We start from the raw sequence: 55,565 nt of genomic DNA, 5'->3' as shown, positions 1-55,565 counted from the left end.
ATCGCCGCCACCATCGCGGGTCCGGATGCCTCGGTGACCTCGCTGATCACCGATCCCGCCGCCGATCCGCATTCGCATGAGACCTCGGCCGTGGAGTCGGCCGAGATCAGCGATGCCGACCTGGTCGTCTTCAATGGCGGCGGCTACGACGAGTTCATCGAGAAGGCGATCCAGGGCAAGCGCGCTGTCGACGCGTTCGAATCCCGCACCGATAAGAGCGATGAGAACGAACATGTCTTCTACGACCCGCGCACAGTGAGCACGGTCGCCGATCGGATCGCGAGCGCCCTCGGCGAAATCGACTCCGCGCACGCCGCCGCCTACACCGACCGCGCCGCCGCGTTCAAGACCCAACTGAGCGCGATCAGCGCGGCCTCCAGCAAGATCGCCAGCGAGCATCCGAAAACCCCGGTGCTGCAGACCGAACCGCTGGCGCACTACCTGCTGGTCGCCGCCGGGACCGAGGATCTGACGCCGCACGAGTTCCAGGAGGCGATCGAGCAGGAGACCGATCCCGCCCCCGCCGCCGTCGCCGCGACGCGGGATCTGCTGAGCGGCAAGAAGGTTCGCGCGCTGGTCTACAACATCCAGACCGAGGACAAGATCACCAAGGACCTACGCTCGCTCGCGCAGTCGAACGGTCTACCTATCGTCGAAGTGACCGAAACCCTGCCTTCCGGTATGGATTACATTCAGTGGCAGACCAAGAGCGCCCAGGCGCTGGCCGCGGCGCTGGCCTGACCGCGTTATGAAAGCATCGCGTAGCGATTCGATGAGGAGCGGTGGCCGGGTGACAAGTGGGCCAGCATCGCGTAGCGATTCGATGGGAAGCCGGGTGACCGGTGGGTCCATGGCAGCCGCGCCGACCACCGAGCAGCGGCCGTCGGATACCCGCCCCGTCGTCCACCTCGACGCCGCCAGCCTGGCATTCGGCGAACGCACGCTCTGGCAGGGACTGGATCTCGAGGTGGCGCCCGGTGAATTCGTCGCGATTCTCGGGCCGAATGGATCCGGCAAAACCTCGCTGCTGAAGGTGCTGCTCGGACAGCTCGCGCTCAGCTCGGGCAGCGCCGATGTCGCGGGCGGACCGGCACGCGCGGGCAACCCCGATATCGGCTATGTGCCGCAACAGAAGACGATCGACGCCGGTGTCCAATTGCGCGGGGTCGACTTGGTCGGGCTCGGTGTCGACGGGCACAACTGGGGCCTCGGACTGCGCCGCCGCGCCGAGCGCAAGCGCAAGGTGCGCGCCGCCATCGCCGATGTCGGCGCGGAGAAATTCGCCTATGCGCCATTGGAATCCATGTCCGGTGGCGAGCAGCAGCGACTGCGCGTGGCACAGGCGCTCGTCGGCGATCCCAAGGTGCTGCTCTGCGATGAACCACTGCTCAGCCTCGACCTGGCGAACCAACGACTGGTATCCGAGCTGATCGATCGGCGCAGGCGAACCCACAACACCGCAGTGCTTTTCGTGACACACGAGATCAATCCGATTCTGCCGCTGGTGGATCGGGTCCTGTACCTGGTCGACGGAAGGTTCCGCATCGGCACCCCCGACGAGGTGATGACCTCGGCCGTCCTCTCCGAGCTCTATCAAACCGAGGTCGACGTCCTCCGAGTGCGCGGCAGACTGGTCGTAGTCGGCACCGGCGACACCATGGACGCCCTCGGCACCGCCGGAGCCCAACACTGCCACGGCGCAACCCTCTCCGATCCCGGACGATTCGCCGTCGCCCACCCAGCCGCCGACGCACAACCGGCCCCCAACACACATCCAGTTGCCGCCCCGCCGCCAGCTGCCGATGGCCATCCAGTTGCCAACACACACCCGGTCGCCGAGCAGCCGAGTCCCGACACACCGCCGGTTGCCGACGGACTGCCAATTGCCAACACGCACCCAGTTGCCGACACGCAGCGGATTTCCAATGGGCGGCCAGTTGCTGACGCGCCGCCGGGTGCCGAAGAGCAGCCGGTTGCCGCCAACCTGCACCCGGTCGCCGACGGACAGCCGAGTGCCAACACACCGCCGGTTGCCGACGGACAGCCAATTGCCAACACGCACCCAGTTACCGACGCTTACCCGCGTGTCGGCACCCAGCGAATTGCCGACACGCAGCGAGTTTCCAACGGGCGGCCAGTTGCTGACGCGCCGCCGGGTGCCGAAGAGCAGCCGGTTGCCGCCAACATGCACCCGGTCGCCGACGGACAGCCGAGTGCCAACGCACAGCCGGTTGCCAACGGGCAGCCGGTTGCCAACACGCCCCCAGTTGTCGACGGTTACCCATTTGTCAGCGCACAGCCAGTTGCCGACGCACAGCCGCCTGCCGATGGAAAGGCAGATCCAAATACACAACTGGGTACCGGCGAGCCAAATGCCGACACGCAGCTGGTTCCAGATGGCCAGCCAGTTGCCGATGCACAACTGGTTCCCGATGGCCAGCGACTTGCAGACGCGCAACCGATTGCCGAAGAGCACCCGATTGCCAATAGGCGGCCAGGTGCCGACACGCAACAAGTTTCCGATGAGCGACTAGTCGCCGACGCGCAGTCGGTTCCTGATGCGCACCTAGTTGTCGACGCACAGCTGCTTGTTGGCGGAAAGCCGGTTCCCAACGCCCAACTGGGTGCCGGTGACCAGCCCGATGCCGACACGCAACAAGTTTCCAATGGGCGGCCAGTTGTCGACCCGCCGACGGCTGCCGGCGCACAGCCGGATTCGCATGGGTGGCCGGTCTCCGAAACGCCGTCGAAGCCGAGTGGGGTTCGTTCGTGATCGACAAGCTATCGGATGTCATTTCGAAGATGTTCGACTTCTCCACCACCGCGAACCTGCTCTCCTACGCCTTCGTGCAGCAGGCGGTGCTCGCGGCCGCGCTGCTCGGGCTGCTGGCCGGGGTGATCGGTCCGTTGATCATCAGCAGGCAGATGTCGTTCGCGGTGCACGGCACCAGCGAACTGTCGCTGACCGGCGCGGCGGCCGCATTGCTCGCCGGAATCGGGGTCGGGCTGGGTGCGATCGTCGGCTCGGTGGTGGCGGCGGTGCTGTTCGGTCTGCTCGGAACCAAAGCCAGAGAACGCGATTCGGTGATCGCGGTGGTGCTCTCGTTCGGGCTCGGGCTCTCGGTGCTGTTCCTGTGGCTCGGCCCCGAACGCGCCGGCTCGAAATTCTCGCTGCTCACCGGTCAGGTGGTGAGCGTCGGCTACAGCGGACTCGCGCTGCTGGTGACCTGCACGGTGCTGGTGCTCGCCGTGCTCGCGGTGGTCTACCGGCCGCTGCTGTTCGCGAGCTCGGATCCCGAAGTCGCAGTCGCACGCGGGGTTCCGGTGCGGGCGCTTTCGGTGGTGTTCGCGGTCATGCTCGGCGTCACCGCGGCCTTCGGCGTGCAGATCGTCGGGGCGTTGCTGGTCCTCGCGCTGCTCATCACCCCCGCCGCCGCAGCGGCACAGCTGACCGCGAATCCGGTGCGTGCCACCGTGCTCGCGGTCGTCTTCGCCGAAACCGCCGCAGTGGGCGGCATCCTGCTATCCCTGGCCCCCGGCGTCCCCGTCTCCACCTTCGTCACCACCATCTCCTTCCTGATCTACCTGATCTGCCGAATCCTCGGCCCCCGCCGCCGAGCCGCCCGCATCCCCTGACCTCCCGCTCACCGGCCCGAGCCGTGCCCTCACGCAGTTGCACGCTGCGCACGGGCCCACCGGTAAAGCCACCACGACATGCCAATTGCGCGCGAACCACTCCCAGATCGACGCGTAACCGGCCCGGCCACACCCGCCCGCTGCCCTTCGCTTGTGGACCCACCGCCGGTGCGGCGCACACAGTTGCCCACCGCACACGGAGCCACCAGAGATAGCCCGCGCGACACACCACTTCGCGCACGGACTGCCCCCAAAATCGGCCCGTCACCGCCAAGCGACCAGCGCCCAAGGCCCCGCGCCGATCCGACACGCACAGTTGCGCCGGATCCGAAGACGCGAAGAGAGGCCGAGCGGTCCGCCCTGCATTCGCGGAGGCCGCTCACCACGCCGACACGCACAGTTGCGCCGGATCCGAAGACGCGAAGCGAGGCCGAGCGGTCCGCCCTGCATTCGCGGAGGAGGCCGCTCAACTCGCCGACGCGAATCCCATCGCCCCCGACGAGCCCTGGGCTGAGGCGCTCCTGGGCGGAGGGAATCCACTCTGCCGCAAAAGGTCGAGCACGTCGCATAGCGAGTGACTACCTCGCACACAGTAGACGTTGTGCGAGATAGTCACCGCATATGCGAAGCCCGCGCGACAAGCAGTTGGAGCGCGAACCGCCCCATTTCAGCCCGTCACCGCCAGGTTGCCGCCCTCGCTGCCTCGAAGCCGGTGCCGCGGACGTAGTTGCGCGCCGCACAGGGAATTTCGGGCGATTCGTGTGCGACGCGCCAAATCGTGTGCGGACCAGGGGGACTCGGCGGGGCTGATGGCAGCGCACGGGCCAGGTGCTCGCGCGGGGCGGGCACCTGGCCTGTGGGTGGCGATCAGGCTGCGAGCAGGGCGATCAGGACGAGGATCGAACCGCCGAACACGATGACGTGGCGCAGGTTCTGCAGGTAGGGCATTACCCAGCGGGGGAAGGCGTTTTCGGCGGCGGCCAGGAAGCGCTCGACGTCGATGCGGGCCAGTTCCGGGTCGGCCTTGCGGGCGAAGGCGGCTCGGATGCTCTTGGCCGCGGTCAGGTTGCTGTACAGGATCGCGCCATTGCCGAGCAGCACCAGCACCTGGATGATCCAGGACAGCGTGCGGCCCCAATCGTTGCCCGCCAGGTTGAGCGCGGCCAGCGTGGTCATCACCAGTGCGATACCGACGGGCGCCCAGGTCTCGTGGCCGCCCGCGTCGAACCGCATACCGTTCTCCTCGAGTACTGCGGGCCGCACACCCTGACGGGTCAGCGCGGCATCGGCGGCGGCCTTGGCGGCGGCTCCGTACCGGTGCCGCACCAGCGGAATGCTGACGAAGGCGAGGGCGATCAGCAACTGGGCGACGGCGGCGGCGGTCATCATGGCGAGTTCTCCTCATCGGGTTGTTCATCCGGGGCCGGTGCGGCTCCCCGTGCTCGATGACCAAACGATCGCCTGCGGCGCTGACACCGCGCTGACACCGGAGTAAACCCCGCTGACACCGTTGTCAGCGCAGGTCAGCAGGTCCCTTTCGGCCACAAGCCAGGTTTGATGGCAGGCGCCGTCAGTCGGAAACCCCCGGTTTCGTATGCTCGACCCACGCGCCCCATCGAACGAATGGTGACCAATGATCGACTTCACGATTCCCGCTGAACTCGCCGCCGAACGCGACCGGGTCCGCCAGTTCGTCATCGACAAGATCGTCCCCTTCGAGCGCGACCCGCGCGTCACTTCCCACGGCCCCACCGATGAACTGCGCCAGGAACTCGTCGAGCTGGCGCGCGCCGAGAACCTGCTGACCGTGCAGGCTCCGGAAGCCCTCGGCGGGCGCGGTCTCAGCCATATCGAGCAGGCGGTGATCTACGAGGCGGCGGGCTGGTCCACCCTCGGCCCGGTCGCGATGAACTGCGCCGCACCGGATGAGGGCAATATGTTCCTGCTCTCCAAGATCGCCAATTCGGAGCAGGTCGAGCGCCACCTCGCCCCCACGGTCGCCGGTCACCGGCGCACCGTCTTCGCCATGACCGAACCGGACGGCGCGGGTTCGGATCCGAATCAGCTGGCCACCGAGGCCGTCTTCGACGGCGAGAACTTCACCATCAACGGCCGCAAATGGCTCATCACCGGCGCGGACGGCGCCAAGAGCTGGATCATCATGGCCCGGGTCGCCCCGAACCCGCATCTGCCCGAGGGCCCGACGCTATTCCTGACCGAAGGCGATCAGCCCGGCATCATCATCGAACGCACCATGAACACGATGGACCGCAACTACGTCGGCGGCCACGGCGTCGTGCGCTTCGAGAATCTGGTGCTGCCCAAGTCGGCGCTGCTCGGCGAGACCGGCCAGGCGCTGCGCTACGCCCAGCTGCGGCTCGCCCCGGCCCGGCTCACCCACTGCATGCGCTGGCTCGGCGCGGCAGAACGCGCGCAGTCCATCGCGGTCGAATACGCCAGGACCCGCACCGCCTTCGGCAAGCCGATCGGCGACCACGAGGGCGTATCGTTCATGCTCGCCGATAACGAGATCGCGCTGCACCAGTGCCGCCTCACCATCTGGCATGCCTGCTGGCTCATGGACCAGGGCGAGAAGGCCAGACATGAGAGCTCGATCGCGAAGGCGTTCGTCTCCGAAGAACTGTTCAAGGTCACCGACCGCTGTGTTCAGGTGCTCGGCGGCATCGGCATCAGCGACGAAACGGTGGTCGAAATGATCTTCCGAGATATGCGCGCCTTCCGCCTCTACGACGGCCCGACCGAGGTACACAAGTACGCGATCGGCCGCCATGTGCTGCGTTGAGTTGCCGCGCCCGCGCGGCCGACAACTCCATTAACATGCGTGGCATGAGTTCGGAACTGCTCGTCGATGTCTCCGCGGGCATCGCCGTCCTCACGCTCAACCGACCCGCTCAGCAAAATGCCGTCACCCCGGCCATGGCCGCCGAACTGAGTGCGGCGCTGCAGCGCTGTGATACCGAAGATGCGATCCGCGCGGTCATCATCACCGGTACGGCACCCGCGTTCTGCGCGGGTGCCGATCTGTCCAGCCGGGTCGGCGATGTCAGCGCCACCATCGATCCGCCGCCGTGGCGGGTGCGCAAACCGGTGATCGCGGCGGTGAACGGCCATGCGGTCGGCATCGGACTGGCCCTGGCCCTGCAATGCGACCTGCGCTACATGGCGCGCGACGCGGTATACGGCCTCAATCAGGTGCGCCGCGGCGTACTGGCCGACGGCTACTCGCACTGGACGCTGCCGCGGCTGGTCGGTATGGCCAATGCCGCCGACATCATGCTGACCGGCCGCACCTTCGACGGCGAGGAGGCCAAGGCCATGGGCCTGGCCAATGGCTGCCTGCCCGGGGGCGAGGTGCTGCCGACGGCACTTGCCATCGCCCACGACATCGCGAACGGTGCGGCGCCGCTGCCGGTCGCGCTGTCGAAACGGCTGCTATGGGAGGGCTTGGGCATGAGCCCGGGGATGGTCGGACAGTTGGAGACCGACCTGAACAACCACGTCACCAAGAGCATCGACGGCGGCGAGGCGATGGCGGCCTTCCGAGATCGCCGCCAGCCCAACTGGACCGGCAGCATCAGCGGGGAATGGCCCGCCTGGGACAGCACGAGCGAACACGAGCGTCCCAGACTGGATTGATCCCTGGAATCTAGGCTCGGCCGCCGATCAGGATCAGCAGGAAGATGATCGCCATACAGACCATCAAGAGCGTGCCGACGATGCCGAGGACGTAACCGACCAGCACCTGGGCGCGGCCGCCGTAGCCGCCGTGGGATTGCTCGATCTGATCGAGCGCACGTCTGCCGAGCGCCCAGGCCACCGGACCCAGCGCGCCGCAGCAGAACAGACTCGCCGCGCCGAGCGCCAGCACCGCCGTCGCATGCGGATGCTCGATCGTCTCCTGAGGAGCCTGGTTCGGGATGGCCACGAGTCGAATTCTACGGGGCGCGAGCCGATTTGCCGTCCAACCCGATCCCCCGATTCGCAAACCGCGGCAGCGGCTACGGCCGCGCCAGCGAATGCCCATCCGACACGATCGTCACCGAGGGGCGTGTGCGATGTGCTCAGATGCGGCGCTGGCGGGCGATTTCGGAGAGGACGACGCCCGCGGCCACGGAGGCGTTCAGGGATTCGACCGGACCGGCCATCGGGATGCTGAGGATGGAGTCACAGGTCTCGCGGACCAGACGGGACAGGCCCTTGCCCTCCGAACCCACCACGATCACGGTGGGGATGCTGCCGTCGAAATCGTCGAGGGTGGTGTCGCCACCCGCGTCGAGGCCGACGATCTGGAAGCCCTGCGACGCCCAATCCTTCAGCGTGCGAGTCAGATTCGTCGCGCGGGCGACCGGCAGCCGGGCCGCGGCACCGGCGCTGGTCCGCCAGGCGACCGCGGTGACGCTGGCGCTGCGCCGCTGCGGAATCAGCACACCCTGGCCACCGAAGGCGGCCACCGAGCGGATCACCGCGCCGAGGTTGCGCGGATCGGAGATATTGTCCAGCGCGACCAGCAGGGCGGGTTCGGCCGAATCCTGTACCCGCACAACAAGATCGTCCGGATGGGCATAGCGGTACGGCGGCACCTGCAATGCCACACCCTGATGCAGTCCGTTGGCGCTCAACCGGTCCAGATCGGTGCGCGGCACCTCGAGAATGGAGATGCCCGCATCGGCAGCCATTTTCACGCTCTCGGTCAGCCGGTCGTCGTTCTCGGTGCCGACCGCGACGTACAGCGCGGTCGCCGGCACACCGGCACGCAGACATTCGACAACCGGATTGCGCCCGAGCACCATCTCCGGACCGTCGTCGCTCTTGCGCCCGGCCGGACGACCACCACCGGCGCCGCGTGGGCCCGGCCTACCCTGGGCCGCGGCCTTCGCCTTGGCCGCCGCCCGCTTGGCCGCGGGATGTTTGGTTCTGGCCTCGGCGGGCGGGGTCGCGCCGCGCGGCTCGAGTCCGCGCCTGCGCTGCCCACCGGAGCCGACAACGGCGCCCTTCTTGCTGCCGCCCTTACGGATCGCGCCGCGACGCTGCGAGTTGCCTGCCATCAGTTCGCCTTTCCACGCTGTACCGCACCCGGCGCATGCTGCGCCGCGCCCAGCGACCATTCCGGCCCCTGTGGGGTATCGGTCACTTCGATTCCGGCGGCCTGCAACCGGTCCCGCACCGCGTCGGCGCTGGCCCAGTCCTTATCGGCACGCGCCTGCTGGCGGCGATCGAGTTCGGCGCGCACCAGCACGTCCAATGCGTCCAGCGCGACCGAATTGTCCTGCGGGGTGTACCACTGCGGATCGAACGGGCAGACGCCGAGGATATTCAGCATGGCCCTGACCTGTCCGGCCAGCTCGACCGCCGTATCGATCGCGCCCGACTCCAGCGCCTTATTGCCCTCGTGCACCACCCGGTGCACCTCGGCCAGGGCCCGCGGAATCGCCAGATCGTCGTCGATCGCCTCGGCGAACGCATCGGTCCACTTGCCGACCGCGATCTCCCCGGCCCGCTCGGCCACTCGGTGTATGAATGCCTCGATCCGCTGGTAGGAGGCCGCGGCGTCGTAGAGCGCCTTATCCGAATACTCCAGCATGGACCGGTAGTGCGCGCTGCCCAGGTAGAACCGAAGTTCAACGGCCCGAACCTTTTTCAGCACATTCGGCACGGAGAGCACATTGCCCAGGGATTTGGACATCTTCTCCCCGCCCATGGTCACCCAGCCGTTGTGCAACCAATACCGCGCGAATCCATCACCGGCCGCCTTGGACTGGGCGATCTCGTTCTCGTGGTGCGGGAAGACCAGATCCATTCCACCGCAATGGATATCGAATTCGGCGCCGAGGTAGAACTCGGCCATCGCCGAGCATTCCAGATGCCAGCCGGGCCGGCCCGGCCCCCACGGCGACGGCCAGGTCGGCTCACCCGGTTTGGCGGCCTTCCACAGCGTGAAGTCCCGCGGATCGCGCTTGCCTTCGCCAGCGCTCTCGCCCTGGTGTACGTCATCGAGCCTGTGCCCGGACAGACTCCCGTATTCCGGATAGCTGACCACGTCGAAGTAGACATTGCCCGCAGAGGCGTAGGCGTGCCCGCGATCGATCAACCGCTGCATCAGGTCGACCATCTGGGTGATGTGGCCGGTCGCGCGCGGTTCGGCCGATGGCGGCAGCACGCCGAGGGTCTGGTAGGCCCGATCGAAGGCGCGCTCATAGGTGGCCGCCCACTCCCACCAGGGTCGACCCGCCTCGGCGGCCTTGGTCAGGATCTTGTCTTCGATATCGGTGACATTGCGGATGAACCACACGTCGTAGTCGTGCGCGAGCAGCCAGCGCCGCAGTACGTCGAACGCGACTCCGCTGCGCACATGGCCGATGTGCGGTTCACCCTGAACGGTGGCGCCACACAGGTACACCGAGGCACGGCCGGGGACCAGGGGCGCGAAGTCGCGCATGGTCCGCGTGTCGGTGTCAAAAAGGCGCAGAGTCACGGAAGTCGATCCTAGCTGGTAGATAAGGCCGTTCACGGAGCGGCTCAGGTCGGCGGGAGCTGGCTCAGCGACACGCTTGTAGCAGGGCGGTAGCCACCGCGGCCACACCCTCGCCGCGGCCGGTCAACCCGAGGCCGTCGGTTGTGGTGCCCGACACCGAAATCGGGGCGCCGAGCAGTCCGCCGAGTACCTCTTGGGCCTCGGCGCGACGCGGTCCGATCTTCGGCCGATTGCCGATTACCTGGACCGCGGCGTTGACGATTTCGAAGTCGGCCTCGTCAAGGAGCCTACGCACTTCCTTCAGCATGGCCGCGCCGGATACCCCTGCCCATTCCGGGCGCCCGGTGCCGAAGACCGCGCCGACATCGCCGAGTCCGGCCGCGGAGAGCAGCGCATCGCAGAGCGCGTGCGCGGCGACATCGCCGTCGGAATGTCCGGCGCAGCCGTCGTCGCCATCGAAGAGCAGGCCCGCCATCCAGCACGGCCTGCCCGCTTCGATCGGATGGACATCGCTGCCGATGCCGACGCGCATGGTCATGACCGGCCCACCGTGTGAGCGCCGTCGAGCACCGCATTGGCCAGCAGCAGGTCGAGCCGGGTGGTGATCTTGAAAGCCATGGGGTCGCCGGGGATGGTGTGCACCTGGGTGCCGAGCAGTTCGACGAGTCCGGCATCGTCGGTGGCCCGCAGCGTCTCATCGGCGTAGGCCGCGCGCAGCAATTCGGCGGCGAAACCCTGCGGCGTCTGAATGGCACGCAGGCTCGCTCGATCGGGAGTACCGGTGACACCGCCGTGCGCGTCGACGGATTTGATGGTGTCGACCACGGGCAATGCGGGCACGACGGCGGTGACACCGGCGCGCAGCTCGGCGACCACCCGGGCGATCAGCTCGGGTGGGGTCAATGCGCGGGCGGCGTCGTGCACCAGGAAATAGGCGGCATCAGGGGCGGCGGCGATACCCGAACGCACCGAATCGGTGCGCTCGGCGCCGCCGCTGACCACACGCACCGACTCCGAGGGCGGCAGCAGGGCAACGGCGCTCTCGACGAGTTCGGCGGGGACGATCACGATGATCCGGTCGACCGCTCCGGAGGCGATCAGGCCGTCGACGGCCAGCCGGACCATAGGTGTGCCGCCGACCGCGACGAACGCTTTGGGTGTCGATTCACCCAGGCGAACGCCACGACCGGCGGCAGGCACCAACGCAACGACGGAACCGTCGCTGTTAGAAACATTCACGGTCAGGAGGCCGCGGCGAGAACCTCATCGAGGAGCGACTCGGCCTTGCCGTCATCGGTCCCCTCGGCTAGCGCGAGCTCGCCGACGAGGATCTGACGGGCCTTGGCCAGCATCCGCTTCTCACCCGCGGACAGGCCGCGGTCCTGCTCCCGACGCCACAGGTCGCGAACGACCTCGGCCACCTTGTTCACATCGCCGGAGGCGAGCTTCTCCAGGTTGGCCTTGTAGCGGCGAGACCAGTTAGTCGGTTCTTCGGTGTGCGGCGCACGCAGCACTTGGAAGACTCGGTCGAGACCCTCCTGGCCGACGACGTCTCGCACGCCGACATATTCGGCGTTCTCCGCGGGAACGCGAACAGTCAGGTCACCTTGGGCGACCTTCAGGACCAGATACTCTTTTTGCTCACCCTTGATGGTGCGAGTCTCGATTGCTTCGATCAGCGCCGCTCCGTGGTGGGGGTAAACGACGGTGTCTCCGACCTTAAAAATCATGTGTCCCGTGCCCCTTTCGATGTTCACAGTTTAACATGCGACTCGGTAACGGCGCGATCAACTGTGCAGGTCAGGGCCACAACGAGGCGACCGCTGGGGTTGACAGAACCGGTGCGGTGTGCATTGTGTTGTGCCAGAACGGGTTATCGACCGGCACGCTTACCACACGAGCCGATCGATACGACCAGCAGCACCATGGCAACTCGGCGCGCCGCCCCAAAACCGTTACCCAACGGATGCGATGCTCCGGAGTGTCCCGATCGCGTAGCCAAAACCACGCGGAGCGCTCTTACGAGCGAGGAGTTCGCAGGCGCCGCAAATTAGACACAGCCCCGACGTCCGCTCGGCGGAGGCTACTACTACGCTGCCTAGTTATTACTCTCCCTAGCGGAGTGAGCCCGGTCGACATGGAGGGACAACCCGTGACTGCCCTGAAAGCTGTGACCGCCTCGACAGGGGCGCGACGTCGCATGGTTTCGGTTGCCGCGCTCGCCGCCGGAGCGGCGCTCGTGCTGTCCGGCTGCGGTGCAGGCCAGATCTCGCAGACCGCGACCCAGGTCGCCGCGGTCAACGGCAACCACGCCGACATCGACCGGATCTCGCTGCGTAATGTGCACATCGTCTTCCCGGCCGCGGGCAGCGAGTACACCAACACCAAGGGCGGCAAGGCGATCATCGCGCTGTCGATCATCAACAACGGCGAGACCGTCACCGACGAGCTGACCAGCATCAACACCGACCTCGGCACGGTGAAGATCACCCCGCCCGCGGGTGATCCGGCGTTCCGGATCGCGCCACAGCAGACCGTCGTCGCGGCCTCGTCCGCGCCGGGCGCCGCGGCCAAGTCCGACGAGCACGGTGCGACACCGTCCACCACCGCGACACCGTCGGCCACCGCGACGCCGTCCACCACCGCCAAGGCCGATCAGCACGGCGCCGGTCCGGCCGGTGATAAGGCCACCGCCGACGCGGAGAAGAAGCCCGGTCTGATCGAGATCACCGGTCTGACCAGGGATATCACCCCCGGCCTCACCTACCCGGTGACATTCAACTTCAAGCAGAACGGCACCGTGACGGTCCAGGTCCCGGTCGACGCCGGGCCGCTGGCCGAACGGCACGAGGGCCAGGCCGCCGCGACCGAGGGCGAGCACAAGGGCGGCCACTGATCCGCTGACCGATCCCCACGCACGGCTGTCGCGCAATCGCGCGGCAGCCGTTTTCGTATCTGTCGACCCCACTTGCCACTGTCGAGCCCGCTTGTCGGATGCGGTACGTAAGGTGCGCCTGTGGCCAAGACCAAGTCGATCTTCCGATGCTCCGCCTGCCGACACGAGGTCGCCAAGTGGGTGGGCAAATGCCCGGATTGCGGCGCCTGGGGCACCGTCGACGAGATAGCCGGAGCGGCGGCGACCGCGGCATCGCCGGTCGGGCGGCGGGCGATGTTGCCGAGCACCGCCGCCGCGCCCATCTCGCATATCGATTCGAAGGTCACCAAGGCCAGGCCGACCGGCGTCGAGGAACTGGACCGGGTGCTCGGCGGTGGCATCGTGCCGGGATCGGTCGTGCTGCTCTCCGGTGAGCCGGGGGTCGGCAAGTCGACGCTGCTGTTGGAGGTCGCGCATCGGTGGGCCACCCAGCGCGATGAGAAGTCGCTGTATGTCACCGCGGAGGAATCGGCGGGACAGGTCCGGCTGCGGGCCGACCGGACCAATGCGGTGCACGAGAGGGTCTACCTGGCAGCCGAATCGGATCTGTCGGTCGTGCTCGGCCATGTCGAGCAGGTGCGTCCGACGCTGCTCGTCGTCGATTCGGTGCAGACCATGCTGGTCCCCGAGGTGGACGGCACCATCGGCGGCGTCACCCAGGTGCGCGCGGTGGCCGCCGCACTCACCTCACTGGCCAAGGCGAGCGGTGTCGCGGTGCTGCTGGTGGGCCATGTCACCAAGGACGGCAATGTCGCCGGCCCGCGCACGCTGGAGCATCTGGTGGATGTGGTGCTGCAGTTCGAGGGCGATAAGAACTCCACACTGCGCATGGTGCGCGGCATCAAGAACCGCTTCGGCAGTTCCGATGAGGTCGGCTGTTTCGAACTGCACGACGACGGGATCTCCTGCGTCACCGATCCGTCCGGCCTGTTCCTGCACCACCGCACCGATTCGGTGCCGGGGACGGCCGTCACGGTGGCAATGGACGGTAAGCGCCCGCTGGTGGCCGAGGTGCAGGGGCTCACCGTGCACACCGAGATCCCGAACCCACGGCGGGCGGTGAGCGGACTCGACTACAACCGTGTCGCGATGGTGCTGGCCGTGCTGCAGAGCCGCGGTCGGGTGTTCCTCGGCAAACACGATGTGTACGCCGCGACGGTGGGCGGCATGCGACTGCTCGAGCCCGCCGCGGATCTGGCGGTCGCCCTTGCCATCGCCAGTGCCGAACGGGATCAGGCGCTGCCCGTCGGCTGGGTCATCCTCGGCGAGGTCGGCCTGGCGGGCGAGGTGCGGCGGGTCACCGGACTGGAGCGCAGACTGGCCGAGGCCGAACGACTCGGCTTCACCACCGCCCTGGTACCGCCGGGTCCGGCACGGACGAAGAACGGCATCAAGGTGCACGAGGTAGCCGACGTCAAATCCGCCATCCGCCTCGCCGGTCTCCGCAAGTCACGCACCCCACCCACCGAAGCCGCCCCCGACTTCTGAGTCGATAGTGGCTGTCGCACAACCCAATTGATCACGCATAACCAGTGGCTATCGCGCACAACCCATACCTTGTGCGCGATAACCGCTGGATATGCGGCAGCGCCCCGGAGTGGGTTAGGCGATGTTGAAGGGTTCGGCGGCGCTGCGTAGGGAGCCGAGTTGGGCGACTACGGCGTAGGCGCCGGGGGGGACCTGGACGCGGTCGCCGACGCAGTTGGGTTGGGAGGTGGAGCCGGACCAGGTGACCATGAAGGCGGCCTGTTCGCCGCGGTTCAGGGTGCGGACATCGGGGGCGCCGTCGGGGTAGCAGTCGGTGCTCGACCAGAGGCGGCGCTGACCGTCGAGGGTGGTCACCGAGACCTGCTGCAGGCCCGAGCCGACGTCGCGGGAGCAGGACGAGGACGAGATGTTGGTGATGACGATGCCGAAGACCGGGGTCTCCCCGGTCTTGTAGGTCGGCTGTTCGACGGTCACCTTCACCGCGAGCGACTGATCCGGGCAGGCGCCAGCGGCGACCGGACTGCTGGCCGGCGCGGCAGTGGTACTGCCGGAGGGCTTCGCGCTGGACTCGCCCGTGGTCGGCGGCGCCGTCGAGGACGCGCCCGCTGGCTTATTCGTCGCCGCGGACGTGCTCGTCGCGGCCGCCTTTGTCGTGCCGGGCGAATCGCCGCCGCGCGTGACCGTCAGGACCAACCAGATGACCAGTGCGAGCGCTACGACCAGGATGCCGATGGCGAACGCGCGACGTCGCCAATAGATCTCCGGAGGCAGCGGTCCATTCGGTTCCAGCACGGAGTCAACGGTAAGGGCACGATCCGGTGCAGCGACTCAGGACCCCGGCGTGTCGGATCGGAAAACCCGGGCGCGGCAGGTAAGTTCCGCTCGCACGCTTGGATCGCCTCGATCGGCCGCGTCAGGCCATCTCGCCGATATTGCCGATGACCCGCTGCAACTTCACCTGGCCCTCGGCCAGTTTGTATGTGACACAGGCGATTGCGCACTCACCCGTGGCCACCCGCTGCGAAATGATCATCGACCGCTGCATGAGCAGACGGCTGGTCTCCACCACATGCCTGGCCTCCATCTCGTCGACGGTGGACAGCCCCTCGCGGCGCCCGATCAGAATCGACGGCGCGACCCGCTCGACCACGCTGCGGATGAATCCGCCGGGCACCTCGCCGCCGTCCAGCGCGTCGATGGTGGCCTTCACCGCGCCGCAGCTGTCGTGTCCGAGCACCACGATGAGCGGCACATTCAGCACCTGCACCCCGTACTCGATCGATCCGAGCACCGAGCTGTCCACCACGTGGCCCGCGGTGCGCACGACGAACATATCGCCGAGGCCCTGGTCGAAGATCAGTTCGGCGGCGACGCGGGAGTCACCGCAGCCGAACAGGATGGCCTGCGGGTGCTGGCCGCTGACGAGCTTGGCCCGGTCGGCCGCGCCCTGGCTAGGATGCAGCAGCGTGCCGTTCACGAAGCGCTCATTACCCTCGCGGAGGGATTTCCAGGCACTGATCGGGTTGGAATCCGGCATACCGACCATTGTGCACATCGCAGTGGTTACCAGCGAGTTCGGTGCGTTACGGATCGGCAAATATCGACTGTCCGCAGGACAATAGGAACGGTGAGGGCAGTGCTGGAGGGCGGTGCAGCGCACGGGCGTGCAGGCAGAAAATCCAAGATCACGGCGGTGGTCAACCGGGTGGATGCCGACTCGTTGCTGGATTGGTATCGGGCGACCGCGCGGGATCTGCCGTGGCGGCGTGCGGACGTCACCGCCTGGCAGATTCTGATGAGCGAGATCATGCTGCAGCAGACGCCGGTGGTGCGGGTCGAGCCGATCTGGCGGGAATGGGTGGCGCGCTGGCCGGTCCCCTCCGCGATGGCGGCCTCGTCACAGGCCGAGGTGCTGCGCGCCTGGGGCAAGCTCGGCTATCCGCGCCGGGCGCTGCGGCTGCACGAATGCGCCAAGGTGCTCGCCGAGGTGCACGACGACGAGGTGCCGACCGACGTCGAGGTGCTGCTCGGTCTACCCGGCATCGGCGCGTATACGGCGCGAGCGGTGGCCTGCTTCGCCTATGGGCAACGAGTTCCGGTGGTGGACACCAATGTTCGACGGGTGGTTGCGCGCGCGGTGCACGGGCGGGCCGAGGCCGGTAATCCGTCCGCGCGCGATCTGCCCGAAACCGAGGCATTGCTGCCGCACCGAATCGACCATGCCGCAATGTTTTCCGCCGCGCTGATGGAACTGGGCGCCACGGTGTGCACCGCCCGCACGCCCGACTGCGCACGTTGTCCGCTGCCGGAATGCGCGTGGGTCGCCGCGGGCAGACCGGTATCCGAGGTGGTTCGCAAGACGCAGAAATACGAGGGCACCGATCGGCAAGCGCGCGGTCGCCTGCTCGACGTTATACGCGACGCCACCGGCCCGGTCGAGCGAATCCGCCTGGACCTGGCCTGGACTCGCGATCCGGGCCAACGCGACCGTGCCCTGGACTCACTGCTGGTAGACGGCCTGATCGAGCAAACGCCCGACGGTTTGTTCGCCCTGGCGGGCGAGGGCGACCCCACCCGCGCCTGACCCCATCGGACAACCAGCGCTCCTACGACCACCGCGAAACTGCCGCCCAAGTCGCTGCCTACCGAATCCCGTCCGGCGCTGCCGATCCTCCTCGCGGGCGAGACCTCATCGGACAACCAGCGCAACGATATCGCCGAAGTCGTCGCCTGCCGGATCGTCCCAGACCGCATCCGGCGCTGCCGGATCCGCCTCGTGGGCGAGGGCGACCCCACTCGCGCCTGACCTCATCGCACAACCAGCGCTCCTACGACCACCGCGAAACTGCCGCCCAAGTCGCTGCCTATCGAATCCCGTCCGGCGCTGCCGGATCCGCCTCGCGGGCGAGGGGAACCCCACCCGCGCGGGACCTCATCGGACAACCAACGTTCCTGCGACCTCCGCCAAACTAGCGCCGAAGTCGCTGCCTACCCGAATCGTCCCGGACCCGTCCGGCGCGGTTGGATCCGCGCGGGTACCGATGAACGGGGACGAATCTCCGAGGTTGGGCTGGCGCGACTAGGAGCCGAGGACTCTGCGGAGGAACTGCTCGACTTCGGCGCGGTAGCGCTCGGGTTGGTCGTCGTGGACCAGATGGCCGGAGTTCGGGACGCGAACATAGACGGCGTCGGGGTGGACCGCGGCCATCTCTCCCATCTGGCCCTCGGGGGTGATGGTGAATTCGCCTTCGATCAGCAGGACCGGGGCTTTGACCGCCCGCCATTGGGCCCAGAAGTCGCGGGTGCCCCATTCCTCGGAGATATCGCGGAAGGTCGAGACCGAGCCGTGCAGGCGGTAGCCGTCCGGACCGTGTTCGAAGGATTTGAGGAAGTACCGTCCGGCGACCGGGCCGAAGTAGTCCAGGACCGCGCGCTCATCCGGAAACGGTTGCGGCCAGGCTTCGATCATGGCCGCCCAGTTCTCGGCGGTGCGGCCACGGAAATCGGGGGCGATGTCCTCGACGACGAGTGCGCGCACCCGTTCCGGATACTGCGCCGCGAACACCCAGCCGTGCAGCCCGCCCATCGAATGCCCGATCACCACCATGGGTTCGCGGATCTGGGCGGTTGCCGCGGCGAGGTCGTCGATGAATGCCTCGGTGCTCAGCTCGGCGGGCGCGGGACGGCCGTGACCCGCGGCGTCGAAGGTGTAGACGTGGCCGTGGGCCCGCAGCCAGTCCAGCTGATCGCGCCAGGTGCGGGCGCTGCCCATCAGTCCGTGCAGCAGCAGGATCGGCACCCCTGCTCCGCCTTCGTCGTGCAACACTGTGTCATTTTGCAGCGCCTGCGGCGCTGCGTGTTCGCGGCCCCCCTAACGTCAGCATCGCGTAGCGATTCGATAAGGGGTGGCGGTCGGGCGACAGGTGGGCCCCGCGCTTCGACGACTCGGCCGAGTTCGATGGCCGCTCCTTCGCGGACGCGAGGCGGCGCGAACGGGGTCGCTCGTAAGACTCGCTTCCTCAGTGGCAGCGTCGCGCGTCGACTCGCCAGCGCATGCGCTGCGGAGTGGCCGAATGGGGCAGACGTATCGTCGAGCCATGGCTGTTGTGAAGATCAATGCGATCGAGGTTCCGGAGGGCGCCGGCCCCGAGTTGGAGAAGCGGTTCGCCCATCGCGCGCACGCGGTCGAGGGCTCGCCCGGATTCCTTGGCTTCCAGTTGCTGCGGCCGGTGGCCGGGGAGAAGCGGTACTTCGTTGTCACCCAGTGGGATTCGGAAGAGTCGTTCGCGGCATGGCGCGATGGACCCGCGCGGGAGGCGCATGCGGGCGAGCGGCAGAAGCCGGTTTCGACGGGGGCATCGCTGCTCGAGTTCGAGGTCGTCCTGGACGTCGCGGCTAAACCCGCATCCTGAAATCCGCTGGCCAGCACCGGCACGCGACTCGCCCCACCGCGTGGTGGGCAAGTCGCGGTTGTGTTGACGGCGGATGCGGCCAGATGCGACAGTTTGAATGATAAACGCGAGGGTGACGCGGTAATTCGGTGAGATTCCGAAGCGGTCGCGCCACTGTGTTCTTGCACCGAGTCCTTGGTGCCGGAAAGCCAGACACCGGCACCTTCGCATCGACCAACTCACGGGACGCGCATCCCTAGGAGGACTCGAATGGCTATCGCGCATTCACCGAGTCGGGCAACCGATTCACTCGGCACGCTGCTCATCGCAGTGGGCGTCGTTCTACTCGCACTGCTCACCCTGTACTTGGTCGGCTTCGACCAGGGGGTCATCTCGCGCAGCGGGATGTACCTGCACGAGCTGATGCACGATGGACGTCACCTGCTCGGTGTGCCGTGCCATTGATCGGATCGCTCAAGACCCTGCTGCTCCGTGGCCTGCTGGCCGGTCTCATCGCCGGTCTGCTGGCCGCGACAGTGGGCTATTTCGTAGGTGAGCCCAAAATCGAGGCCGCCATTGCCATCGAAGCGGCCGGTACCGCCAAGGAGAAGGCCGCCGACCACGCTCAGGAACCGGCCGGGCATACCCACGGTGACGAGGAAGAGCCGCTGGTCAGCCGGTCGGGGCAGAAGGCGGGCCAATTCTTGGCGCTCGGACTTGCCGGGCTCGCACTCGGGGCCATATTCGGTTCGGTCGCGTACTTCGCGCGCAGGTACTCCACGCTGTCGGGGCCGAAGCTCGCGCTCGCGCTGGCACTGGCCGGTTGGGCCGCGATCGTGGCGGTGCCGTTCTTCAAGTACCCGGCCAATCCGCCCGCCGTCGGCGATCCGGACACCATCAACCAGCGGACCCTGCTGTGGTTGGCGGCGGTGCTGCTCGGGCTGGCCGCGGTCGGCATCGGGGTGTACGTCTACAAACTGCTTGCCGCCCAACTCGATACGGTCCGGCTGATCGCGGGGGTCGGGGCATTCGTCCTGGTCGTCGTGCTCGGCTACATTCTGCTGCCCGGCATCAATGAGGTGACCGAAGACTTCCCGGCCGCGCTGCTGTGGCAGTTCCGTGCGGCCTCGCTCGGGGAGACGGCCACGCTGTGGGCCTGCCTCGGCCTGGGTTTCGCGGCACTTACCGAATTCGCCACGCGCGGTAGCACTCCGGTACGAGAGCCGGTCACTACCGCAGGCTGATCCGGAATTCGGATTGCGATGGGCAGTGTCGGTGTCATGACCGGCACTGCCTTTTCCATACGGCCACGCACCGCCCCACCGCGCTCGGTTTCCGTGGCATTCACCGGGCTCGTCATCGCATTGTTGTGCGGTGTCGGCGAGGCCATTACCTACACCGCCGTGCAATTGGACCGGCCGAATGCCGATATCGGTTCTCTCACAACAGGTCTGGCGGTTCGCGGTGCCATTTACCTACTGGTGCTCGGGGTTGCCGTCCACATGGCGCGCGGCGCCCGCTGGGCCAGGATCGTGCTCACCTTCGGCATCGGTGTGATCGGCACGGCCTCGCTGATCATCGAGCCGCTGGCGGCCACCTTATCCGCCAGGGAAATCGGCGACCTTTTCGATAACCTCACCGCTGCCGCGGTGCTCACCGGAATCTTTCGCACCGGGCACATCCTGGCCGTCCTGGTGGCTATCCCCGCGATGTACCGGCCGAGTGCCCGCCGCTACTTCCGCTCCTGAGCCGCGTCCAGGGTCAGTGCCAGCCGGGGCGGACCAGGCCGGATTCGTAGGCCATGACCACCAATTGGGTGCGGTCCCTGGCGTCCAGCTTCATCAGAATGCGACTGACATGGGTGCGGGCGGTGGCAGGACTCATGAAGAGCCGTTCGCCGATTTCGGCATTGGTAAGCCCCTCGGCAACCAGGACCATGACCTCACGTTCGCGATCGGTGAGTTCGGTGAAGGCGGCCGGTGGGGGTTGTTTGGCATGGGCGGAGAATTCGGCGATGAGGCGGCGGGTCACGCCCGGTGAGAGCAGGGCGTCACCGGCGGCCACCACCCGGATGGCGCGGACCAGGTCCGCGGGTTCGGTGTGCTTGACCAGGAAACCGGTCGCCCCGGCGCGCATTGCCTCGAAGACGTACTCGTCGAGTTCGAAGGTGGTCAGTACGACGACCTTCACCCCAGCGAGCTTCGGATCCTCTGCGATCATGCGGGTGGCGGCGAGGCCGTCCAGCACCGGCATTCGGATATCCATCAGGACCACATCGGGGGTCAGGCTGCGGGTCATCCGGACGGCCTGTTCGCCATTATCTGCCTCGCCGACCACCTCGATGCCGTCCTGTGCGTCGAGCAGCGCGACGAATCCGCCGCGCACCAGGGCCTGATCGTCGGCGACCAGTACCCGCAGCGCATCCGTCTTGTTCACTGCGCCTGCTCCCGAGCCCCCACCTGGGACGGCAGCCGAGCCACCACCCGGAACCCGCCGCTCGGGCGCGGACCCGCGATGAGCTGGCCGCCGAGGGCGTGTGCGCGCTCGCGCATGCCGAGAATGCCATTGCCCCCGCTCGTTCCGGACTTCGATGGTGGCGCGGTGGCGCGGGCATTGTCGATGGTGATCTCGACCGAATCGGCGGCGTAGCGCACGGTCACCGCGGCCGGGGCGCCCGGCGCGTGCCGGACCACATTGGTCAGCGATTCCTGGATGATGCGCGCGGCCGCCACATCGACGACGCTCGGCAGTTTGTGGGCGGTGCCGATAATGCGGGTGTCGACGGTGAGACCGGCGGCGCGGGCACGCTGCAGCAGCGCGTCCAGATCCTCGATGCTCGGCGCGGGACTGCGCGGGGCGGGCGGCCTCGCTTCGGCGACACCGTTATTGCGACCAACCGAATTGTCCTGGGCCCGTTCGGAATCGCGGTGTCCGGTCGCGGATTCGGGCAACGGTTCGGCGCCGGATTCGCGCACGTCCGGCGCGTCCGGCGTCGAGCTGCCATTGCGGATCGAGTGCAAGAGCGTATGCACCTCGGCCAGTGCGTCCTTACTCGCCGTCTTGATCGCCGCCAGCGCCGATCGGGCCTGCTGCGGCTTCTTGTCGAACAGCTCGAGCGCCACCGAGGACTGCACATTGATCAGTGAAAGGCTGTGCGCCAGTACATCGTGCAACTCACGTGCGATGGCGAGCCGCTCCTCACTGGCCCGGCGTTCGCGCTGCGCCTCCTCATCGCGGCGCGCTGCCTCGGCGCGCTGCCTGCGCGCCACCAGCACCGCCTGACGCTGACGAATCCCCTCCGCGATCGCGACGAGCACACCGAGCCAGGCGATCATTCCGAATGCCAGCCACGGATTCGCGGGATGTCCGACGATCGCGGGCAGCGGCCAGACCAGCGCGAGATAGCCGATCGGGGCGAGCGGATATGTCCACCAGCGTGATCCGACGATCGCGGCGGAGATGAACGCGATCACCAGCGAAACGAAGATCGGGCCGTAGCCGTAGCCGCGCAAGAGGTACACCGCGCAGGACGCGATCGTCACGAGCAGCACCGGCAGCGGATACGAACGCCGCAGCAGCAATGCGACCGGCCCGACGAGCAACAGCACGTAGCCGAGTGCGTCGATCGTGTGCACTCCGGTCTGACGCAGGTTGGCATTGCGGCCCCCACCGAGCTGGATCACCGCGACGACGAGCGCGAGGACCCAGTCCTGCACGACCGGACCACGTTTCGATTCCCCTAGCGCTGTCACACTTGCAGCCTATTAGCCCGACCGCGCCGATACGTCCGCCGCGCTACGTATGCTCCCCCGCCGCCCCGATATTTTGCGGGGCGTTGGTGCTCCGACAGTCGCGTCGCGGGCCGACGGTCGAGGTGATCGCCGGTTTCTGGGCGTTCGGCGACGAGTTACCCGGGTGCTCGCGAAATCAGTCGTCGCGTCCGCTGCCACGGTGGTCCGTAGGCCGCGGTACGTATGTCCGACGTCGCCGCGCGACGGATGTGTCAGCCCTGGTCGGAGGTGGATTCTCGGTGCATGACAGATTCCATCGTGGTCACCGCGGGGTTGACCAAACGCTACGGCACCCACACCGCCGTCGACGGCGTGCATATGACTGTCGCACCCGGCGAGATCTACGGCTTCCTCGGTCCGAATGGAGCCGGTAAAACGACCACGCTGCGCATGCTGGTCGGATTGATCCGCCCCGGTGCCGGCACCGCCACCGTGCTCGGACACCCGCCCGGCGATCCGGCGGTGGTCCGTCGCATCGGCGTCCTCATCGAGGGTCCCGGCTTCTATCCCTACCTCACCGGCCGCGATAACCTGCGGGTGCTCGCGAAATACCGCGGCCTCGACGGTACCGCCGTGGCGGAGGCACTGGAGCGCGTCGGTCTCGCCAACCGTGCCGACGATAAATTCCGCACCTACTCCCTCGGCATGAAACAGCGTCTCGGCGTCGGCGCGGCCCTGCTCGGCCGGCCCGATCTGCTGATCCTGGATGAGCCGACCAATGGCCTCGACCCGCAGGGCATGGCCGAAATGCGCGAACTCATCACGACTCTCGCGGGCGACGGGCATACGGTGCTGCTGTCCAGCCATATGTTGAGCGAGGTGCAGGAGATCTGTGACCGCGTCGGGGTGATCTCCGGCGGCAAGCTGCTCACCGAGTCCACCGTCGCCGAATTGCGCGGCGCCGCTTCGCTTTTGCTGCGGGCCGAACCACTGGAGGTGGCATTCCCCGCGGTGCGCCGGGTGGTCGGGGAGCGCTCGGCATTGTTGACCGCGGGCGGTATTCGGATCGAGGCCGGTGCGGCCGCGGCCCCGGCGGTCGCGCGCGCGGTCGTCGAATCGGGTGCGGATCTGCTGGAGCTGCGGACCGATGAAAAGTCCCTGGAGGAAGTGTTCTTCGAAATGACCCAATTGGAGCCGGTGAAATGAACGGACGGGCTATGAGAGATCTGATGGCGAGCACGAAGGCGGAAATGCTGCGACTGCGCAAGTGGCCAGCGTTCTGGATCATTCTCGGCACCTGGATTCTGCTGAATCTCACGTTCGCCTACCTGTTCAATTACCTCGCCTACACCTCAGGGGATATGCGGACAATGTCGAACCGCGTGCCGAAAGATGTTCTGCTGCACCAGATGTTGCCCGCCGCAGTGCCCGAGGTATTCACCCAGGGCATGGCGATGTTCGGCGGTGCGTTGATGCTCATCCTCGGCGCGCTGACCATTGGCAGCGGATATGGCTGGGGTACCTGGAAAACCGTGCTCACCCAGGGGCCGTCGCGGATCACTGCGATCAGCGGCGCGCTGATCGGCTTGGCGCTCACGGTTATCGCACTGGTATGTGTCGCGTTCGTGGTGGATATCGGGGCCGCCTCGATCATCGCGACGACTCGATCGCAGTCACTCGCACTGCCCGGACTCGGCCAGGCGGTGAACGGAATCATCACCGGCACAGCGATTCTCGGGATGTGGACACTGGCAGGAGCACTGATCGGGGCGATCGCCCGGGGTCCGGCGCTGGCCGTCGGCCTCGGCCTGGTCTGGGTGCTGGTGGTGGAGAATCTGCTGCGCGGCGTCGCGGCCATCTTCGGCCCGATCAAGGTGCTCACCGATCACCTGCCCGGCACCGCGGCGGGTTCGATGGCCGGGGCAATGCGGACCGTGGACGGGCCATCGACGCCAGGAGAGCTCGATATCCTGTCGCGAACCCAGTCGCTCATCGCACTGGTGGCGTACGTGGCACTGTTCGCGGCGGCCACGATGTGGCTGGTGCACCGGCGCGATATGGTCTGATCCACCAGGCACCGAAACCGTTGGCGGACGACAGTTCGTCAGCGGTTTTCGTGCTTTCGGGCGTTCAGCGCTCGGAGAGCACGGAATGGGCCAGCTCGGTCAGTGCCGCGGTGATCTGCCCGGCACCGAGGCCGCGCTCACGCTGATGCCGGTAGACCTCGGCGGCCAGCGGCGCGAGCAGCGGATCGACCATGGCATCGGGCTCCTCGATGCCCCCGGCCACCAGCAGCGACCGCACGTGCAGAAACCAGAAGCCATACGCACCGGTCGCGAATCGCGCACCACCGGTCTCCGCACCGAGCACCAAATCCGCATGCCCGTCCAGCAATTCGACCATCGCCGCATAGAAGGCGGCGAGCCGTTCGGCGGGTGGAGCGCCGGGACCGAGCGGCGGATCACCGCGTAGCAGCTTCTCCTGCAGGGCGCGCTCGTGTTCGTCGAGCAGTGCGACCGCGATCGAATTCTTATCCGGGTAGCGGCGATACAGCGTGCCACGCCCGACCCCGGCGGCCTTGGCGATGTCATCCATCGTCACGGTGCGCGGGTCCCCGGTGGCGAACAGTTCGGCGGCGGCGGCGAGCACCTTGGCCCGGTTGCGGGCCGCATCCGCACGCTCGGTCGGCGGTGCGGGTGCCGCGGTCGGATGCCCGCCGAGCAGGTCCATATCGCTGGTCATGGCCCCCGACTGTACTCGACATTCCGAAAAAATGGACAGAGTGTCCAGTTGTGGTTACGGTCGATCTCGCATCAACTGGACATAGTGTCCAGTTAGCTTCGAGGAGAGGCCGATCATGAGCACGTTGTTGCATCTGGACGCCAGCGCCCGACGCCGTTCCATCAGCCGGGAACTGAGCGCCGAATTCGCCGAGACGTGGCGCGCCGCGAATCCGGACGGCGGCTACATCTACCGCGACCTCGCGGCCGAGCCCGTGCCCTTCATCGACGAGGCATGGACCGAACTGTGCGACGCCGTGCTCGCACAGCCCGCGACCGACCTGGACCGCCTCGCCGAATTGGTCCGCACACCGGAACAGTCCGCCGCCTGGTCGATCGTGCGACCGCTGCTGGCCGAGGTGCTGGCCGCCGATGTGATCCTGATCGGCACCCCGATGTACAACTATTCGATCCCGGCCGCACTCAAGGCCTGGCTGGACCAAGTGACCTTTCCGCGAATGTCTTTGGGCAACAGACGATTCGTCGTCACCACCGCACGCGGCGGGGCCTACGCGCCCGGCGCACCGAAGGCGGCCTTCGACTATCAGGAGCGCTATCTGCGCGACTTCTTCGCTGGCCATTTCGCCGTCACCGACACCGTATTCGTCAATGCGGAACTCGCCAATGCCAGGCAGGACCCGGCGCTGGCGCATTTGCGCGATAAACACGACGAGTCCTTTTCCGCCGCAATGGAATCCGTGCGCAAACTGGCTGGCCGCTAACGACCGCTCGAAAGGATCGGAATACCGATGAATTGGATTGTTCTCGGCGTCGCCGGACTGGTGGAGATCATCTGGTCGCAGAGCATCAAGCCGACGGAGAATTTCACCCGCCTCGTCCCCACCGTCATCTGCTTCGTACTCGGCGCGGTCGCGGTGTACCTGCTGTCGCGGGCCATGCAGACGCTGCCGGTCGGCACCGCGTATGCGATCTTCACCGGAATAGGCGCGGTCGGAGCTATCGGCCTCGGCGTGGTGGTGCACAAGGATCCGCTCAGCGCGGGTCGGCTGCTATCGCTATCGCTGATCCTCGGCGGCATCGTGCTCGCGCGCGTCACCAATCCGGAATAGGGACGCGCGGCGGTACAGTCCGAACCATGGTCGAACCGGTGCGGGTACCCGATCTGTCCTCGCGGCCCTACGGGCTCGAGGTCGAGCGCGCCATGGGCGCGCCGCCGCCTTTGCTCTACCGCGCCTGGACCGAGCGGTTCGACCAGTGGTTCGCGGCCCCCGGCTCGGTGCTCATGCGCCCCGCCGTGAACGAGCCGTTCTTCTTCGAAACCGAATACGAGGGCATGCGCAGCCCGCACTACGGACGGTTCCTGCGCCTGGTCCCGGACCAATTGGCCGAGCTGACCTGGGTGACCGGGGCGGGCGGCACCGGGGGGACCGAGACCGTGGTGACGATCGAATTCACGCCGAAGGACTCCGGCACCCGACTTCGCCTGGCGCATGCCGGATTTGCCGATGAAGCCGCCCGCGACCGACATGCACAGGCCTGGCCGCTGGTGCTCGAACAACTCGATCAGCGCACCGCGGAGCCGGCCGAGCGGTGAGCCCATACGAGCTGCCGCCTTCGAACCCCCGCTGCGCGCGCGACGGGTAGGTTCGTCTGCGAATCGTGATTCACACATCGTCGAAAGGACTGTGATGCCCACACGTACCGCGCGCACCGCTTGGACCGGCGGCCTTCAGGATGGTTCCGGCCAGGTCGAGCTGGCCAGTTCCGGTGTCGGCAAGTACGACGTCTCCTTCCCCAAGCGCGCCGCAGACGATGCCGACGGCACCACCAGCCCCGAGGAACTGATCGCGGCAGCCCACTCCTCCTGCTTCGCCATGGCCCTCTCGGCGCAGATCGCCAATGCGGGCGGCACTCCCGAGACCCTGGACGTCACCGCCGACGTCACCCTCGGCCCGGACCCCGATGGCGGTTTCCGCATCAGCGCCATCAAGCTCACCGTCCGCGGCCGCGTCTCTGGACTGGACGCCGATGGTTTCGCCGCCGCGGCGGCCGCCGCCAAGGCGGGGTGCCCGGTCAGCAAGGCCCTCGCCGGAGTGGACAACATCACCCTCGACGCCGCCCTCGCCTGACTTCCCGGCTCCTCGCACACCGCATAGAGTGTGCGAGGAGCCCAGTGGTTAGGCGAGGTCGGGCGAATCTGGCAACTTCCCGGCCAACCACGTCATATGAGTAGTGCCGACCATCCGCAAACATCGGGCATATCCGGCGCCAGAGGCATTTCCGCCCTTACGTATACGCGCACAGGCGTAGGAAGAATATCGTCGGCAGGCCGATGTCCGGCCGGGGGTGTCCGGAGCAGGGTTGGGGCATGAACATTTTCACACCACCCGAGGCCATGACCTTTTTGGCCGATCACTATGACGACGGCTGGCATCCCTGGCCGTTCTTCTGGATCTTTCCCTTGCTGTTCTGGATCACCTTCATTGTCATTGCCGTCTTCGCACGGCGGCGGTTCTGGGGACACCAGAGCGGAATCGGTGCGCTGCGTACCGCATTCGCACGCGGTGAGATCACCGAGGACCAATATCGGAGCCGACTGGCGGTGCTGCGCGAACGTGGCGGTAAGCCGCGCGGGGAAACTCCCACTACTCGAGCCACCAGCGTTTTCGACGAAATCCGTGCCGGCCGCCCTGGCCGCATGAGCGGCGGGCATCGCAACGAACGTTTGCCCGATAAATATCGGCCGCCAGCACACGGTCGTCATTCGAACCCAATGATCATTCGACCCGAATCACGGGAGACCACGCCATGAGCATGACCTTCGGAATCGTCATCACGCCCCGCTCGGGTGCCGAATGGGCCCGCGCGGCACACGGCGCCGAACAGCAGGGCTACCGGACCATTCTGCTTCCGGACACACTGAACACCCCGTCACCTTTCCCGGCGCTCGCGGCCGCCGCGACGGTGACCACCACCATCCGGCTGCGTCCGAACGTACTGGCCGCTCCGCTGCGCGACCCAGCCGTCACAGTGCGGGAAACAGCCGCACTGCAACTGCTTTCGGACCAGCGATTCGAACTCGGCATCGGGTCGGGGCGTCCCGATGCGCGGGCGGAGGCCGAACGGCTCGGTATGCCTTGGGGTTCGGCGGCCCAGCGCCGCGAGCAACTCATCGCTACCGTGCGGGCCGTACGGGAACAGATCGATCCCGCGCCGCGGATCGTCGTCGCCGCGAACGGACCTCGAATGCTCACTGTCGCAGCAAATTTCGCCGATCGGGTGCTGCTGGCGGCCGGACCGGAGGCCACCGAGGCCGATCTCGCCGAGATGGTCCGGGTGGTCCGGGACAACACCGATCGCGATGTGCGCTTCACCCACCAATTGGTCGGCATCGGCGACGAGCTGCCGTTCTGGCTGCGCAAGCGGCTCGGTCTCACCGCGGCCGGCCTGCGGGCGGCCGGATCGGCGGGTGTGCTGGACAGCGATCCGGCGACCGTTGCCGAGGTGCTCGAATACCGCAGGGAGAAGTACGGAATCGATGAACTGATCGTCCCCGGGGAGCTGGCCGGCGCTTTCGCCCCAACACTCGCCCGGTTCATGAAGCCCACTGCCTAACAGCCCACTTGGCGCCGATGCCCGCAACCGCAACCTGCCGCAGCTCGCAGCAGTTGTCGGCTCGCAGCCGTAGCTCCCAGCGCGCTCAGCCGCAGCCCGCATTCGCCATAACGCCGCGGTCGCAATTCTCGCGACCGCGGCGTTGCGTTGATGTGCGCGCCCTCGAATCGGCCCGCCCGCGAAACTACTGCCCGTCCGGATTCGCAGCCCGCCGTTCGGCATCGGTGAACCCGGCCACCGCCTGCCCCGGCGCGGCCATACTGCGCCGCGCCGAATACGCTGCCGCCGAGGCGAATACACCGGCCGTGCCCGCCGGTGTCGCACCGTAGGTGAGCGAGCGACGTGGATCGAAGCCCAGTTCGGAGCCGACGGCCACCGCATCCATATTCGCGCCGAGGAAGACGAAGTCCCAGGAGTACACCTCCTGCTGCTGGGTGATCAGCGCCCGCACCGCGGCATGCGTCCACTCCTGACTGGAATTCTCGTGCCCATCGGTGAGCACCACGACGATCACCGTGCCCGGCCGCTCGTGCTCGGGACGTGCGGCGAGCTCGGTGCCGACATCGGTCACCAGCCGCCCCACCGCGTCATAGAGCGCGGTACCCCCGCGCGGCTGCAGGCTCAGCGGCGGCACCTTGTCGATCGGCCGATTCGCATAGACCAGTTCGTATTCGGTATCGAATTGCGCGAGCGTCACCAGCGTCGTCTTCGGCACCTTGCGCTGTTCCTCGATGTAGGCATCGAAGCCGCCCTCGGTGTCGGACTTGATCGATTGCATGGACCCGGAGCGATCCAGCAGTACGGCGATCAGCGTCAGATCTGCATTTGTCATCCAGCACCCCCGTGATGGTTATTCGATGAACGCTCACCACGGTACGCCGCTGCGCGAAGCCGCGAATTCCACGAAAAATGCCGCCCACCGGAAATCCGGTGGGCGGCATCTTCCAGCCGTTCGAGCCTATTCGCTGGCGGCCTCGGCCACGGTGCCTTCGCCCGCACCCGTGAGCACGACTTCCGGCTTCTCCTCCGTCGCGGGCGCCTTGGTCAGCTTCGCCTTACCGGTGAAGGTGAACTTGGCGTTCTCGCCGGAGCCCTCGCCGTCCCAGCCTTCGACGTCGACCACGATGGTCTGACCCGGACCGATCTCGCCGAAGAGGATCTTCTCCGACAGCTGGTCCTCGATCTCGCGCTGGATGGTCCGGCGCAGCGGCCGAGCGCCGAGCACCGGATCGAAGCCGCGCTTGGCAAGCAGTGCCTTGCCCTGCGGGGACAGCTCGATCTCCATGTCCTTGTTCCTCAGCTGCGTGGCGACGCGACCGATCATCAGGTCCACCATCTCCACGATCTGGTCCGTGGTCAGCTGGTGGAAGACGATCACGTCGTCGATGCGGTTGAGGAACTCGGGCCGGAAGTGCTTCTTCAGCTCGTCGTTGACCTTGAGCTTCATCCGCTCGTAGTTCGAACCCTCGGCGTTGGACTGGGTGAAGCCCAGGCCGACGGCCTTGGAGATATCCGAGGTACCCAGGTTCGAGGTGAAGATCAGCACGGTGTTCTTGAAGTCGACCGTACGACCCTGACCGTCGGTGAGACGACCATCCTCGAGGACCTGCAACAGGGTGTTGTAGATCTCCTGATGTGCCTTTTCGATCTCGTCGAACAAAACGACCGAGAACGGCTTGCGGCGCACCTTCTCGGTGAGCTGGCCGCCCTCTTCGTAGCCCACGTACCCGGGCGGGGCACCGAAGAGCCGCGATGCGGTGAAGCGGTCATGGAACTCGCCCATATCGATCTGGATGAGCGCGTCGTCGTCGCCGAACAGGAAGTTCGCCAGCGCCTTGGACAGCTCGGTCTTACCGACACCGGACGGACCGGCGAAGATGAACGAGCCCGAGGGGCGCTTGGGATCCTTCAGACCGGCACGCGTGCGGCGGATCGCCTTGGAGACGGCCTTGACCGCGTCCTCCTGGCCGATGATCCGCTTGTGCAGCTCGTCCTCCATGCGGAGCAGACGGGTGGTCTCCTCCTCGGTGAGCTTGAACACCGGAATACCGGTCCAGTTGGCCAGCACCTCCGCGATCTGCTCGTCGTCGACCTCGGCCACGACATCAAGATCACCGGAGCGCCACTGCTTTTCGCGCTCGGCGCGCTTGGCGACCAGCTGCTTTTCCTTATCGCGCAGCCGCGCCGCCTTCTCGAAGTCCTGCGCGTCGATGGCGCTTTCCTTCTCCCGGCGCGCATCGGCGATCTTGTCGTCGAATTCGCGCAGGTCCGGCGGGGCGGTCATGCGACGGATGCGCATGCGCGCACCGGCCTCGTCGATCAGGTCGATCGCCTTGTCCGGCAGGAACCGGTCGTTGATGTAGCGGTCGGCCAGCGTCGCTGCGGCCACCAGCGCGCCATCGGTGATGGACACCCGGTGATGCGCCTCGTAGCGGTCGCGCAGACCCTTGAGGATATTGATGGTGTGCTCGACCGTCGGCTCGCCGACCTGCACCGGCTGGAACCGGCGCTCCAGGGCGGCATCCTTCTCGATGTACTTGCGGTACTCGTCGAGGGTGGTCGCACCGATGGTCTGCAGCTCGCCGCGGGCCAGCTTCGGCTTCAGGATCGAGGCCGCGTCGATGGCGCCCTCAGCGGCACCCGCGCCGACGAGCGTGTGCAGCTCGTCGATGAACAGGATGATGTCGCCGCGGGTGTTGATCTCCTTGAGCACCTTCTTCAGGCGCTCTTCGAAATCACCGCGGTAGCGGCTGCCCGCGACCAGGGAACCCAGGTCGAGGGTGTAGAGCTGCTTATCCTTCAGCGTCTCTGGGACCTCACCGTTGACGATGGCCTGTGCCAGACCCTCGACCACGGCGGTCTTACCGACACCGGGCTCACCGATGAGGACCGGGTTGTTCTTGGTGCGGCGGCTCAGCACCTGCATCACGCGCTCGATTTCCTTCGAGCGACCGATGACCGGGTCGAGCTTGCCCTCGAGGGCGGCCTGGGTGAGGTTGCGACCGAACTGGTCGAGCACCAGCGAGGTGGACGGGGTCCCGGCCTCGCCGCGCGAACCGGATTCCACCGGCTCCTTGCCCTGGTATCCGGACAGCAGCTGGATGACCTGCTGGCGCACCCGGTTGAGATCCGCACCCAGTTTCACCAGCACCTGCGCCGCGACACCCTCACCTTCACGGATCAGGCCGAGCAGAATGTGCTCGGTGCCGATGTAGTTGTGGCCGAGCTGCAGCGCCTCGCGCAGGCTCAGCTCCAGCACCTTCTTGGCACGCGGGGTGAACGGGATGTGACCGGACGGGGCCTGCTGGCCCTGGCCGATGATCTCCTCCACCTGGCTGCGCACACCCTCCAGCGAAATACCAAGGGATTCCAGCGACTTCGCCGCTACGCCCTCGCCCTCGTGGATCAACCCAAGCAGGATGTGCTCGGTGCCGATGTAGTTGTGGTTGAGCATCCGGGCCTCTTCTTGGGCCAGGACAACGACGCGCCTCGCGCGGTCGGTGAACCTCTCGAACATCGCTCCCTCACTCTCCTGCTCCGACATTCTGGCGTCCGACGCTTCTGTGGCGTCAGCCTGCCATGAAGCCCGGGGGTTGCGGCCCCGGCCTCCACTCTAGTTCCCAGGGGATTACGCCGCCTCCAGTCCACCCTATTGGGGACCGGCGACAACACGGTCATTCACTCATAACGTGCTCGTTGCGGGATACGTTTCCGCTCAGGTTTTGCCCTCAGCGAAATCGCCGTCCACGCTTCCCAGGGGTGGTGTCAGCCGGTGAACGGCGGCACGTATTCGCACGCCACCTCGCGCGCATGCGCCGGATCGAGGGCATTCAGGACGAAGCGGGCGGCGCGGGGGCTGCCCGCGATGGCCAGATGGTCGGAGAAGTCGGCGGCGCAGCCGTCCTGTACGACGATGTTCGTGACATTCGGCCCAGTGACGAAGCCGGAGGTATAGGGCACGACGATCTCGTCGAGGCTGGTCATGATGTTGGTGTAGGTGATCCCGGTGACATATACGCCGTCGCTATTGAGGTCGGTCAGGAATGCGGAGCCGCGCAGCAGCTCGGTACAGGCCTGGCACAGCGAGCCCACCGCGGTGCGGAAGACGGGTCCGGCGCCGAGCCGGTCGGCGAAGGCCACGATATCCGCGCCGCCGCCCGCGTTGGTGCCGCGCCAGGCCGGTGCGATCGATACGTACTTGTCGATCTTGTCCGCACCGCCGAGGCGCTTCGCGTAGTAGTTCGGCATGACCGTGCCCTGCGAATGTCCGACCACATCCGCCTTGGCCGCCCCGGTCGCCGCGAGCACCCGATCCACGAATGCGCCGAACTGCACCCCGCTCTGCTCGATCGGCAGCATCCCGCCCACCGCCGAGATCGGCCACGGCAGGTCGTAGGCGCCATAGGTCAGCGAGAAGACGCAGTAACCTTCGTTGGCGAGCAGCGGCGCGTAGACCCCCCAATTGGTCTGCGCACCACCGCCGGTGCCGTGCGCGAGCACCACCGGATTCGGATGCTCGGCACTCGGCCGGCACGACCAGTCATTCGACCCCGGCAGCGCCCCACCATGATCGACCAGCTCATTCGGGATACCCGCAAAGAAGTTGTAGTCGACCGCATACTCCGCCTGCGCCGGACCGGCCGCACCGACCCACAGCACCGCAAGTACCGCGACGACAAGTGCGGACCCTGGAACACGCCGCATGGAGACCTCCACAATCTGAAACCTGTTCCAGAACGTAGCGCAACTTATGGCCACCACGGAGCCACTTCGGACAAGTCGCCGAACGAATCATGAAGACCGACACCGAGTGACGGCCGCTCGTGCCGCCTAGCTCACCAGGCAGCCGTCCGGCAGCGTCGCGACCGTGTCGAATCGGACCTATCGTGAAGTACGAATCTCCGCGGCGGCGACACCGTTTCAACCCGCAGATCGGCCGTCAGGCGCGTTTCCCGCGGCCGTGGCGGCCGCACTGCCCGCATCGCCGGGCGCGGTGACCAGAATAACGAAATTGGGCGAGCCCGCCGCGTATCGGTCCGCGAGAACGCGCTCCGCCCTGGCGGATTCGCCAGTTGCCAGACGAAAAACCGCCGCCGGTGGGTCGATCACTGATCGACCCACCGGCGGCGACGTAGATAGCGGGTAGAAATACGGCGACCGCGAGGACCGCCTTGGGTGTTCAGATGGCCAGGCGAGCGGCTCGGTCGAGCACGAGCCGACCTAGCCGAGGTGCTGCGCCCCCGCGGGGTGCGCCGCGTACTGGCCGGTCGCCGGCCGAAATGCGTACTGCTGGACCATGATCGGCGCGTGGTACGACTGACCGGCGGTCTGCACTCCGGCGGCGGGCACCGGCCGCGCCTGCGAAACCTGCTGGGTGGCAACCGAACCCGAGGCCTGTGTGCGCCCGTGCTGAATACCGGCAACGAACAGCGCACCGCTCAGCACCAGGAAAGCCAGCGTGTGCAGGATCGCCCGAATGATATTCCAACGCACCCAAGCGGATTCGAAATCGGCGCGCACCTTGGCCAGGTCGGCGATCTGAGCCGGATCGCCCGCGGCCGCCAGTTGATCATTGAGCGGCACATTCAATCCGGAGGTGACCGCAAAGGCGATTACATTGAGCGCCAGGGCAATACCGAGCCAGATCAGCGTGGTGCGGTGTTCCTTGCCCAGGTGCAGCGCGGCCGCCAGGACGGTGAACCCGACGGTGCCCATGAATCCGATCATGAACCACGGGTTGATGATGACCACATTGATCTTCTGCATCACGTCGATCATCGCGCGGTCATCGGTGCGGTTCAGCGCGGGCATCACCGATGTCGCATAAGCGTAGAAGACGCCAGCGATCAGGCCGGTTGCGAGCGTGGCCGCCACCAGCGCGGCGAGTCGTAGCGCGAACATGTATTTCTCCTGCCTCGTAACCCGGACCTGGTCCGAATTACTCGGTCCGGCGATGACTCGAGTACACCGGTTGCCGTCGAGACCATCCATGGTTGAGGCGCTCGGCTACCTAAGCCAGCGTCCACACCCCGCAGGGAATGGACTCACAAATCCCTATCAGAGATCAACCCGCTCTGCATAGCCAGACCGGCCAGTCGGACCCTTTTCTGATTCTGCGGCAGATTTTCCACGCCGAACTTGGCGAACAGCGCCCGCAGGTGAGTCTTGATCGCATCGACACTGAGGAACAACTCCTCCGCGATCTGCTGATTGGAGGCCGGAGTCGCGAAACCCGCCCCGTTCTTATACGGACGGCACAGCGCGATCAGCACCGACCGCTGGGTATCGGTCAGCGAGCGCAGCGTGGGAATGGTGCCCGTCGAGGTTCGCGTCGCGTCATCGACCACGCCCCCGAATTCGTGGAACGAAACCAGCGAGGTGCCGACCCGGATGCGATCGCCCGCCATCAGACGGCGGCGGCCGACGAGTCGTTCACCGTTGACGAAGGTGCCGTTGCGGGACAGGCCGTCATCGACGATCGTCCAGTGCGCGCCGAGATATTCGATCGCGGCGTGCAGGCGCGAGACCTCGGCGTCCCAGCGCAGCGCCAGATCGGCCTGCGGGGACCGTCCGATGGTGACGCGCTCCTGGTCGGGGGTGAGCATCAGCTCCTGCTGACGACCCGAGTCATCAGTGAATCGCAACAACGATCCGATGAAACCAGTCACTGCGCCGATACCTCATCTCTCCATACCGCCAGTGACGTCCTTTGCACAGTTCCATGGTGCCGCGTCCTGGTACCGCGAGCAAGATCGAATCGACTCCCGACCATCCTCATATCGAAGGCCTATCACAAACGAGCCGCCGCCCCGGCGTCGCACGATTCGCCCGGGCGGCGGCCCAATAAAATAAGAACTCAGCCCTTCGCGGCCTTGTTGTACGCATCGGTGATGTCAGCCGAGATACGACCCCGCGCGGACACCTTGTGTCCATTCCGGCGCGCCCACTCGCGAATTGCAGCGCTTTGTTCACGATCGATCGAGACCCGGCTCTTCGCAGCACCGGGAGCAGCAACCGCAGCCTTGACCCGGCGCCGGCCACTGACGCGCCGAGCACTCGAAACCCACTCTTCCAGCCCGTCGCGCAGCTTTGCCGCATTTGCCGACGACAGGTCGATCTCGTACGACACACCGTCGATCGCGAACTCAATGGTCTCGTCCGCGATGGACTCACCATCGACATCGTCGATCAGGCTAACGGTGACCTTCTTTGCCATGAGATGAACGTCCTCTCGAAATCGTGCGACCCGCATACTAGGCCGATTACCCGAGGCAAGAATACCCCGAATTCCGAAAATTCCAAGACGAGGGCCGAGCTATGCAATCCGATCGTCAGCGAGTGACTGGACGCACAATTGGGAACAGTATCGTTTCCCGGATTCCGAATCCCGTCAGTGCCATCAACAAGCGATCGATTCCCATACCCGTACCCGTTGTCGGAGGCATGCCGTGCTCCATCGCGGCAAGGAAGTCCTCATCGAGCACCATCGCTTCGTCATCACCCTGTGCGGCCAGCCGCGCCTGATCCACGAACCGCTCACGCTGGATCACCGGATCGACCAACTCCGAATAGCCAGTTGCCAACTCGAAGCCGCGCACATAGAGATCCCACTTCTCGGTAACTCCGGGCTTGCTGCGATGCTGTCTGGTCAGCGGCGATGTCTCCACCGGGAAGTCACGTACGAAAGTCGGTGCGTAGAGCTTGTCACCGTACTGGTGCTCCCACAGTTCTTCGACCAGTTTGCCGTGGCCATAGCCCTTGTCCTCGGGAATTTCCAGACCGACCCGATCGGCGAGCTCGAGCAATTCCTCGATCGACGTTTCCGGTGTCACTGATACGCCAAGTGCATCGGACAGCGAGGGGTACATCTCCACCGTTGCCCACTCGCCACGAAGATCGTATTCAGTGCCATCTGCAAGTGTTACCACCTGGGTACCGAAGACCTCTTCGGCAACTTCCTGCACCAATTCCCGAATCATCCGCGCGGAGTCATCGTAGGTGCCGTATGCCTGATACGTTTCGAGCATTGCGAACTCCGGGGAATGTGTGGAGTCCGCGCCCTCGTTGCGGAAGTTCCTGTTGATCTCGAAGACCTGTTCCAGGCCGCCGACCACACACCTCTTGAGGAACAGTTCCGGCGCAATTCGCAGGTAGAGGTCCATATCGAGGGCGTTGGAACGGGTGACGAACGGCCGCGCCGCCGCACCGCCGTGCAGCGTCTGCAGCATCGGCGTCTCCACCTCGAGGAAGCCGCGCCGCTCGAGCGCATTGCGCATCGCGCGCACCACCGCAACCCTGGTCCTGGCCATTTCCCTGGCCTCTGGACGCACGATCAGATCGACATAGCGCTGCCGTACCCGCGACTCCTCGTTCATCTCCTTGTGCGCCACCGGCAGCGGCCGCAGCGACTTGGCCGACATCGACCAGGAATCGGCCATAACGCTCAATTCCCCGGTCCGCGAGGAGATCACCTCACCGTGCACGAATACGAAGTCACCGAGGTCGACATCGGCCTTCCAGGCCGCGAGCGCATCGGCGCCCACGCCGTTGAGGCTGATCATCGCCTGCAGTTTGGTGCCGTCCCCCTCCTGCAGCGTCGCGAAACATAGCTTGCCGGTATTACGCATGAATATGACGCGGCCGACGACACCGACCTGCAAACCGGTCTGGGTATCCGGCTCGAGCGCCGGATAGGCGGCCCGAATTTCACCGAGGGTATGTGTGCGCGGCACCACCACCGGATAGGCCTCACTGCCATCGGCGATCAGCCGCTCGCGCTTCTCGCGCCGAATCCGCATCTGCTCCGGAACGTCGTCCGCGGTGGGCGCGGGACGGTTGGTTTGCCCCGCAGGAACCGAACCCGCGGAGCGACCGGATGAAGGCGTGTTCGGGGTGCTCACGTTCAACAACCCTAGCGGGCACCGGAAATCGATTTGCGGGCCGCCCGGGGATGACCCGCCGGGCACGAATCGACAGTGCCGCGAGCGGGCCACAACGGACCGTTTTCGGGCGTTGTCCGGCACGCCGAATACCGGGCGCGCACCGGTGCCGGATCGAAAGCTATTGCGCGCCGCTATGTTTCGAGATGGAAGTGGTTTCGGCCCTAATTAGAGCGTTGCCAGCGCCTCGACCTCACGGGCGAAGTGCGGCGCCCGAACGCCGACCGCGAGCAGGCTGGCCGCCTTCAAAGCCTGATAGCCGCCGATCACATCGGTGGCCCGATGCAGCCCGAGTTCCTGTAGCGCCGCGGCGGCGAGACTGGAGGTATAGCCCTCCGAGCAGACGATGATCCATTCCACATCGTGATCGGTGGCCAGCGCCAACCGGGCCGAACTCGACGGGTCCAGGCGCCATTCCAGGACATTCCGTTCGATCACCAGCGCACCCGGCAGCGCGCCCTCACGGGCTCGCTGCGCCTGCGGCCGGATATCCACCAGAATCGCGCCCCGGTCGACCGCCTCGGTCGTTTCGAAGGCATAGACGCGGTTCAGGCGGGCCCGTGCGTTCTCGAGCATCTGATCGATGGTCAAACGGGTCATTACATATCACCTTCGGGCTGGTCGGTGAGGACGGTTCGGGTGCGACGCAAGGTGCCGTGACCGGTCACCTCGTAATAGGACATGGCGGTCAGCGGCGGCGAATAGGCGTGCACGCTGAGGGTGGGATCGAGTGGCCCGGTCGATTCGGCCGCACCGTTTCGAGCGACCTGCAAGGAGTCGCCGGTGGCGGCCGGTGCGCGCATTACATCGTGCACCCAGCCGATCGGGAAAGATGCCTGGTCGCCCGCGGTCAGGGTGCGGCGGCGCAGTTCCGTTCCGTTCCAGCGGAATTCCGAGAGCGCGCCACTGAGCACGGTCAGCGCGCCGAGTGATCCGGCGTGGTCGTGCAATTCGGTGGACTTGCCCGGCGTCCAGCTGATCAGCCAGACATCGACCTCGTCATCGGAAAGCAGCCGGGTGGCCCAGCGTTCCTCGACGGGCCAAATTCCATTGGCCGGCAACAGATGGTCGTAGCGCCCCGCGAGTACATCTTCGGCGCCCTCGTCGGTCAGCCGGAGCAGATCGGCGGGACGCAGGCGAGTGGGTAATGCGGAGGAGACAGCGCGATCGAGCGGAGGGGTAGCCGTGAGGGCGCTACGTGCGGAATTGATGGAAAGAACAGAAGAACGCATGAGCGAATCTCCAGGAGTATGTCAACGGTCGAGGGACTTGGTCAGCCTCGATCGGTCGAGGCAGGTCAGCCTCGACAACACTCCTGGGTGCGCACGCGGGAATACACGGGAGCGAGTGTAGCAGCGCGAAAACCGGCGGCAAAGCGGCCGGTCATGCGCGCGCACCCCGGGTGGGCATATCAACCACCCTTACGGCGCTGATTGCGCTCGTAGACCAGGCGCAATCCGGTCAACGTGAGATGCGGCTCATGGTGGTCGATGGTCTCCGATTCCGGCACGATCAACGGTGCGGTGGTACCGGTCGCGACCACCGCGACATCGTCACCGGCGAACGCGTCGAATTCATCGCGAATCCGATCGATCAGGCCGTCCACCAAACCCGCGAAACCGAAAATCGCCCCGGATTGGATGGCCTCGACGGTGTTCTTGCCGACCACCGAGCGCGGCCGGGCCAACTCGACCCGGCGCAATGCGGCGCGCTCGATCAGCGCCTCACTCGAGATCTCCACGCCCGGTGCGAGTACTCCACCGAGAAACTCGCCCTTCGCCGACACCAGATCAACCGTGGTTGCGGTCCCGAAATCCACGACAATCGCGGCCGTGCCGAATCGATGATGTGCGGCAAGGGTGTTCACGATGCGGTCGGCACCGATTTCCTTGGGATTGTCGACCAGCAGCGGAATACCGGTTCGCACACCGGGTTCCACCACCACATGCGGCACATGATCCCAATAGCGAGTGAGCATCGATCGGATCTCGCGCAGTACCGGCGGTACCGTGGACAGCGCGGAAACTCCGATGATCTCTTCCACCTGCTCACCGACCAACCCGCGCACCTGCATGGCGAATTCATCGGCGGTCAGCAGCGGATTGGTATGCATACGCCAGTGCCGCACCAGCTTCGCGTGATTACCACTGCCCGAGAACAATCCGAGCTCGATGCTCGTATTTCGGACATCAATGGTCAGTAGCATCGGCTCAGGCGTGAGCGACGGTCACGGAGGCGCCAGCCTGCGTGACCACGGAGGGCCCCGGGAACGCCGCATCGGGCACAGCGGTCAGCGAGCGCGGGCTGACCAGACCGGAACCATCCGGCGCGTGCGCCGGATCGACGCCGAGATCGGTCGGCCGATTGCGCTCGTCGACGAAGACGACCTTCGGCGCGTACTGCTTCAGCTCCCGCTCATCCATCATGCCGTAGGCGATCAGGATGACCAGATCGCCCGGATGTACCAGATGTGCCGCGGCGCCATTGATCCCGATGACACCCGAACCGCGCTCACCGGCGATCACATAGGTCTCCAGGCGGGCGCCATTGTCGATATCGACGATGCAGACCTGCTCGCCCTCGAGCAGATCGGCGGCGTCGAGCAGATCCTGGTCGACGGTCACCGAACCGACATAGTGCAGATCGGCGTGGGTCACCGTGGCGCGGTGGATCTTCGACTTCATCATGGTGCGCAACATCGCTGTCGCCTTTCCTAAATGTTGGCCTTGGCAGGCTGGGAATCGGTCGCGGTGGTGCGCGAATCGGGAAGTGTCGGGTGGCCGCCGTCGACGGGCGCGCCGAGTGCGACGGCGATGTTGTCGATCAGGCGGGTGGCGCCGACCTTGGCGGCGACGAGCAGCCGCGCATTGCCGTTCGCCGGGGCCGGACCGAGTGTGGACGAGCGCAGTTCGAGGTAGTCGACATCGACACCGGGGGTGGCGTCGAGCACCGCACGCGCGGCCGTGAGCACGGCATCCGCGCCGAGTGCCCCCGCATGCCGCCCCGCGGCCAGCGCGGCCGACAGCGCAAGGGCCGATTCGCGTTGCGCCGCATCCAGATACCGATTCCGGGAGGACAGCGCGAGTCCGTCGGGTTCGCGCACCGTCGGCAGCGCGACGATCCGCACATCCATATTCAGATCCCGCACCATCTGCCGGATCAGTGTGAGTTGCTGATAGTCCTTCTCACCGAAGAACGCCTCGGTCGGGCGCGCGATATTCAGCAGCTTGGCGACCACGGTCAGCATGCCCGCGAAATGGGTTGGGCGGCTCGCGCCTTCGAGCTCGGCGCCGATCGGGCCGGGGTGCACGGTGGTGCGCGGGCCGTCGGGATACATATCGGAGGCGCTCGGCGCGAATACCAGCTCTACCCCCTCCGCGCGCAGCAGTTCCACATCGGCGTCGAGGGTGCGCGGGTACTTGTCCAGATCCTCGTTCGCGCCGAACTGCAAGGGGTTGACGAAGATCGAGACAATGACCACCTGATTGGTCCGCTTGGCCCGGCGCACGATCTCGAGGTGACCCTCGTGCAGCGCGCCCATCGTCGGCACCAGTCCGACCGTGCGTCCGACGCCGCGCAAGGCCTTCGAGACGGCGGCGATCACCTCGGGATCGTGGTGCACGGTCAGCTCACCGCGCCGGTAGGCGTCGCGCAATTTCGGATCCACTATCGGCCTCCTTCCAGCAGCTCGATCAGAGCCGGATTGGTCTTCGCGCGCTCGGCCGTGCGCAGCGACATGGCACGGTAGCCCGCGGCCAGCCGGGTATCGACGGCCGCCAATGCCGCCAGATGTGCCGCGACGGCGTCCGCATCGCCACGCGCCACCGGACCGGTCAGCGCGCTCTGCCCGCGGCGCAGCGCGTTATCGAGCGCGGCCGAGGCCAAGGGGGCGAGCAATCGCTCGGCCAGGCCGTTGGGCTGATCGTCGACGATCTGCTGGCCGAGCAGACCGGGACCCGCCAGCGCGGCGCGCAATGCGTCCACCGCGTCCAGGATCACCGTGACCAGGTGATTACTGCCGTGTGCGAGTGCGGCGTGATAGAGCTGGCGATTCTCCTCCTGCACCCGGACCGGCTCGCCGCCCATCTCGATCACCAGTGATTGCGCGATGGCGAAACCGATCTCGTCGGCGGCGGTAATGCCGAAGCAGGCATTGCCGAGCCGGGCGACATCCTCATCATGTCCGGTAAAGGTCATCGCCGGATGGATGGCCAGTGGCAGTGCGCCGCGCTCGGTCAGCGGAGCCAGCAGGCCGACGCCATTGGCCCCGGAGGTGTGCGCGACGATCGTGCCCGGCCGGACCACACCGGCGGAGGCCAGACCGCGCACCAGACCGGGCAATTCGGCATCGGGCACCGCGAGCAGCAGCAGTTCGCTGCGGGCGGCCACCTGCTCGACGGGCAGGATCTCCGAATCCGGTAGTCGAGTGCGCGCCCGGTGCACGGAGGCATCGGATATGGCAGCGACACCGAACACCACGTGTCCGGCTCGCTCCAATGCCGCGCCCAGGGCAGAGCCGACGCGTCCCGCCGAGACGATTCCCACCGTCAGCCGTGCGGGCGCGGGGTCACCCGAAGCAGCGTTGTCAGGGTTGACGCTTCTCGAGGTCAACATTGTCCTCTCGATGTCGTTCCAGTCCCGGGCAAGCGGGTACCAGACGTTACGTCCCGAGGATATCGGCCGATGCTGCGCCGATGCCACGGGGCACCCGCGTGATCTACAACGCAGTGTTGTATTTGCCGCGCCTGCCGCACGGCGTGTTCGCGGCCCCTATTGTCTCGCGGGCCGCGAACGTCGCTCGTAAGACTCGCTCCGTGGGGGGTGGGAGGGCCGGTGCGTCACTGTCTCAGCGCAGGTCAGTGACCGCCCCGGCCGTTTTCCTCGGACGCCAGGTTGGCCATGATCTCGGCGACCGAAAGTCGGCGTGAGGAATTGCCGGAATCGGCGTCCGGATCGACTCGCCGACGTCTGCGGGAGGTGGCGGTGCCGACGGGCGGGACGGATGTCGTCGGGTGTGGGGGCGACTCCGGATGTGGCGTCAGAGTGGACGACTCCGGCGCCGCCAGGCGCGGCGGCACGGTCGGCTCCAGCGGATCCAGCCGCGGCGCGACGCCGGTCTTTTCCGGATCCTCGGTGAACGCGTCCGCCCAGCCGATCGGGCCGGTGTGGTACCCATCGTCGATATCGGCATCGGTGAATTCCGAGTCGTCGCCATTGTCGACCGCTACGACGGCGGTCTCCGCGGTCACCGGATCGTCGAAGGGGCTGGCGAACAACGGGGCCTGCGGATGATCGGATACGAAGACCGGGGTGAAACTGCTGCGGGATTGCTGGGACGCCGCATCAGGCCAGCCGTCGGCATTCGTCGAGCTATTGTCGGACATATTCCCAAATGCGCTCGGCAGCTCCTGGATCCGGGTCGAATCGGCCCGCAGCGCGGGGCGATCCATCGGCAGATCGCCGTCGAAGAGCCGCTGCAGGCTCTGCCGGAGCACGGTGAGTTCGGCGCGCAAGGCGGCCATTTCGGCCGCGTCGGCGCCGACCTCCTCGCGCACCCGCGCCTCGACGCCGAGTTCGTATTCCCGGCGCGCGGTGACCTCGCGCTCCAACTGGAGCTCGTACACCGTTTGCAGGTCACGAACCTTGGCCTTATCGATCGTGGCTTCCTTGCGGTACCGTGTCGCGGCCAAAGCGCCGATGGCGGCAGCCCACAGCGCCGCGACCAAGCCGATCCGGACGAACTGCAGACGATCGCTGAAAACCAGGAAAACGCTGGCAACCAGACCGAGCAGAATCAAAGCGCCAATGAACAGTTTTCCCGCGTCGTCCCGCCGTCGACGAGAGGTGCTGGTACGGGAGGGCGAAACCATGCACGCCAGGGTAGCTTGATCAGCCAGCCGCGCCCAGATTCTCACAGGGGAATAACAGCAAGAATGTTTTCTACGTAGTTGCCGGATCGTCGGAATGGTCCTCGGGAGCGCGGCAGCAATACTCCAACCAGAGCGCCGCAGCAACCAATGCCACCCCCGCCAGCATCCCGACAATGGCGCCCGGACTGTCCGCGCCCGCCGCATTCAAGGTGCCGCGCTGCGGAAAAACCCAGAACAGGAAGCCCAGCCAGACACCGGCGGCGAGCGAACCGACCTGTGCGGAGGCCTTGGCGAGCGCGACCGCACGGGCCGCGGTGATCGGATGCAGCTGATGGGTACCATCGCCGATCTGATGTTCATTGACCCGCGACCGGATCACGAAGCCGAGCGCCACCTCGATCGCGGCCACCGGATACAGCGAGGCACCCGCATAGATCGAGATCGGCGGGAAGCTGCCGTAGGCCATGCGGGTGAGCAACCAGGCGATGAGGGCAGCGATAACGACATTCGCGACGAGGTCCAGGATCCGGGTCGGCTTCAGCTTCACGACGCCGATCCCCCCGCCGCGACCGCGCCCGGCAGCACGAATTCGGTCGATCGGACACCCGCGCGTTCGGCCGCGTCGAGTTCGGCGAGCAGTTCACGCACCGGCCGCGCGGACCCATCGACCTCGAGTACCGCGTCCGGCTGCACGTCCAACCACGGAATCAGTACGAAGGCCCGGTTATGTGCCTGCGGGTGCGGCAGGGTCAGTTCCGGATCGTCGCTGCGGCAGACCTGTCCGCCCTCGGCGCACCAGACCACATCGACATCGAGGGTTCGCGCACCCCAGCGCACCTCGCGCACCCGTCCCGCGGCCTGTTCCAGCTGTTGGCCGATGCGCAGCCAGTCACGCGCACCCAATTCCGGAGCTTGCACCAGCACAATGGCATTGAGGTAGTCGTCTTGTTCGACACCGCCCCACGGCGCGGTCGAGTACACCGGCGATACCGCGACCACGCGCCGCCCGAGTCCATCGACAACGCCGCGCAAATGCGCGAGCCGGTCGCCCAGATTCGAGCCGATCGACAGTACGGCGCTGCTCATGCCAGCGCTCCCCGCTGCCGCGAGGTCACGACGCGGACATCGGCGAAGGTGTGCGGAATCGGCGCGGACGGCTTGTGCACCACCACCTCGACGGCCTGGATGCGCGGATCGGTCATCGCATCATCGGCGATCTCGGAGACCACTTTTTCGATGAGATTGCGCGGCGGGCCCTGGATGATCCGGACGGCGCGCTCGGCGAGGCCGCCGTAGTCGATGGTGTCGACCAGTTCGTCGGTGGCCGCGGCGGCCGCGAAATCGGCCCATACCGTCAGATCCACCACGAACTCTTGGCCGTCGCGGCGTTCGTGGTCGAAGCAGCCGTGATAGCCGTAGGCGCGCAGCCCGCGCAGCTCGATCCGGTCGAGCTGGGCACGCCCAGCCGTCTCCCGACCCACCTTCATATCGCGGCTCCTCGCGTGCTGTGCCGGGCGGCGCGCTGCCAGGCGTCGGTAACGGCGATGGCGTCCAGGGAGGCGCGCACATCGTGGACGCGGACACCCCAGGCCCCGTGCAGCGCGGCCAGCGCCGACACCGTCGCGGTGGCGGTCTCCCGGCCATCCGGCGGGCGCGGGCCAGCGGCATCGGCGAGCAGGGCGCCGAGGAAACGTTTGCGGGAGGCGCCGATCAATATCGGCAGCCCATGGCCGACCAGTTCGGGCAGCGCACCGAGCAGCGCCCAATTGTGTTCGGCGTTCTTGGCGAAACCGAGGCCGGGATCGAGTACCAGCCGGGACCGGTCGACTCCGGCCGCGACGGCCAGCTCCACCTGCGCGGTCAACTCGGCGAGCACCTCGGCGACCACATCGTCGTAGTGGTCGGCCGGACCGGTGTGCCGATAGTCCGCACCCGCCCGCCAGTGCATGAGGATCCACGGGACCTGCGCCGCCGCAACGACTTTCACCATATCGGGATCGGCGCGGCCGCCGGAGACATCGTTGACCACCGCGACACCGGCGGCGATCGCCGCCGCCGCGACACTGGCCCGCATAGTGTCCACGCTGGTCGGCACGCCCGCGGCGACCAATCCGCGAATCACCGGAACCACCCGCGCGGCCTCGGTGTCGGGATCGATCCGCACCGCACCGGGCCGGGTCGACTCGCCACCGATATCGATGATGTCGGCACCTGCCTGGTAAAGCTCGATGCCGTGCGCGATGGCCAGGCTCGGATCGAGGTAGCGGCCGCCGTCGGAGAATGAGTCACTGGTGACATTCACCACGCCCATCACCACACAGGAGCGACCGCCGCGCGCGAGTCCGTGCAGCTCCACCGCGCCCTGCCTCACTTGCGCAGGATCAGATCGAGGGCCTCGGCCCGCGAGGCGGCGCTGGTCTGCAGCAGGCCGCGCACCGCGGAGGTGGTGGTGCTCGCGCCGGGCTTGCGGATACCACGCATGGCCATGCACAGGTGCTCGGCCTCGATCACGACGATCGCGCCGCGCGGATCCAGCTTGCGCATGACTGCGTCGACGATCTGGCTGGTCAGCCGCTCCTGCACCTGCGGACGCTTGGCATAGAGATCGACCAACCTGGCCAGCTTGGACAGTCCGGTCACCCGGCCATGCGTGCCGGGGATATAGCCGACGTGCGCGACGCCGTGGAAGGACACCAGGTGGTGTTCGCAGGTCGAGTACAGCGGGATATCACGCACCAGCACGAGCTCCTGGTGGCCCTCGTCGAAGGTGGTGTTCAGCACCGAATCCGGCTCCATGTAGAGCCCGGCGAACATCTCCCGATAGGAGCGGGCCACCCGCGAGGGCGTATCGATCAGACCCGGACGATCCGGGTCCTCGCCGACCGCGATCAGCAACTCCCGGATGGCCGCCTCGGCGCGGGCCTGATCGAAGGAGCGGCCTGTCTCGAGTGCGACCAGCTCCGGCTTGGCCGGGCCAGAACCGTTGTGCTGGACCTTATCCGCTTCGTCGATGGCAGCGTTGCTATTGGGATAGCCGCCGACGTGATTGTTGGCAGACAAGCGAGACACCTCCAAAATCTCAGGTACCGGCAATCACCCGGCACCCAGATGGTCGAGCCTAATCGCCACTGATCAGTGCCGACCGTTCGGTCCATCCCAATCGTGGTTCTCGCCATCGTTATTCCCGGTGCCGGTGGCGGGCTCGTCGTAGGGGTCGTTGCCGCGCCCCTGCTGACCCCACTGCTGCTGCGGCTGCTGGTAGCCGTGGCGCGGCTGCGGCTCACCCGGCCAGTCGCCGTAACCGGGCTGTCCCGACTGCTGCTGCGGCTCGTCGCGCGGCGGCCAGCCCGGCGCCGACCAACCGGCCGGGGCGCCGTAATCCGGTCGCGAGCCGTGCGTCGATCCCGGCCGCGGGTATGCCGGGGTCGGCGCCTGCGGCAGCGGATAACCGGTCGCGGGCTGCTGCGAGTAGCCGCCGTAACGCGGTTCCTGATAACCGGCGTCCGGGTAGCCATTGGCCGAGGCGGCTTCGCGCTGCGGCAGCCGCGGCTTGACCGGTTCCTGCGGCGGCCACGGCTCACCGCGTTCGGCGGCCAGTTCGCCAGGGGTCTTCACCGGCGGCTTATCCGAGGGGACGCGCTCGCCGAAATCGTTGAACGCGGTGATCCGCGGCCGCTTATCCACCGCGGCGAGAATGTCCTCGAGATCCTTGCGATGCAGTGTCTCGCGCTCCAGCAGCGCCGTGGCCAGCACGTCGAGCACATCGCGGTATTCGTTGAGGATGGCCCACGCCTCGGTGTGCGCGGCCTCGATGAGATTGCGCACCTCCTCGTCGATGGCGCCGGCGACCTCGTGCGAATAGTCCGAACCCATGCCCATCGAGCGACCGAGGAATGGATCGCCCTGCTCCTGGCCGTAACGCACCGCGCCGAGGCGCGCGCTCATGCCGTATTCGGTGACCATGGCGCGGGCGATCTTGGTGGCCTGGTCGATATCGGAGGAGGCACCGGTGGTCGGCTCGTGGAACACCAGTTCCTCGGCCGCGCGGCCACCCATCGCCATCACCAGGCGGGCGATCATCTCCGAGCGGGTCATCAGGCCCTTGTCATCCTCGGGCACGGTCATGGCGTGACCGCCGGTCCGTCCACGGGCCAGGATGGTGACCTTGTAGACCGGCTCGATATCCGGCATCGCCCACGCGGCCAGGGTGTGGCCGCCCTCGTGGTAAGCGGTGATCTTCTTCTCGTGCTCGCTGATGATGCGGCTCTTGCGGCGCGGACCACCGATGACGCGGTCCACCGATTCCTCGAGCTGCTCGCCGGTGATCACCGCGCCGTTCTCGCGCGCGGTGAGCAGTGCGGCCTCGTTGACGACATTGGCCAGATCCGCGCCGGACATGCCGACGGTGCGCTTGGCCAGGCCGTCCAGATCGGCCTCCGGCGAGATCGGCTTGCCCTGCGAATGCACCCGCAGGATGGCGCGCCGCCCGGCCAGGTCCGGATTGCTGACCGGGATCTGGCGGTCGAATCGGCCGGGGCGCAGCAGCGCCGGATCGAGGATGTCGGGGCGGTTGGTCGCGGCGATCAGGATGATGCCGGTGCGATCGCCGAAGCCGTCCATCTCGACCAGCAGCTGGTTCAAGGTCTGCTCACGCTCGTCGTGACCGCCGCCGAGGCCTGCGCCGCGCTGGCGGCCGACCGCGTCGATCTCGTCGACGAAGATGATGCACGGGCTGTTCTGCTTGGCCTGTTCGAACAGGTCGCGCACCCGGGAGGCACCGACACCGACGAACATTTCGACGAAGTCCGAACCGGAGATGGTGAAGAACGGCACCCCGGCCTCACCCGCGACGGCACGCGCCAGCAGGGTCTTACCGGTACCGGGCGGGCCGTAGAGCAGCACGCCCTTGGGGATCTTCGCGCCGAGCGCCTGGTAGCGCACCGGATTCTGCAGGAAGTCCTTGATCTCGTAGAGCTCTTCGACGGCCTCGTCGGCGCCGGCCACATCGGCGAATGTGGTCTTCGGCATATCCTTGGTCAGCTGTTTGGCCTTCGATTTGCCGAAGCCCATCATGCCGCCGCGGCCACCGCCCTGCATGCGGGACATCACAAAGATGAACAGCCCCAACAAGATCACCATCGGCAGTACGAACAGCAGGATCTGGGTGAACCAGCTCTCCTGCTTGACCACGGTGTTGAAGGGCGCGCCGGACTTCTGTACGGCGTCGAAGACCTGGTTGGAGGTCTCGCTGCCACCCGGGAATTTGGCAATGATCTTCTTCGAGCCGGAAGTGGCGTCGGTCCCATTGTTCAGCTCGATGCGCAGCTGCTGCTCGCGGTCGTCGATCTGGACGTTCTTGACGTTGCTCTTGTCGGTCAGCTGACTCAACGCCACCGAGGTATCGACGCTCTTCCAGCCGCGTGTGTCATTGCCGAAGTAGCCGAACGCATAGATCACGAGCGCGATGCCCGCGACTATGGCCAGAGTGCGAAACACAGTCTTGCGGTTCATAGAGCTTAGGCCGGGCGGCCAGTCCTTTCCGGTGTCTCCGGTGCATGCCTAGCGTGGCGTCGGGCGCGTCCCGTCCGGTGGTTCGGATGCGGACAGGCCACGTTACCGCGTACGGTCTAGTCGATACATCGCGCAGTTCGGCAGCTGGTGTAGTTCGACAGGTAAACGGCTGGGGAACGTCCGTGGTTCCCGAGGTCTCCGGTCGGGGTTACTCCAAGTGGTCACAATCATGTCATGTTCGGCCTATCGTGAGCGACGACACAACACCGCGGTGCGAGCGACGGGCCCGAAGGCGGTAGCTTGCGTACCCCACGTGGGCCCCCGGGAGCACCGTAACCAACAGAGCGCAGGGGGTATGGACATAGTCGAGCTACGGACACCCACAGCGATACTGCGGCACGGACGCGGGCGATTGATCGTGCTGCGGCCGGGCAGTGACGGCGAGCGCGTATTGGATGTGCCGGTGACGGACCTACTCAAGGTCCGGCTGAACCGACGTGCCGACGACGCGGTCGTCATCGAGATCTACCTGCGTTACCCGACTCCCGTGCTCACCGGCGTACCCGCGGACCGCACGCCGCTACCCGTGCTCATCGCCGAACACGACTTCCCCGCGGCCGCCGAGATCGTCGAGCGCATCAATGACCAGATCCTGGCGAGTCAGCGCATCGATGTCGCCGCCCCCGATCTACAGCCGCCCGCCCCGCGGTGGGAAAAGAACGGACCGACCCGAGCCGATGTCGATCGCGCCGTGCGGCGGATGGCACCCAAGCGCGATGCCAAGTCGGCGATAGCCGCACTGCATCGATATGTCACCGCTGACGAATATGTGCTCGAGACCGCGATCGCCGTCGCACATCCGCCCGCGGGCAGCGGCCCCGGACTGCTGGCCGCGACCACCGGGCGGCTGCTGTTCATTTCCATCGGCCCCGGCGACAAATACGCGCACGAGCTACCCATCCCCGCCGTCCTGTGGGCACGCACCACCGAGGGCGCCGCGGCGGCCCCGGGCGAGATCGGTTCGGCGCACGGCGAAACCGGTATCGACGTACACGACGGGAATACCACGCTGCGTTTCACCGGCGCCGATCGAGCCGATACCGAACGCGTCACCTGTGCGGTGAATTTCGCCGTCCGGCGCGATTCGGCGAACGGCGCGGCCGGTCCGGCCGATCCCGGTGTCGCCCAACTCTATTCCGAGTGGGAGTTGCTGGTGGAACGGCATTCCCTCGGCATGGTCGATGACGGACAGTTCCAGCGTTACGGCCGAGGAATCCTGCGCTCACTCCCCGACGGGAACTGACTGCAGGCCGATCCGCCGCCAAGGACTCGTCGGCCGCAGCCACAGACGCAGTAGCTCCATGCGCCGATCCACGCCGCCGTTTTTCAGTTCGGCCAGATCCTCACAGGCCTGCCAGTAGGTCCAGCCGGTCAGGTAGGCATCGCCGAATTGACGCCAGTTCTGATATTTGCGCTGCGCCAGCGGCAGTGCCCGCCGCAGATAGTCCCAGGCCACCTCGGCGTCGAGATAGCCTGCGGTGAAAGCCATTCGGGCCACCGCGACCACCCGGGCCAGATCCCAGGCGTGGATATCGCTCGGCAGCGGCCGGGCCAGATGGTCGGTGAAGCCGATCTTGATCGCCTGCGACCAGATGTCGTAATCGCGGACCAGCGCCTCCGGATTGTCCATCCCCCGGAACGAACCGACCTGACGCAGGAAGGCCCGATGCCGATCGGCCCGCTCACCGAACCGGTCGCGTTCACTGGCATTGATCGATGCCATCACCAGCGGATGCACCATCGCGTACAGCGGCGCGTGCATACCCTCGAGCAACTGCTCCATGGATGCCTGCGCCTCGGTGCCGTCGGTGATGCCCCATGCGCCGGTCAGCGTGTCGATGGCGAGTTCGCGGCGGTCGCCGAGCGGATGGTCGCGCTCGGGCCCGAGCAGCAGCGCATCGTGGAAGGCGTCCCAGCGCGCCGAATAGAAGCCGCCGAGCGCGAGGGCACGCAGTTCGTCATCCGATATCGCCGCGCCGGACCAATGATCCTCTTCCCGCTCGTCGAGCTCCTCGTAGGGGAAGGTGGTCAGGGTGGGCACACCGCGGGCAGGCATGCCACCGATTGTTCCCCATCGATCTTGGAAGAGGCTGAGTAATCGGCTGGCTTTGTCGGATTGGATTCTTGTCCTGCCGTGGGGCAGTACTGAGGGCTAGTGTGCACGCATGAGTAGCAACATCACCCTCCTTCGTGGCCTGGATCCTGCGCCAACCGAGCAGGAAATCTATGCTGCCGCACTGCAGTACGTGCGTACGGTCGGTGGCGTGTCCGGCCTGAGCACCACAACCAAGGCGGCGGTGGACAAGGCGGTGAACGCCATCGCGGCCGCGACGACGCAATTGCTCGCGGATCTGCCGAATGTGCGAGTCGCACCGACCACCGAACCGCCACTACGCCGCGAACGTGCGGGTGCGGAGACGGAATAGTTCGTAGCAGTTCAAGGTAGGGCGTCCGCGCCGTAGGTGGCGACGCAGGCCAGCGCGATCTCGAGCGGCAGCCCGCGCGCTTCGATCGGATGGCCGAGCAGTTCCTCGATCCGCTGGATCCGATAGCGGACCGTGTTCTTGTGCACACCCAGTAGTTTCGCCGTGGCCTCCGGGCTGCGATGGCTCTTCAGATACGCGTGCAGTGTTTCGCGCAGGCGTGTGGCATTGGCATCACGGCCCGCCAGCGCGCGCAATTCGCGCCCGATCAGACCGCGCATGGCCGCGTCGTCGGCGCCCGCCAGATAGGCGATCTCCACCTCGCGATAGCCGGTGATCCGCGCACCCGTCGCGCTGCGCTCGGCCACCTGCCTGGCCGCGACCGCTTCGCGATGACTGTTGCGGAATCCGGCCAGCTGTGCCGCTGGCACGCCGAAGGCGACCCGCATCGGCGGCTCCACCGATCCGGCGACCAGTCGTTGCAGCCGAGCGGGTTCGGCCACCTGCGCCGCATGCGCGTCATCGTCCAGGCCGACCCAGGCCCACATGCCACTCGCACCGGAGGGCACCGTCAGCACCCGAGTGCTGCCGAGCGCGGCCGCCAGTCGAGCGGCGACCCGATCCAGCTGTCCGCTCATCTCGGCGTCGCCCGACTCGTCGGCCCAGAGCACGAACGCCAAATGTTGTTGGGCGAGGCGATATCCGAGCCGAATCGAGGCCTGGTCGATATCCACATCGCCGTCGGCCAAGAGCGCGCGAACGGTTTCCGAGCGGCGGTTGAGATCGGCGCGCAGGATCCGTTCGCGTTCCTCCATGTAGGTATCGGTCAGCGCCTCCACCGAATTGCCGACCCATCTGGTCGATCGCTCGAACAGCCGCAGCATGACCGCGCGCTCGATCTCCTGTGGCGGGCGGCGCTCCTCGATGGCATCGGTCATGTAGTCGAGCACGGCCTCCTGCCCGACGTGGTAGGTCCGCAACAGCAGTCGCAGCTGGAAGCCGCGCCGGGCGATGGTGCGCGCGAAGGCGTGCACCTCGTCGGGCAGCGTGAAATCGAAGGTGTCGCTGGTGAGCCCGCTCAGCATGACCCTGGCATGCGCCCTGGTGCTGGCCGCGAGATCTCGGCGGATATCGCGGTCGGCGAGCTCCGGGATGCGGACGATGATGGCGTTGTCGAGCCGGTCCACGATCTGCTCGAGCGTCTGGGTCCGCATCGTCTCGTAGACGTATTCGGCCAGCCAGTCGCGGACGACCTCGATATTCGGATCCGAATCGCTGCGCAGTGGCTCCGTGGTCGCCGGACGACCGGCCGAGGCAGCGACCATGATTCCTCCGAATTGTACTTTGAATACAAAATCAGCCGAGTCGGTTGACAAAACGGCCCAAGAAAGTCCCGCAATCTTGTGTCACGATCATAGGTCAGTGAACTGATTCACAGTAATCGGCTTCCAGCGGTTCACAGCACAACGTCAGTGGGAGAACAGCAGTGACCAACATCGAATCAGTGCCCGGCGCGGCCAAAAAGACGACGGCACGCAAGACAGTGGCAAAGAAGGCGGATCCGACGCTGATCGAGGTGCGCAATCCGGGTACTGGTGCGGTGGTCGGCACTGTGCCGGAGCAGAGCGCCGATGCGGTCGCGGCCAAGATCCGCGAATTGCGCCTGTACCAACCGGAATGGGAGGCCATCGGCCCCGACGGCCGCAAGGAATGGCTGCTGAAGCTGCAGGACTGGATCATCGACAATACCGAGCACCTGGCCGACGTGCTGCAGTCCGAGACGGGTAAGCCGCGGGTGGACGCGCTGATCGACCCGGCCTTCTCCACCGATCTGATCGGCTACTACGCGCGCCGGGCCGCCAAATTCCTCGCCGACGACCATCCTTCGCCGCACAGCCCGCTGGCCCGGGTCAAGAAGCTGACCACGGTGTACAAGCCGTATCCGGTGGTCGGCGTGATCACACCCTGGAACTTCCCGCTGGCCATGCCGGTCATCGATGTGATCCCGGCACTGGCCGCTGGCGCCGCGGTGGTCCTCAAGCCCTCGGAGGTGACCCCGCTCTCGGCACTCGAATTGGCAAGGGGCTGGGCCGAAATCGGCGCACCGCCGGTCTTCGCCGTGGTCACCGGTGCGGGTGCGACCGGTGCCGCGGTGGTCGAGAACGCCGACTACATCCAGTTCACCGGCTCCACCGCGACCGGACGCAAGATCGCGGCCGCCTGCGTCGAGCGGATGGTTCCCTACAGCCTGGAATTGGGCGGTAAGGATCCGGCCATCGTGCTTGCCGACGCCGACCTCGATCGCGCCGCGCACGGCATCGCCTTCGGCGGCATGTTCAATTCGGGCCAGGTCTGCATCTCGGTGGAGCGGGTGTATGTGGAGGCGCCGGTCTACGACAGGTTCGTCGCCAAACTCACCGACGCGGTCCAGCATCTGCGTCAGGGCCTCGACGGGCGCGAGTCGAAGCACGACGTCGGTGCGCTCGCCAATGAGAACCAGGTCCAGATCGTGCAGCGCCATGTCGACGAGGCCATCGCGGCGGGTGCCCGGGTCACCACCGGCGGCAAGCGGACCGGTGTCGGCACGCTGTTCGAGCCGACCGTGCTGGTCGATGTCGACCAGAGCATGTCCTGCATCACCGAGGAGACCTTCGGCCCGACGCTGCCGGTGATCAAGGTCGCCGATGAGGCCGAAGCCGTTCGGCTGGCCAATGATTCGATCTACGGCCTGTCCGCGTCGGTGTGGACCGGGGACAAGGACCGCGGCGAGCGGGTGGCCCGCGAACTCGATGTCGGCGCGGTGAATATCAACGATGTCTTCGTCAACCTGTTCAGCTTCGCGCTGCCGATGGGCGGCTGGGGGCACTCCGGTGTCGGCGCGCGCTGGGGCGGCCCGAACGGGGTGCGCAAGTACTGCAGGCAGAAGGCGATCACCACGCCGATCCTGCCGACCCAGCAGAAGGAACTGCTCTGGTTCCCGTACCAGATGCCCAAGGTGCTGTTCGGGCTCGGCGCGATGCGCGCGGCGGGAGCTCGTGGTCTGCGGCGCATCAATATTCCGGCAATTCTGAAGCTCGAGGGAGATAACAAGTGACGGCGGCGCGAGCGACGGGCCCGGCGAAGATTCGCGGCAAGGTCGTCGTCATCACCGGTGGTGCGCGCGGCATCGGACTGGCCACGGCGACCGCACTGCAGGCACTCGGCGCCAAGATCGCGATCGGCGATATCGATGAGACCACGGTCAAGGCGTCCGGAACCGCCCGGAATTTCGAGCTGTACGGCCGGCTCGATGTCACCGATTCCACCTCGTTCGAGAACTTCCTCGACGAGGTCGAGCGCACCGTCGGTCCGATCGATGTGCTGATCAACAACGCGGGCATCATGCCGACCGGCAAATTCGTCGACGAGCCGGACCAGATCACCCGCCGCATCCTCGATATCAACGTCTACGGCGTAATTCTCGGATCCAAGCTGGGCCTGGCCCGGATGCTGCCGCGCAAACGCGGACACGTCATCAATATCGCCTCGCTCGCGGGTGAGACCCATATCCCGGGCCTGGCAACCTATAACGCCAGCAAGCACGCGGTACTGGGTTTCACCGATACGCTGCGGGAGGAGTACCGGGGTTCCGGTGTCGCGTTCTCCTCGGTGCTGCCGACGCTGACCAATACCGAACTCGGCTCCGGTGTGAGCGGCCCGAAGCTGCTGCGCCCGGCCGAGCCGGAGGAGATC

59 protein-coding genes and 1 pseudogene (2 of these 60 only partly in view) are annotated in these 55,565 nt (G+C 66.5%); 24 read left to right on the top strand and 36 right to left on the bottom strand.

The features are described from left to right. The 3 genes and pseudogenes from ACQP0C_RS03140 to ACQP0C_RS03130 all read left to right on the top strand — a co-directional run. Nucleotides 1–741, top strand: the 3' portion of a protein-coding gene (locus ACQP0C_RS03140) for a metal ABC transporter solute-binding protein, Zn/Mn family (RefSeq protein WP_433730357.1). 135 nt of this gene lie to the left of the window's left edge; 741 of the gene's 876 nt are visible here — the last part of the coding sequence; its start codon lies beyond the left edge, outside the window; its stop codon occupies nt 739–741. Nucleotides 742–850: 109 nt separating this feature from the next. After that, nucleotides 851–1,681 (top strand): annotated as a pseudogene (locus ACQP0C_RS03135) (metal ABC transporter ATP-binding protein); the annotation flags it as partial. Nucleotides 1,682–2,802: 1,121 nt separating this feature from the next. Further along, a complete protein-coding gene (locus tag ACQP0C_RS03130; protein WP_433734416.1) occupies nt 2,803–3,636 on the top strand; it encodes a metal ABC transporter permease in 834 nt (277 codons plus the stop codon). A gap of 867 nt (nt 3,637–4,503) precedes the next feature. Here the strand turns inward: ACQP0C_RS03130 and ACQP0C_RS03125 are convergent. Then, nucleotides 4,504–5,025, bottom strand: coding sequence for a hypothetical protein (locus ACQP0C_RS03125; RefSeq protein ID WP_433730356.1), 522 nt, complete (start codon nt 5,023–5,025; stop codon nt 4,504–4,506). A gap of 244 nt (nt 5,026–5,269) precedes the next feature. On the opposite strand from ACQP0C_RS03125, the gene ACQP0C_RS03120 reads away from it, so the two are divergent. Further along, on the top strand, nt 5,270–6,439 hold the full coding sequence (locus ACQP0C_RS03120; RefSeq protein ID WP_433730354.1) for an acyl-CoA dehydrogenase family protein: 1,170 nt from the start codon (nt 5,270–5,272) through the stop codon (nt 6,437–6,439). A gap of 44 nt (nt 6,440–6,483) precedes the next feature. Next, nucleotides 6,484–7,293 carry an enoyl-CoA hydratase/isomerase family protein gene (locus tag ACQP0C_RS03115; RefSeq protein ID WP_433730352.1) on the top strand — a complete coding sequence of 270 codons (810 nt, stop codon included), beginning with the start codon at nt 6,484–6,486 and terminating at the stop codon, nt 7,291–7,293. A 10-nt stretch (nt 7,294–7,303) separates the two neighbouring features. Here ACQP0C_RS03115 and ACQP0C_RS03110 read toward each other — a convergent pair whose 3' ends face one another. The 6 genes from ACQP0C_RS03110 to carD all read right to left on the bottom strand — a co-directional run bounded on the left by ACQP0C_RS03110 (nt 7,304) and on the right by carD (nt 11,859). Then, nucleotides 7,304–7,582 carry a DUF4190 domain-containing protein gene (locus ACQP0C_RS03110; RefSeq protein ID WP_433730350.1) on the bottom strand — a complete coding sequence of 93 codons (279 nt, stop codon included), beginning with the start codon at nt 7,580–7,582 and terminating at the stop codon, nt 7,304–7,306. Nucleotides 7,583–7,718: 136 nt separating this feature from the next. Beyond that, on the bottom strand, nt 7,719–8,702 hold the full coding sequence (gene rlmB / locus ACQP0C_RS03105) for a 23S rRNA (guanosine(2251)-2'-O)-methyltransferase RlmB (protein ID WP_433730348.1): 984 nt from the start codon (nt 8,700–8,702) through the stop codon (nt 7,719–7,721). Next, nucleotides 8,702–10,129 (bottom strand): cysteine--tRNA ligase, encoded by a 1,428-nt coding sequence (cysS, locus tag ACQP0C_RS03100; protein ID WP_433730346.1) that lies wholly within the window; start codon nt 10,127–10,129, stop codon nt 8,702–8,704. The genes rlmB and cysS overlap by 1 nt, the downstream gene beginning before the upstream one ends. Nucleotides 10,130–10,193: 64 nt before the next feature. Then, nucleotides 10,194–10,661, bottom strand: a complete 468-nt coding sequence (gene ispF, locus ACQP0C_RS03095; protein ID WP_433734415.1) for a 2-C-methyl-D-erythritol 2,4-cyclodiphosphate synthase — start codon at nt 10,659–10,661, stop codon at nt 10,194–10,196. Nucleotides 10,662–10,663: 2 nt separating this feature from the next. Further along, nucleotides 10,664–11,368, bottom strand: coding sequence for a 2-C-methyl-D-erythritol 4-phosphate cytidylyltransferase (ispD, locus tag ACQP0C_RS03090; RefSeq protein ID WP_433730344.1), 705 nt, complete (start codon nt 11,366–11,368; stop codon nt 10,664–10,666). A 2-nt stretch (nt 11,369–11,370) separates the two neighbouring features. Next, nucleotides 11,371–11,859, bottom strand: coding sequence for an RNA polymerase-binding transcription factor CarD (carD, locus tag ACQP0C_RS03085; protein WP_354959943.1), 489 nt, complete (start codon nt 11,857–11,859; stop codon nt 11,371–11,373). Nucleotides 11,860–12,299: 440 nt separating this feature from the next. On the opposite strand from carD, the gene ACQP0C_RS03080 reads away from it, so the two are divergent. Further along, on the top strand, nt 12,300–13,025 hold the full coding sequence (locus ACQP0C_RS03080) for a hypothetical protein (protein WP_433730342.1): 726 nt from the start codon (nt 12,300–12,302) through the stop codon (nt 13,023–13,025). A gap of 120 nt (nt 13,026–13,145) precedes the next feature. Further along, nucleotides 13,146–14,552 carry a DNA repair protein RadA gene (gene radA, locus ACQP0C_RS03075; protein WP_433730340.1) on the top strand — a complete coding sequence of 469 codons (1,407 nt, stop codon included), beginning with the start codon at nt 13,146–13,148 and terminating at the stop codon, nt 14,550–14,552. 114 nt (nt 14,553–14,666) lie between these two features. On the opposite strand, the gene ACQP0C_RS03070 is transcribed toward radA, so the two are convergent. Together ACQP0C_RS03070 and ACQP0C_RS03065 are read right to left on the bottom strand one after the other, a co-directional pair. After that, nucleotides 14,667–15,344, bottom strand: coding sequence for a hypothetical protein (locus ACQP0C_RS03070; RefSeq protein ID WP_433730338.1), 678 nt, complete (start codon nt 15,342–15,344; stop codon nt 14,667–14,669). A gap of 121 nt (nt 15,345–15,465) precedes the next feature. Next, nucleotides 15,466–16,089, bottom strand: a complete 624-nt coding sequence (locus tag ACQP0C_RS03065) for a carbonic anhydrase (protein ID WP_433730336.1) — start codon at nt 16,087–16,089, stop codon at nt 15,466–15,468. Between the two features lie 156 nt (nt 16,090–16,245). Here ACQP0C_RS03065 and ACQP0C_RS03060 point away from each other — a divergent pair, with 156 nt between their 5' ends. Continuing rightward, nucleotides 16,246–17,136, top strand: a complete 891-nt coding sequence (locus ACQP0C_RS03060) for an A/G-specific adenine glycosylase (protein WP_433734414.1) — start codon at nt 16,246–16,248, stop codon at nt 17,134–17,136. A 105-nt stretch (nt 17,137–17,241) separates the two neighbouring features. On the opposite strand, the gene ACQP0C_RS03055 is transcribed toward ACQP0C_RS03060, so the two are convergent. Next, on the bottom strand, nt 17,242–17,364 hold the full coding sequence (locus ACQP0C_RS03055; protein WP_433730334.1) for a hypothetical protein: 123 nt from the start codon (nt 17,362–17,364) through the stop codon (nt 17,242–17,244). Between the two features lie 267 nt (nt 17,365–17,631). After that, nucleotides 17,632–18,378 carry an alpha/beta fold hydrolase gene (locus tag ACQP0C_RS03050; RefSeq protein ID WP_433730332.1) on the bottom strand — a complete coding sequence of 249 codons (747 nt, stop codon included), beginning with the start codon at nt 18,376–18,378 and terminating at the stop codon, nt 17,632–17,634. 271 nt (nt 18,379–18,649) lie between these two features. On the opposite strand from ACQP0C_RS03050, the gene mhuD reads away from it, so the two are divergent. The 4 genes from mhuD to ACQP0C_RS03030 all read left to right on the top strand — a co-directional run bounded on the left by mhuD (nt 18,650) and on the right by ACQP0C_RS03030 (nt 20,691). Then, entirely contained in the window at nt 18,650–18,964 is a 315-nt protein-coding gene (mhuD, locus tag ACQP0C_RS03045) for a mycobilin-forming heme oxygenase MhuD (RefSeq protein WP_433730330.1), read from the top strand. Between the two features lie 249 nt (nt 18,965–19,213). Continuing rightward, a complete protein-coding gene (locus tag ACQP0C_RS03040; RefSeq protein WP_040686176.1) occupies nt 19,214–19,408 on the top strand; it encodes a CbtB domain-containing protein in 195 nt (64 codons plus the stop codon). Beyond that, nucleotides 19,399–20,187, top strand: coding sequence for a CbtA family protein (locus ACQP0C_RS03035; protein ID WP_433730328.1), 789 nt, complete (start codon nt 19,399–19,401; stop codon nt 20,185–20,187). The genes ACQP0C_RS03040 and ACQP0C_RS03035 overlap by 10 nt, the downstream gene beginning before the upstream one ends. A gap of 36 nt (nt 20,188–20,223) precedes the next feature. Then, complete coding sequence (locus tag ACQP0C_RS03030; RefSeq protein WP_433730326.1) at nt 20,224–20,691, top strand: hypothetical protein; 468 nt, start codon at nt 20,224–20,226, stop codon at nt 20,689–20,691. 13 nt (nt 20,692–20,704) lie between these two features. Here the strand turns inward: ACQP0C_RS03030 and ACQP0C_RS03025 are convergent, their stop codons facing one another. Together ACQP0C_RS03025 and ACQP0C_RS03020 are read right to left on the bottom strand one after the other, a co-directional pair. Then, nucleotides 20,705–21,379: a response regulator transcription factor gene (locus ACQP0C_RS03025; RefSeq protein WP_433730324.1), complete on the bottom strand. Its 675-nt coding sequence runs from the start codon at nt 21,377–21,379 to the stop codon at nt 20,705–20,707. Continuing rightward, nucleotides 21,376–22,695, bottom strand: a complete 1,320-nt coding sequence (locus ACQP0C_RS03020; RefSeq protein ID WP_433730322.1) for a sensor histidine kinase — start codon at nt 22,693–22,695, stop codon at nt 21,376–21,378. The genes ACQP0C_RS03025 and ACQP0C_RS03020 overlap by 4 nt, the downstream gene beginning before the upstream one ends. Before the next feature lie 282 nt (nt 22,696–22,977). On the opposite strand from ACQP0C_RS03020, the gene ACQP0C_RS03015 reads away from it, so the two are divergent. Further along, nucleotides 22,978–23,880 (top strand): ABC transporter ATP-binding protein, encoded by a 903-nt coding sequence (locus ACQP0C_RS03015; protein WP_433730320.1) that lies wholly within the window; start codon nt 22,978–22,980, stop codon nt 23,878–23,880. A gap of 23 nt (nt 23,881–23,903) precedes the next feature. Then, nucleotides 23,904–24,740 (top strand): ABC transporter permease subunit, encoded by an 837-nt coding sequence (locus ACQP0C_RS03010; RefSeq protein ID WP_433730318.1) that lies wholly within the window; start codon nt 23,904–23,906, stop codon nt 24,738–24,740. A 64-nt stretch (nt 24,741–24,804) separates the two neighbouring features. Here the strand turns inward: ACQP0C_RS03010 and ACQP0C_RS03005 are convergent, their stop codons facing one another. Beyond that, nucleotides 24,805–25,416 (bottom strand): TetR/AcrR family transcriptional regulator, encoded by a 612-nt coding sequence (locus ACQP0C_RS03005; RefSeq protein WP_433730316.1) that lies wholly within the window; start codon nt 25,414–25,416, stop codon nt 24,805–24,807. A 115-nt stretch (nt 25,417–25,531) separates the two neighbouring features. On the opposite strand from ACQP0C_RS03005, the gene ACQP0C_RS03000 reads away from it, so the two are divergent. The 6 genes from ACQP0C_RS03000 to ACQP0C_RS02975 all read left to right on the top strand — a co-directional run bounded on the left by ACQP0C_RS03000 (nt 25,532) and on the right by ACQP0C_RS02975 (nt 29,030). Further along, complete coding sequence (locus ACQP0C_RS03000) at nt 25,532–26,176, top strand: FMN-dependent NADH-azoreductase (RefSeq protein ID WP_433730314.1); 645 nt, start codon at nt 25,532–25,534, stop codon at nt 26,174–26,176. A 27-nt stretch (nt 26,177–26,203) separates the two neighbouring features. Next, nucleotides 26,204–26,524: a DMT family transporter gene (locus ACQP0C_RS02995; protein ID WP_433730312.1), complete on the top strand. Its 321-nt coding sequence runs from the start codon at nt 26,204–26,206 to the stop codon at nt 26,522–26,524. Between the two features lie 26 nt (nt 26,525–26,550). Next, entirely contained in the window at nt 26,551–27,009 is a 459-nt protein-coding gene (locus tag ACQP0C_RS02990; protein ID WP_433730310.1) for an SRPBCC family protein, read from the top strand. Nucleotides 27,010–27,103: 94 nt separating this feature from the next. After that, nucleotides 27,104–27,544, top strand: a complete 441-nt coding sequence (locus ACQP0C_RS02985; RefSeq protein ID WP_433682144.1) for an OsmC family peroxiredoxin — start codon at nt 27,104–27,106, stop codon at nt 27,542–27,544. Between the two features lie 239 nt (nt 27,545–27,783). Continuing rightward, nucleotides 27,784–28,227: a hypothetical protein gene (locus ACQP0C_RS02980; protein ID WP_433730308.1), complete on the top strand. Its 444-nt coding sequence runs from the start codon at nt 27,784–27,786 to the stop codon at nt 28,225–28,227. Further along, nucleotides 28,224–29,030 (top strand): LLM class flavin-dependent oxidoreductase, encoded by an 807-nt coding sequence (locus ACQP0C_RS02975; protein ID WP_433730306.1) that lies wholly within the window; start codon nt 28,224–28,226, stop codon nt 29,028–29,030. Before ACQP0C_RS02980 ends, ACQP0C_RS02975 begins: the two co-directional genes overlap by 4 nt. Nucleotides 29,031–29,214: 184 nt before the next feature. On the opposite strand, the gene ACQP0C_RS02970 is transcribed toward ACQP0C_RS02975, so the two are convergent. From ACQP0C_RS02970 to ftsH, 20 genes are all read right to left on the bottom strand, one after another. Continuing rightward, entirely contained in the window at nt 29,215–29,862 is a 648-nt protein-coding gene (locus tag ACQP0C_RS02970; protein WP_433730304.1) for a vWA domain-containing protein, read from the bottom strand. Between the two features lie 126 nt (nt 29,863–29,988). Next, nucleotides 29,989–32,547, bottom strand: coding sequence for an ATP-dependent Clp protease ATP-binding subunit (locus ACQP0C_RS02965; protein WP_433730302.1), 2,559 nt, complete (start codon nt 32,545–32,547; stop codon nt 29,989–29,991). 248 nt (nt 32,548–32,795) lie between these two features. Then, nucleotides 32,796–33,734, bottom strand: coding sequence for an esterase/lipase family protein (locus ACQP0C_RS02960; protein WP_433730300.1), 939 nt, complete (start codon nt 33,732–33,734; stop codon nt 32,796–32,798). 516 nt (nt 33,735–34,250) lie between these two features. Continuing rightward, nucleotides 34,251–34,931, bottom strand: coding sequence for a DUF1772 domain-containing protein (locus ACQP0C_RS02955; protein WP_433730298.1), 681 nt, complete (start codon nt 34,929–34,931; stop codon nt 34,251–34,253). 143 nt (nt 34,932–35,074) lie between these two features. Next, nucleotides 35,075–35,635, bottom strand: coding sequence for an FHA domain-containing protein (locus ACQP0C_RS02950; RefSeq protein WP_433734413.1), 561 nt, complete (start codon nt 35,633–35,635; stop codon nt 35,075–35,077). A 251-nt stretch (nt 35,636–35,886) separates the two neighbouring features. Beyond that, the gene (locus tag ACQP0C_RS02945) at nt 35,887–36,246 is read right to left on the bottom strand and encodes a histone-like nucleoid-structuring protein Lsr2 (RefSeq protein WP_040686163.1); all 360 of its coding nucleotides are present in this window, start codon (nt 36,244–36,246) and stop codon (nt 35,887–35,889) included. A gap of 115 nt (nt 36,247–36,361) precedes the next feature. Next, nucleotides 36,362–37,828 (bottom strand): lysine--tRNA ligase, encoded by a 1,467-nt coding sequence (gene lysS / locus ACQP0C_RS02940; protein ID WP_433734412.1) that lies wholly within the window; start codon nt 37,826–37,828, stop codon nt 36,362–36,364. A gap of 309 nt (nt 37,829–38,137) precedes the next feature. Beyond that, nucleotides 38,138–38,560, bottom strand: coding sequence for a rhodanese-like domain-containing protein (locus ACQP0C_RS02935; protein ID WP_433734411.1), 423 nt, complete (start codon nt 38,558–38,560; stop codon nt 38,138–38,140). An 8-nt stretch (nt 38,561–38,568) separates the two neighbouring features. Beyond that, the gene (locus tag ACQP0C_RS02930) at nt 38,569–39,201 is read right to left on the bottom strand and encodes a cysteine dioxygenase (RefSeq protein ID WP_433730296.1); all 633 of its coding nucleotides are present in this window, start codon (nt 39,199–39,201) and stop codon (nt 38,569–38,571) included. 179 nt (nt 39,202–39,380) lie between these two features. Beyond that, nucleotides 39,381–40,175 (bottom strand): type III pantothenate kinase, encoded by a 795-nt coding sequence (locus tag ACQP0C_RS02925; protein WP_433730294.1) that lies wholly within the window; start codon nt 40,173–40,175, stop codon nt 39,381–39,383. Between the two features lie 4 nt (nt 40,176–40,179). After that, nucleotides 40,180–40,668 carry an aspartate 1-decarboxylase gene (gene panD / locus ACQP0C_RS02920; protein ID WP_433730292.1) on the bottom strand — a complete coding sequence of 163 codons (489 nt, stop codon included), beginning with the start codon at nt 40,666–40,668 and terminating at the stop codon, nt 40,180–40,182. A gap of 14 nt (nt 40,669–40,682) precedes the next feature. Then, nucleotides 40,683–41,639: a pantoate--beta-alanine ligase gene (gene panC / locus ACQP0C_RS02915; RefSeq protein WP_433734410.1), complete on the bottom strand. Its 957-nt coding sequence runs from the start codon at nt 41,637–41,639 to the stop codon at nt 40,683–40,685. After that, on the bottom strand, nt 41,636–42,583 hold the full coding sequence (locus ACQP0C_RS02910; protein WP_433730290.1) for a Rossmann-like and DUF2520 domain-containing protein: 948 nt from the start codon (nt 42,581–42,583) through the stop codon (nt 41,636–41,638). Before ACQP0C_RS02910 ends, panC begins: the two co-directional genes overlap by 4 nt. A gap of 242 nt (nt 42,584–42,825) precedes the next feature. Next, a complete protein-coding gene (locus ACQP0C_RS02905) occupies nt 42,826–43,839 on the bottom strand; it encodes a DUF6779 domain-containing protein (RefSeq protein WP_433730288.1) in 1,014 nt (337 codons plus the stop codon). 70 nt (nt 43,840–43,909) lie between these two features. Beyond that, the gene (locus ACQP0C_RS02900) at nt 43,910–44,380 is read right to left on the bottom strand and encodes a DUF3180 domain-containing protein (RefSeq protein WP_433734409.1); all 471 of its coding nucleotides are present in this window, start codon (nt 44,378–44,380) and stop codon (nt 43,910–43,912) included. A 2-nt stretch (nt 44,381–44,382) separates the two neighbouring features. Continuing rightward, nucleotides 44,383–44,925 (bottom strand): 2-amino-4-hydroxy-6-hydroxymethyldihydropteridine diphosphokinase, encoded by a 543-nt coding sequence (folK, locus tag ACQP0C_RS02895; protein WP_433730286.1) that lies wholly within the window; start codon nt 44,923–44,925, stop codon nt 44,383–44,385. Continuing rightward, nucleotides 44,922–45,326, bottom strand: coding sequence for a dihydroneopterin aldolase (gene folB, locus ACQP0C_RS02890; protein WP_433730284.1), 405 nt, complete (start codon nt 45,324–45,326; stop codon nt 44,922–44,924). The genes folK and folB overlap by 4 nt, the downstream gene beginning before the upstream one ends. Then, nucleotides 45,323–46,150, bottom strand: coding sequence for a dihydropteroate synthase (gene folP / locus ACQP0C_RS02885; protein WP_433734408.1), 828 nt, complete (start codon nt 46,148–46,150; stop codon nt 45,323–45,325). Before folP ends, folB begins: the two co-directional genes overlap by 4 nt. Nucleotides 46,151–46,206: 56 nt before the next feature. Then, complete coding sequence (gene folE / locus ACQP0C_RS02880) at nt 46,207–46,797, bottom strand: GTP cyclohydrolase I FolE (protein ID WP_433734407.1); 591 nt, start codon at nt 46,795–46,797, stop codon at nt 46,207–46,209. Between the two features lie 174 nt (nt 46,798–46,971). After that, nucleotides 46,972–49,350: an ATP-dependent zinc metalloprotease FtsH gene (gene ftsH, locus ACQP0C_RS02875; RefSeq protein WP_433730282.1), complete on the bottom strand. Its 2,379-nt coding sequence runs from the start codon at nt 49,348–49,350 to the stop codon at nt 46,972–46,974. 355 nt (nt 49,351–49,705) lie between these two features. On the opposite strand from ftsH, the gene ACQP0C_RS02870 reads away from it, so the two are divergent. After that, nucleotides 49,706–50,653: a hypothetical protein gene (locus tag ACQP0C_RS02870; RefSeq protein WP_433730280.1), complete on the top strand. Its 948-nt coding sequence runs from the start codon at nt 49,706–49,708 to the stop codon at nt 50,651–50,653. On the opposite strand, the gene ACQP0C_RS02865 is transcribed toward ACQP0C_RS02870, so the two are convergent. Beyond that, on the bottom strand, nt 50,633–51,466 hold the full coding sequence (locus ACQP0C_RS02865; RefSeq protein ID WP_433730278.1) for a DUF1266 domain-containing protein: 834 nt from the start codon (nt 51,464–51,466) through the stop codon (nt 50,633–50,635). The two genes, ACQP0C_RS02870 and ACQP0C_RS02865, sit on opposite strands and share 21 nt — an antisense overlap. A gap of 109 nt (nt 51,467–51,575) precedes the next feature. Between ACQP0C_RS02865 and ACQP0C_RS02860 the strand changes: the two genes are divergently transcribed. Continuing rightward, the gene (locus ACQP0C_RS02860) at nt 51,576–51,836 is read left to right on the top strand and encodes a DUF2277 domain-containing protein (protein ID WP_433682125.1); all 261 of its coding nucleotides are present in this window, start codon (nt 51,576–51,578) and stop codon (nt 51,834–51,836) included. A gap of 11 nt (nt 51,837–51,847) precedes the next feature. On the opposite strand, the gene ACQP0C_RS02855 is transcribed toward ACQP0C_RS02860, so the two are convergent. Next, nucleotides 51,848–53,158, bottom strand: a complete 1,311-nt coding sequence (locus tag ACQP0C_RS02855; RefSeq protein WP_433730276.1) for a PucR family transcriptional regulator — start codon at nt 53,156–53,158, stop codon at nt 51,848–51,850. 161 nt (nt 53,159–53,319) lie between these two features. Here ACQP0C_RS02855 and ACQP0C_RS02850 point away from each other — a divergent pair, with 161 nt between their 5' ends. After that, nucleotides 53,320–54,927, top strand: a complete 1,608-nt coding sequence (locus ACQP0C_RS02850; RefSeq protein WP_433730274.1) for an aldehyde dehydrogenase family protein — start codon at nt 53,320–53,322, stop codon at nt 54,925–54,927. Then, nucleotides 54,924–55,565, top strand: partial view of an SDR family oxidoreductase gene (locus ACQP0C_RS02845; protein ID WP_433730272.1) — the 5' portion only. 207 nt of this gene lie beyond the right edge of the window; only the first 642 of its 849 coding nucleotides appear in the window; the start codon lies at nt 54,924–54,926; the stop codon falls past the right edge of the window. Before ACQP0C_RS02850 ends, ACQP0C_RS02845 begins: the two co-directional genes overlap by 4 nt.

Origin of the sequence: Nocardia sp. CA-129566, from assembly GCF_050956075.1 — a bacterium.
Lineage (GTDB): Bacteria > Actinomycetota > Actinomycetes > Mycobacteriales > Mycobacteriaceae > Nocardia.
This window is presented reverse-complemented; position numbering and strand designations above follow the sequence as displayed.

What these genes read in the sequence shown, in the direction of transcription:
- ACQP0C_RS02950 (WP_433734413.1), bottom strand. Translation starts at nt 35,635, where the DNA reads ATGCTCACCCCCGACCAGGAGCGCGTCACCATCGGACGGTCCCCGCAG.
- ACQP0C_RS02995 (WP_433730312.1), top strand. Translation starts at nt 26,204, where the DNA reads ATGAATTGGATTGTTCTCGGCGTCGCCGGACTGGTGGAGATCATCTGG.
- ACQP0C_RS03125 (WP_433730356.1), bottom strand. Translation starts at nt 5,025, where the DNA reads ATGATGACCGCCGCCGCCGTCGCCCAGTTGCTGATCGCCCTCGCCTTC.
- ACQP0C_RS03010 (WP_433730318.1), top strand. Translation starts at nt 23,904, where the DNA reads ATGGCGAGCACGAAGGCGGAAATGCTGCGACTGCGCAAGTGGCCAGCG.
- ACQP0C_RS02925 (WP_433730294.1), bottom strand. Translation starts at nt 40,175, where the DNA reads ATGCTACTGACCATTGATGTCCGAAATACGAGCATCGAGCTCGGATTG.
- ACQP0C_RS02910 (WP_433730290.1), bottom strand. Translation starts at nt 42,583, where the DNA reads ATGTTGACCTCGAGAAGCGTCAACCCTGACAACGCTGCTTCGGGTGAC.
- folK (WP_433730286.1), bottom strand. Translation starts at nt 44,925, where the DNA reads ATGAGCAGCGCCGTACTGTCGATCGGCTCGAATCTGGGCGACCGGCTC.
- ACQP0C_RS02860 (WP_433682125.1), top strand. Translation starts at nt 51,576, where the DNA reads ATGAGTAGCAACATCACCCTCCTTCGTGGCCTGGATCCTGCGCCAACC.
- ftsH (WP_433730282.1), bottom strand. Translation starts at nt 49,350, where the DNA reads ATGAACCGCAAGACTGTGTTTCGCACTCTGGCCATAGTCGCGGGCATC.
- ACQP0C_RS02985 (WP_433682144.1), top strand. Translation starts at nt 27,104, where the DNA reads ATGCCCACACGTACCGCGCGCACCGCTTGGACCGGCGGCCTTCAGGAT.
- lysS (WP_433734412.1), bottom strand. Translation starts at nt 37,828, where the DNA reads ATGCGGATTCGGCGCGAGAAGCGCGAGCGGCTGATCGCCGATGGCAGT.
- ACQP0C_RS03005 (WP_433730316.1), bottom strand. Translation starts at nt 25,416, where the DNA reads ATGACCAGCGATATGGACCTGCTCGGCGGGCATCCGACCGCGGCACCC.
- mhuD (WP_433730330.1), top strand. Translation starts at nt 18,650, where the DNA reads ATGGCTGTTGTGAAGATCAATGCGATCGAGGTTCCGGAGGGCGCCGGC.
- ACQP0C_RS02945 (WP_040686163.1), bottom strand. Translation starts at nt 36,246, where the DNA reads ATGGCAAAGAAGGTCACCGTTAGCCTGATCGACGATGTCGATGGTGAG.
- ACQP0C_RS03130 (WP_433734416.1), top strand. Translation starts at nt 2,803, where the DNA reads ATGTTCGACTTCTCCACCACCGCGAACCTGCTCTCCTACGCCTTCGTG.
- ACQP0C_RS02855 (WP_433730276.1), bottom strand. Translation starts at nt 53,158, where the DNA reads ATGGTCGCTGCCTCGGCCGGTCGTCCGGCGACCACGGAGCCACTGCGC.
- ACQP0C_RS03120 (WP_433730354.1), top strand. Translation starts at nt 5,270, where the DNA reads ATGATCGACTTCACGATTCCCGCTGAACTCGCCGCCGAACGCGACCGG.
- ACQP0C_RS03015 (WP_433730320.1), top strand. Translation starts at nt 22,978, where the DNA reads ATGACAGATTCCATCGTGGTCACCGCGGGGTTGACCAAACGCTACGGC.
- ACQP0C_RS02905 (WP_433730288.1), bottom strand. Translation starts at nt 43,839, where the DNA reads ATGGTTTCGCCCTCCCGTACCAGCACCTCTCGTCGACGGCGGGACGAC.
- folP (WP_433734408.1), bottom strand. Translation starts at nt 46,150, where the DNA reads ATGGGCGTGGTGAATGTCACCAGTGACTCATTCTCCGACGGCGGCCGC.
- ACQP0C_RS03040 (WP_040686176.1), top strand. Translation starts at nt 19,214, where the DNA reads ATGGCTATCGCGCATTCACCGAGTCGGGCAACCGATTCACTCGGCACG.
- folB (WP_433730284.1), bottom strand. Translation starts at nt 45,326, where the DNA reads ATGAAGGTGGGTCGGGAGACGGCTGGGCGTGCCCAGCTCGACCGGATC.
- ACQP0C_RS02980 (WP_433730308.1), top strand. Translation starts at nt 27,784, where the DNA reads ATGAACATTTTCACACCACCCGAGGCCATGACCTTTTTGGCCGATCAC.
- ACQP0C_RS03030 (WP_433730326.1), top strand. Translation starts at nt 20,224, where the DNA reads ATGACCGGCACTGCCTTTTCCATACGGCCACGCACCGCCCCACCGCGC.
- ACQP0C_RS02865 (WP_433730278.1), bottom strand. Translation starts at nt 51,466, where the DNA reads ATGCCTGCCCGCGGTGTGCCCACCCTGACCACCTTCCCCTACGAGGAG.
- ACQP0C_RS02965 (WP_433730302.1), bottom strand. Translation starts at nt 32,547, where the DNA reads ATGTTCGAGAGGTTCACCGACCGCGCGAGGCGCGTCGTTGTCCTGGCC.
- ACQP0C_RS02870 (WP_433730280.1), top strand. Translation starts at nt 49,706, where the DNA reads ATGGACATAGTCGAGCTACGGACACCCACAGCGATACTGCGGCACGGA.
- panD (WP_433730292.1), bottom strand. Translation starts at nt 40,668, where the DNA reads ATGTTGCGCACCATGATGAAGTCGAAGATCCACCGCGCCACGGTGACC.
- ACQP0C_RS02955 (WP_433730298.1), bottom strand. Translation starts at nt 34,931, where the DNA reads ATGTTCGCGCTACGACTCGCCGCGCTGGTGGCGGCCACGCTCGCAACC.
- rlmB (WP_433730348.1), bottom strand. Translation starts at nt 8,702, where the DNA reads ATGGCAGGCAACTCGCAGCGTCGCGGCGCGATCCGTAAGGGCGGCAGC.
- ACQP0C_RS03065 (WP_433730336.1), bottom strand. Translation starts at nt 16,089, where the DNA reads ATGCCGGATTCCAACCCGATCAGTGCCTGGAAATCCCTCCGCGAGGGT.
- ACQP0C_RS03055 (WP_433730334.1), bottom strand. Translation starts at nt 17,364, where the DNA reads ATGAGGTCAGGCGCGAGTGGGGTCGCCCTCGCCCACGAGGCGGATCCG.
- ispF (WP_433734415.1), bottom strand. Translation starts at nt 10,661, where the DNA reads ATGCGCGTCGGCATCGGCAGCGATGTCCATCCGATCGAAGCGGGCAGG.
- ACQP0C_RS02990 (WP_433730310.1), top strand. Translation starts at nt 26,551, where the DNA reads ATGGTCGAACCGGTGCGGGTACCCGATCTGTCCTCGCGGCCCTACGGG.
- ACQP0C_RS02930 (WP_433730296.1), bottom strand. Translation starts at nt 39,201, where the DNA reads ATGCGTTCTTCTGTTCTTTCCATCAATTCCGCACGTAGCGCCCTCACG.
- ACQP0C_RS02960 (WP_433730300.1), bottom strand. Translation starts at nt 33,734, where the DNA reads ATGCGGCGTGTTCCAGGGTCCGCACTTGTCGTCGCGGTACTTGCGGTG.
- ACQP0C_RS03115 (WP_433730352.1), top strand. Translation starts at nt 6,484, where the DNA reads ATGAGTTCGGAACTGCTCGTCGATGTCTCCGCGGGCATCGCCGTCCTC.
- ACQP0C_RS02970 (WP_433730304.1), bottom strand. Translation starts at nt 29,862, where the DNA reads ATGACAAATGCAGATCTGACGCTGATCGCCGTACTGCTGGATCGCTCC.
- ACQP0C_RS03000 (WP_433730314.1), top strand. Translation starts at nt 25,532, where the DNA reads ATGAGCACGTTGTTGCATCTGGACGCCAGCGCCCGACGCCGTTCCATC.
- ACQP0C_RS02975 (WP_433730306.1), top strand. Translation starts at nt 28,224, where the DNA reads ATGAGCATGACCTTCGGAATCGTCATCACGCCCCGCTCGGGTGCCGAA.
- carD (WP_354959943.1), bottom strand. Translation starts at nt 11,859, where the DNA reads ATGATTTTTAAGGTCGGAGACACCGTCGTTTACCCCCACCACGGAGCG.